Raw genomic sequence first — 57,671 nt, forward strand, 5'->3', positions numbered from 1 at the left:
TGGAAAACACCGGCCGAAGCCCTCAACCAACTACTGTCCAACCCACCAGCTGTTGCATCGACCGCTTGAAACCGCCGCCGATTTCCCGCCCTGAGTACACAGTGGGCGACCCGCTGGCGGGCTACCATCGCTGTCGATGACGTCATCCGTCGATCCGGTCGACCCACCCGTCCCCCTACCCGACATCCCCGGCGGCGACGCCGGCAACCGAGGACTGCCGCGGCGCGCCGACCTCACCTTGGGCCAGCGCCTGATCGTCGACTCGTCGGCTGTCGCGGACATCGCGTTGCGCACCGGTGTCGCCTCGATGGTCGGTGCGGCGATGCTGCCGTCGGTGGTGGCCGCCGCGCTGAGACCGTCGACCGTCCGGGCGGACACCGAACACCTGCGGTTCTACGGTGAACTGGCCGCCGCGCGGGACCCGGAGGCCTCGTTCCCGGCGCCGACCGTGCCGCCGCGCATCTCGTCGCGGCCGGCCAACCCCGTCGCCGAGTGGACCGCGCACGGCCGCGTGCACAACATCCGGTTCCGCAGCAGTTTCGAGGCGGTCAACCCGGCGCTGCGCGACCGCTGTCGCGGATACCAGCGCAACAACGTCGTGCACGCTCAGCACTGGCGCCACGACGACGGGCCACGCCCGACGCTGTGCGTCATCCACGGCTTCATGGGGTCGGCCTACCTGTTCAACGGCCAGTTCCTGTCGCTGCCGTGGTTCTACCGCTCCGGCTACGACGTCCTGCTGTACACGCTGCCGTTCCACGGCCGCCGCGCCGAGAAGTATTCGCCCTACAGCGGATACGGCTACTTCGCCAACGGGTTCGCCGGATTCGCCGAGGCGATGGCCCAGGCCGTCCACGACTTCCGTTCGCTGGTGGACCATCTCGAGTTCACCGGTGTCGACCGGGTCGCGGTCACCGGAATCTCGTTGGGCGGGTTCACCTCGGCGCTGCTGGCCTGCGTGGACGACAGGATCCGGGCCGTCATCCCCAACGTGCCCGTGGTGACGCCCGACCGCACGGTCGACGAATGGTTCCCCGCCAACAAGCTGGTGGCGCTCAACCGCCGGATCGCCGGGCTGGACCCGGAGCTCGAGGCGGCGGCGTCGTGCTACCCGTCCCCGTTGAACTACGCACCGCTGGTGCCACGGGACCGCCGGTTGATCATCACCGGTCTCGGGGACCGGTTGGCGCCGCCGCAGCAGGCGGAGCTGTTGTGGGAGCACTGGGAGCGGTGTGCGTTCCACTGGTTCCCGGGTAACCACCTCTTGCACGTCAGCCAGCCGGACTACCTGCGCCGCATGACGCGATTCCTGCGTGGCTTCATGTTCGACTGACCGTCACCTCCGGTTCCCGACGGCGTCCGGGTCCGCGGGTAGCGTCGCCGACCATGTCCGCGGAGTATCGGCCGGTGTCCATCCTGCCGGAGAGCGAATGTTGGAGCCTGTTGCGGGGCGTGGCCCTGGGACGGTTCGTCACCTGTGCGGACGGTCGACCGGAACTCTTCCCGGTGAACTTCGTCGTCCGGGACCGGACGGTGCTGTTCCGCACGGCCGAGGGCACCAAACTCACGAGCACCGCGATCAGCGACCATGTGCTGTTCGAGGCGGATTCCCACACCGAAGCCGAGGGTTGGAGCGTCGTCGTCAAAGGCACTGCGCGGCCCGTTCAGGACGACGGCCCTATTCTCGAAGCGCTTGAGACAGAGTTGTTTCCGTGGACCGCGACGGCCAAGGAGCACGTCGTACGCATCCGGCCCGAGCGGGTGACCGGACGCCGGTTCGTGTTCGGTCCGGACCTGGGCGTCCAGCCGCCGCCGGCGTAGCGCGACGTCGTCACCCCTCCGTATCCGGGCGCCACGAATGCAATTGCCGCAGCAGGGCATTCTTCTTGTAGTGGTGATCATCCATCCTGCGCAGTATGCCGTCGAGCACGCTGATCGCGTCCCCGATGTGCGGGCCCTTGTTGAGCATGACGCACTCCGCGCGCTCCCCCATCGCCGCATCGCTGATCTCAGCGCGCGACGGCATGCCGCTCTTCGCCAGTTGCTCGAGCACCTGGGTCGCCCAGATCACCGGCAGGTGCGCCGCTTCGCAGAGCCACAGGACCTCTTCCTGAACCTCTGCCAACCGTTCGTAACCGACTTCGACGGCGAGATCACCGCGGGCGATCATGACACCGACGCCGGGCAGGCGCATGGCGGTGAGCGATAGTTGGGGCAGGTTCGCGAACGCCCGCCTGGTCTCGATCTTGAGCACCACCCCCAACCGCTCGCCGCCGAGTCGGCGCAGTTCCTCGTGCAGGCGAGTGATGTCGGATGGCCGCTGCACGAACGACATCTGGACGATGTCGGCGAGCTCGACGACCGTCGCGAGGTCAGCCACGTCCTTGGCGGTCAGGGCCGAAACCGGAAGATGGGTGTCGGGCACGTTGATGCCCTTGGCCTCAGCCAGTTTCGAGCCGCCGAACCCGGTCTGGTCGATGCGGACACGCAGTTCGTCGCGGGCGACCGCGACGATCTCGCCGCCGATCCGGCCGTCGTCGAACCGGATCGCCTGCCCGACACACGCGTTGTCGAACACCTCGGGCAGCGTGCAACCGATCCGCGGAGCACCCCCGTGGTCGGCGGGTACCGGGGAGCAGTCCCTGGTCAACGTCAGCACGTCACCGCGGCTCAGCAGCAGGGTCTGCTCTCGTGCGGGCAGCAGGCCGACCGGGCACGGGTCATGGGCATCCTCAACGTGCAGGAGCGTCCCGCTGGCGAGGTAGGTCGTCTTGACCCCGGTGGCCAGCAGACCGCCCGCGGCGGAATCGCATTCGGTCAACACGAGTGTGCGCTTGGCGCCGCGGGTGTCGCGCACCCTGATCACGTCGCCGTCCTGACGCCGGCTCAGCCAGCCGTCGTCGACCGGCACCGTCACCAGTTCGGGTTCCGGCGCAGGTGAGGGATTCTCGGCGGAGGTGAGCCAGGCGCGCGCCGGTGCCGCGACGCGGCCGAGGGCATCGCGCCCGGGCCTGAGCTTGACCACCCGCGGTCCGGGCTGGATCGGGCCCGTGCGCAGCTTCGGTCCGGCCAGATCCATCGCGATGAGGCAGCCGCGACTGGTCACCGCGCCGGCACGGCGGACATGGTCGGCCATCGCGGACCACGCCGCCGGGCCGTCGTGCGCGCAGTTGATGCGGGCCACGTCCATACCCCGGTCGACGAGTTCGCGAACGAGTTCGAAGTTCGTCGCCGCCTCCGACGGGAGGGTCACCATGATGCGGGTCTCACGATCGGCGGGCGCGGCCCCCAGCAGGTCGGCGGTCCGGCGCCGCAACAACTCCCGTCCCTGCTCGAGGTCGACGCGGACGGCTTCCCGGGGTGTCCACGGACCGCCGTCGATCGCGGCGGCCGCGGCGCGCACGACCCGCAACGCGCCCTCCACATGCGGTTCGCTCCGTCCCAGCGACGACAGGCCGACAGACGCCAGCCGGGTCTGCAGGGGTCGCAGGTCGCGTTGCCGGATGGACCAGTAGTGGACCATGTTCCGTGCGCTGAACCGGTACTCCGGGCACACCTCCTCCAACCGGTCCGACCACGCGCTCTCCGCATGTCCGAGACCCTCGATCAGCTCGTCCAGGTCCTCGAGCAGATCGACGGGGCCGCCGTCGGCAGATGCCCGGGAGTCGATCACTCGGATCGGGGAAGTCGGCACGTGTTCGCGCTCCTGATCGTCGATGGTGGCCCGGCCCCACCACGCTATGGGCCGCCGGTTACCCGGAGATGAACACCGGACGCCGATCACGGCAAGGGGCCATCATGGCTGGCGTGAACTTCTCCCCAGAAACGACGATCCGGCCGGTTCGGGCACGGAAGGTGTCGATCATCGGTGCGGGCAGTGTCGGCACCGCGATCGCCTACGCCTGCCTGATCCGCGGCTCCGCCGGCGCGCTGGCGCTCTACGACACCAACACCGCGAAGGTGAACGCCGAGGTCCTCGACCTGAACCACGGCAGCCAGTTCGTGCCCGAGTGTGCGGTCGACGGATCCGACGACATCGCCGTCACCGCGGGCTCCTCGGTCATCATCGTCACCGCGGGCGCCAAACAGCACCCGGGGCAGAGCCGCCTCGACCTCGCAGCCGCGAATGTGGCCATGGCACAGGAGCTCACGCCGCAGTTGATCGAGCACTCGCCTCATGCAGTGGTCGTGTTCGTGACCAATCCGGTCGACGTCGTGACCTACGCCGCCTCCACGGCAGTCGATTCGCGGACGGGTCAGATCTTCGGTACCGGAACGGTGTTGGACTCCAGCAGGTTCCGCTACCTCGTGGCGAAGCAGGCGGCGATCGCGGTGGGCAACGTGCACGCGCTCGTGATCGGCGAACACGGTGACTCCGAGATCCCGCTGTGGTCAACGCTTTCCATCGGCGGTGTGCGCGCCGACTCGTATCGTGCGGACGGCCGCCCGGTCTTCGACGAACCGACGCGCGCGGACATCGCCGCGGGCGTGGTCAACGCCGCGTACGAGATCATCGCGGGTAAGGGCGCCACGAACCTCGCCATCGGGCTCGCGACCGCACGGATCGTCGAAGCGGTTCTCGGTGATCAGCACCGTGTGCTGCCGGTGTCGACCGTCCAGCGCGGCGCGTACGGGATCACCGGTGTCGCGCTCTCGCTACCCACGGTTGTCGCGGCCGGTGGCGCGGGCCGCGTCCTGGAAGTGGAGCTCTCCCCGGACGAACTGCGGGGACTTCAGACGTCGGCGCAGACGCTGCGCGGCGTCCAGCGGTCACTGGGGATCTGACGACCCGGCCTCGACGAGTTCGGCGGCCGGCCGGCGGTCGACCGGCCAACGCAGCCGGTGCAGGGCATCCTCGGTGACCGGCACGGGTCGGCCTTCGAGCCGCTCGTCGGCCAGCGGGTGCAGCGCGTCGGCAGCGGGGCGGTGCCTGCCACGGTGCGGTGTCAGACCGCCAATGGGCGCCTTGCCCTTCGGCCGGTCCTCGGTGCCTAGCGCGCATCCGACGACGACCTCGGGATTTTGCGGGTCACCCGAGATGTCGACGGCCGTCCACGTCTCGGTCGACGGCAGCGCCGACACCGCGGCGAGGGTGTCGGCCACCCGATCGTCGACCGCCACCCGGTAGGTCGCGACGTGGCCGTCCTCGCCGCGGAGTCCGCGCCATGTCTCGCGCGCCGATCGCGGCACCGGCGAGTCGGTCTCGTCGACGGGGGTCACCGTCCACCCGAGCTCGCGCAGGTGGTCGGTGAGCCTGCGGGCGGCGATCTCTGTGGTCTGCCGCAACGGCAGATCAGCGGAGCGGGCCCTCAGCGCCGCCAGGTTCTCGGCGGCGCCGACGGTCACCGCGATCCACGTCGACCGCTGTCCGGCGACATCCCGGCTGACCACCCGCACCTTGTGCGCGCGCACCCCGTAGCGGTCGACATAGCCGGCCAGCAGCGGCAGCGGCAGGTCACTCGACGGTGCCTCGTCGACGCGCAGCGCCACCGTGGCGAAGTGCGCCGACGGTTCCTGCCTGCGGGTGTGCCCGCCACGCCGGTTGCGCCGCACGATCGCGAAGCGCCGCCGCACCATATCGGTGACGAAAAGTCCCCGCCACCAGGCGAAGAGCACCACCACGACGGCGATCGCCACGCCGAGCAGCCACCGGTCGGTGGTGGATTCCCACGGGTACGCCAGCGCCGCCGGTATGGCGAACAAGAGCGCCAACGTGATCCTGGCCGTCATGAGGCCTCGTCCTTTCGTCGTCGGCTCGCCAGCACGGCGGCGAGCACCGTGAGCGCGAGCGCCGCGGTGCCGATCAGGGCGACCGTTCGGGGTGTGTCGTCGGGGGCGGGTGGAACCAGTGGCGCGACAACCGGTTTCGGTTGCACCGCGTCGGTCGCCTCCTCAGCGGGAAGCTGCCATGTCAGCGCGGCGACCGGGTCGACGCTTCCTGCGCCCACCACGTTCGACGGCGACCGTGGGCCGCCGTGGGCGGTCGCGGTCAGCCGCTGCACCACCTGCTCCGCGGTGAGTGCGGGGAATCTGCTGCGCACCAGCGCCACGACGCCGGACACGTAGGCCGCCGCGTAACTCGTCCCGCTGACCGGGAACAGCTCGTTGCGGTCGTTGGGCAGCCCGTTGGCGAGCCCCCCGCCGGGGCCGTTGCCCACCGAGGTGATCCCCTCGCCCGGCGCGGCGATCCCGACCCACGGACCGGCCATCGTGAACTCGGACGGTTGACCGGTCGCGTTCAGCGACCCGACGGACAGCACGTACGGCTGCCACCATGACGGGATCGACACCGACGTCACCCCGGCCCAGTTGCGCGGGTCGCGCGGGCTGCCTGCGTTGCCGAGCGGGTTGGACTCACAGGCCGATCCGGTGTTCATGCCCGCCCGGCTGTTGCCCGCGGCCGCCACGATCACCGCATCTTTCTCGCGGGCCGCATACCGCAGCGCCGCACCGAGTTCGGTCTGGTCGACGCTGCGGCCGGCGGGCAGGCAGCTGACCACCGAGATGTTGATGACGCGCGCGCCGAGATCGGCGGCCCGCACGACGGCGCGGGCCAGGCTCGCGACGTCGGCCGCGGCCCGCGACACGGCGGGGTCCTCCCCCGGGTCGACCGGCGAGAAGCGCGGCGAGTTCTGCCGGATGGAGACGATGCGGGCACCCGGCGCCACGCCGGAGAAGCCGTCGTCGCCGGGTTGGCCGGCGATCAGGCCGGCGACAAGCGTGCCGTGCCCGTCGCAGTCGGTGAGCCCGTCGGTCGAGGCGAGGTAGTCCCCGCCCGGTTCGACGTTCGGCAGCCGCGGCCCGGGTTTCACGCCGGTGTCGATGACGGCGACCGTCTGGCCGTCGCCGCGGCTGTGCCGCCAGGCATCGGAGAGGTTCAGCGCCAGCTGATTCGGGTTGACCGCGCCGGGATCGCTGCCTGCCAGGACACCACCCACCACACAGTCACCACGCTGCGCCATCGGCTGCACCGGTCCGGCGGCGCCCGACGGCGGCGGTGTCGCGGGGTCCACCTCCGGTGGGCTCACCGCCACCGCGGGCGGCGCGGCGAGCAGCGCGACCGCTCCGGTGACGGCGAGTAGGGCCAGCGGTCGGATCACCTGTTGAGCACCCAACTGAACAGTCCGACGAGATAGGCCATCACGGGGATCAGCGATGCGTCGACACCGGCCGCGGCGAAGCCCACGAGCCTGCGCATGGGCAGCGAGTACGTCTCGGGTGAGGCGATCGACGGGTTGAGCGCCACGACCGCCCACACCACGACGATCGCCGCCGTCGCGGCCAGCGCCCACCAAGCGGCGTCGAACCGGTCGGTGGCGGCGAAGAGCACGAGGAGCGCCACGCTCAGCAGCAGTGGATGTGCGAGCAGCCACGCCTTGCACGGCGCCGAATCCCAGACACGGGCGCGCAACACCGCGCCTGCCGCGGCGGCCACGACGACGTACCACGCCCAGCGGGACACGTCCTGCTGTCCCACCAGCACAAGCGATCCGGTCACGCTGAGCAGCACGCCCGCGGCCAGGAACCCGGTCTGGTGCGACTGGCTCATCCGCACGCGGCGCGGCAGGTCCTCGAGCACGCGCAGCGGCTGCGCCGACGGCGTGGGGTCGCCGGGTGCGGGGATCACCGGCAGCGGGAACCGGGCCCACATCGCAGACAGCTGTGCGGCCTGCACGGTGACCAGTAGGCCGACGAGGATGAGCACACAACCCAGCACCGTGTCCGACAGCGTCCACACCGATGCGGCCGCGGCGGTCAGCAGCACCCCGAAACCCGTTGCGGCGGTGGCGGTGAACAACGCGACCGCACGGTCGCCGGTGGTCAGGCTGATCACCGACCAGGCGGTGACCCCTGCCGCGGCGAGCAGGATCTGCGCAGCGCCGAAGTCGCCGGGCACCGCCAGCGCGAACGCGGCCGCCACGGCGGGCAGCGCGGCCACTGCCAGGGCGCTGGCCAGTGCCGGTGATGCGGCACGGCTGAGCAGCGCGCCGAGCACCGCGGCCACCGCGACGGCGCAGACCACGATCAGTCCGAGCCCGTGCCCGGTGGCCAGGCGGTGCGCCACGCTCAGACCGGTGGCCACCACGATCAGCCCCACCACGGCGGCTGCGGCGGCACGCTTGATGTGCGCGGGCCCCCAACGCTTCTCCTGCGCGGCGGAGAAGATCACCGCCGCGTCCGCGATGTCCTCCACGATGCGCGGGGCGGTCGGGCCCGCGGGCACCGGTTGCAGCGCGAGCAGATCACCGTCGACCACGCCGACGGTGTCCAGCGTCGCGTCCAGGCTGAACGGCGCACCGCCGATGGGGGCGAGGCTCAGCCGCACCGGCTCGGGCGCCGAATCGTCCCGGTCGCCGCCATCGTGCGGGCGTGCCATGCGCTGCACGGCGGGCAGGATCTCACGCAGCGGCAGATCGGCGGGCAGCGCCATCTCGGTGAGCCGGCCGCCGTCGTCGCCACCGGCCAGTACGGCCACCCGCACGATCGGCATCACAGTGTTGTCGGACATTGTCGTGTTCTCGGTTCTCTCGTGTCGTGTTCGTGGGTGTCGAAGTCTCGGGTGAGGTGCAGGTGGGGGAACCAGTTCCCGCCCGGCAGGGATCCGGTCAGCCGTTCGACGGCCGCCGCGATGGCGAACGGGGTGCCCGGCGCGAACGTCGACACCCACTCGCCGTCGAACGCTCTGTCCGGGCTCACCAGGACCCGGCCCTCGGTGGTGTCGACGACGCTCACGCCGACCTGCGTGGTCACCCGGTGACCGTCGCGGTGCTCACCCGCCACGATCTCCACGTAGGTCCTGGAGGCGTCGAACGCCGCCTCGACGATCCGGCGCGCCGACGGCGGGATGCCGAGGAAGTCGAGCACCTCTGCCAACGGTGTGCCCTGCCGGATCTGTTCGTCGGCGCGCGCACCGACGTCGGTCGGCAGCGCGAACTCGGCGAAACGGCCAGGCGTCCGTCCCGACAGGCCCGCGCAGAGCACCGGCACGAGCGCGTGCGGGTGGTCGATGTCCATGCGGGTGAACGTGATCAGCGAGCCGCTGCGCAACGCGACGACCGTCTGTCCCGCACGGCGTGCCACCACACCGCGCAGCAACGCACCCCGGCCGGACACGAACCTGCAGTCCAGCCACTGCTGCGCGCGGCACACCGTCCGGAACCAGTCGGCCACCCCGGCGTCGACGACCCCGTCGCCGGACATCACCCCGAGCGATTCGAGCGCGGCCACCGTCTCGGCGGTGAACGTCGCCCGATCGGCCTCCTGGCTGTACGGCGGCGTGACGGCCAGCACCCAGGGCAGCGATCCCGCGCCGATGGCGTCGGCGACGAACCACGCTTGAGCGGCGGTCAGCTCAACGGCGTTGGGACCCACTGCAACCCGATACCGGCCGAGCTCGTCGGGAAGCGCTCAGCCCCACTTGGCGCCCTCGGCCTGATCGCGGGCGCTCATCGACATGGTGTTCATCTCGTGGGTGCTCGCCATCGCACGGTACGCGCGGACGAGTTCCTCGAGGCTGGCGTTCCACTGGGCCTGCCAGGCCTGGTACGTCATACCGCTGTCACCCTGCCAGGCGCCGGCCAGGGCGGCCTGCTCACTGGCGATGTCGGCGCCGACGGCGTGCATCGCGCCTGCGTAGCTGGACATCTCACCCGCGTGCGCCAGCATCGCCGGGTAGTTGTACATGATCTGCGACATGGGAATCTCCTCGGTCGGGGCGTGCGGTCAGATGGCGGTGTAGGTGCTGGCGGCCGCCGCGTCCTCGGCGACGTAGGTGCCCGCCGCCTCGCCGAGGTTGACCTGGGCGATGTCGAGCAGGGCGTTGATCTTCGCCGAGACCTCGATGAACCGGGCATGGGCGGCCTGGAAGGCGGCCGACGACTCGCCCATGTGGAAGGCCTGTGAGGACTGCGCGGCCTGTTCGGCCTGCGCCATGGTGCTGCGCATCAGCGCGGCCTTGGCGCCGAACGCGGCCTCGGAGGCGACCAGCTGCGGGATGTGGGCGTCGAGCATGCTCATGAATGTTCCTTTCGGAGTGCGGAAAGCTGTTGCGGCACAGATGGTCGGATCAGGTGCGCGGTCCCCCTTCCGGCTCGTCGCCGGTCTGCCCGGCGTCGCCGTCGGGATCCCACGTGCCGGGCAGCATCGGGGTGACCGGCCCGGAACCGAACGCGTCCGGGGACAACGTGGTCAACCCCGTCGCCCGCGCGTCGGCCGCTCCGGGTGCGGTGCCGGTGAAGCCCATCGGGCCCGCACCGCGTGAGGAGGCCGCCACCCGCGGTTCCTCGACCGGCGATTCGTCGGGATCGTCCTCGTAATCCATGTAGGCGTCGGCGTATCCGCGGCCCTTCACCTCGGCGATCTTGCGGCGCCGACGTTTCCGTCGTGCCGCCGCGGCGGCCGCGGCCGATGCGGCTGCCGCCGCGGGGATGTCGCCCGCCGGTGCCTTCGCGCTGGTGGAATCACGCAGGGTCGGGGTGAACCCCTCGCCGGGGTCGCCGCCGCGCACCGCGAACGGCACCAGCGGTGCGGCCGCTGCCGCGGCTGGTGCGGGTGCGGCCGGTGCCGCCGCCGAACCGGCCGCCGGGGCGGTCCCCGGCGTCACCGGGGCGGTCGGCGCGGGGACCCCGGCCACCGGCAGCACCTGCTGATCGGGTCGAGCGGCGGGTGCGGGCGCGGGTTCCACCGCTTCAGCGGGCGGCGGTTGCGTCAGTTCGGGTTTCAGTGCGTCGATGATGAGCACGAGACCGGCGATGCCGAGCGGGATGAGCGCGGCGAGCAGGAACGGCGAGGCGAAGATCATCGCCCAGGTCGGCCACCCGACGAGGTTGGTGAAGACCTGGTACGCGACGGCCGACAGCAGCGGACCCCACGTCACCAGCGCGGCCGAGGGGTTGGTCATGAAATCGTTGATGAGCGTCTGCAGGTTTCCCAGGGGGTCGCGCAGGAAGTCGATGATCTCCTGGCCACCCGGGACGTTCTGCAGATACATCTCGAGCAGCTGGTTGATGCTGTCGGAGATGTTGAGCGCCGAACCGGATTCGGATGCCTGGGCCTGCGCGCCGACCTGCTGCATGGTCGCCATCGCTTCGCCCGCCTCGCCGACACCCGGCGCGAGCAGGAACGGTGCGGGCGTCGTGGTCGGCGCCGCGGCCACCGCGGCGCCCGCGACGGCCTGATAGGTGCTCATGCTCGTCGCGGCCTGGATCCACATCCGCACGTAGTCGGCCTCGTTGACGGCGATGGGAATCGTGTTGATGCCGAGGAAGTTCGTGGCCAGCAGGACCGCGTGGGTGGCGTGGTTGGCGGCGAGTTCACCCAGCGTCGGCATGGTGGCCAGGGCCGTGGTGTACGCGGCGGCCGCCGTCTCGTGCTGCGCGGCGGTCGCGGCGCTGTTCGCACTGGCCTGCGCCAGCCATGCCAGGTAGGGGGTGTGCGCGGCGACATACTGTTCGGCGCTGGGCCCTTCCCATGATCCGGCCTGCACAGAGCTGAGGATGGTGGTCAACTCCGCTGCAGCCGAGGCGTATTCGGCACTGAGCGACTGCCACGCTCCCGCGGCGGCCAGCAGCGACCCGGGGCCGGGGCCGCTGGAGAGCAGCGCCGAGTGCACCTCGGGTGGCAGGGCCATCCAGATGGGGGCGGTCATGACGGGGCGGTCATATCCAGGGCGAGCGCAGTGACGGGGGATCTCATGTCAGCCGCGGGCGATCATGTACGCGGCGGCGTTCATCGCGTCGCCGCTGGCGTAGCTGGCGCCCGACTGGCCGACACCGATGCCGGACCGGCCGAGTTCCTCGACGCCCTGGGCGGCGACCGCCTCGTGACGGCCACCGTTGACGCTCAGCCCCGCGGCGGTCTGCAGCGAGACGGCGTCCGCCGCGGGCGGCAGCACCGTGCCGATCAACGGCGCGGCGGCAGCGTGGGCGGAGGCCAGCCTGGCGGTCAGCGCCTCGACGGCGGCGCTCGCCGCGGTCAGACCTTCTGGAACGACGCGAAGTGTCATCAGCGGTAGTCCTTTCCATTGGTGTGGGACGAGCCGGTGGTGTGAGACGAGCCCGCCGCCGCGGCCACCAGCGGGTTGACGAGCTGGACGAACGTCGGGGTGTCGGTGTCGCCGAGCAGCAGCGCCCGGCCCGCGGGCAACCGGCTGAACCGGTGGCCGCGCAGCTTGCCGCTGTCCTGCGGGTTGCCGGACAGCATCAGCGTGGTCGCCTGCAGGTCGTTGAGCCTGCGCAACAGCGGAGCGGTCATCACCGCGTGCGCCGACCCGGTGGCCCTGGCGGTCACGATCACCCGCAATCCGAGATCGCCGGCCTGGGCGAGCAGTCCGATGAGCGGGGTCCACGGCCGTTGTCCGACGTAGGGCCCGTTGACGGCCGGTCCGTCCGGGATCTGGTCGACGTCGTCGATGATCAGGTAGTGGGTGTGCCCGGCCCCGTTGGCGCGGTAGGACCATCGGCTCAGCTCGGCGGGGGTCAATCCGGCCGGCGGGCGGCGCTTCTCGATCAGCGCGGCGAGTCCGAGCATCGCCGGGGTGATGCGGTCGATGTTCGCGGTGTACTCGTTGTCGGGGAACAGCGGTTCGTCGACGAGTTGCAGACGGCGGTCGATGACGGTGAAGGCGACGTCGCCGGCAGTCGAGTTCTCCCGCACCGTCCGGATGAGGTGGCGTAGCAGCGTCGTCTTGCCGGAGCGGGTGTCGCCGAACACCATCAGCAGCGGGTTGTCCGCGAAGTCGAGCACGACCGGGGCGAGATCCTCCTCGCGCTGCCCGATGACGACCCGTTCGGGGCCCGGGTACAGCGGGCCGATCGCCTCGGGTGCGAGGTTGTGCGGCAGCAACCGCACCGGCGGCGCGGTCTGCTCGGGGAAGCGTGCGTTGATCGCGGGGATGAGCTCGGGCGCCGGGGTGGCGAACAGGAAGTGCTCGGCGGCCATGGTCAGGCCGCGGCCCGGCTGGTCGGCGGGCACGCTGTCGGCCGGGCGGCGCAACCCGCCGACGATCCGTACGTTGCTGTCGTGGCTGTCGTGCAGTTTGAGTTCGAGCCGCAGCCCGAGCCCGTCGCGCATGTTCAGCGGCACCTCCAGCCAGTTGGGCGTGGTGATGACGACGTGGATGCCGTATGCCAGCCCGCTGTTGACCAGCTCGGTCACCTTGCCCAGCAACGGGTTACGCGTGTTGAAGGTGTCGGTGTTGTCGTGGCTGAACGCGTACAGGTTGTCGATGACGAGGAAGACCTCGCCGTAGCCGTCGGGGAATGCGTCGCCGCGGGCGCCGCGTGCCTGCCGGGCCCGCAGCAGCTGCTCGAGCTCACCGAAGGTGCGCCGGATCCGCTCCGGCTCCAGCGGCGTCGCCACGCTGCCGACGTGCGCCAGGTCGGCCATCGGAGCCAGCTTGCCGCCGCCGTAGTCGAGGCAGTAGAACGTGACGTCGCGCGGTGAGTGCAGCGCCGCCGCGGACAGCATGAACGTCTGCAGTGCCGTGGATTTGCCGGACTTCGGCCCGCCGTGGATGACCATGTTGGCCGCCGACGAGGTGGCGTCGAAGACGAGCGGGTCACGGCGCATCTCGAACGGTTTGTCGATCTCGCCGAGCGGCCACCGCCACTGGCGCGCAGGTACGCCCGACCGCTGCAGCACCTCCACCAGCTGGATGGGTTCGTCGAGCGGGGGCAGCCACAGCTGCGGCGCCTTGGGTCCGTACTGCGCCAGTTGCCGTCCGATCGTGGCGATCAGCTTCCGCGGCGGCGCCGACTCGGCCTGGGGGACGGACGACGGGATCACGGTGTCCGGTTCGGGTTCCACGCGCGAGGCGGTGAACAGTTGCGGCTGCGGCAGCGCCCGCACCACGATCGACCTCTCCACCCGCGGCGGTTCGTAGATGCCGTCGACGTAGGTGCTTCGGAACTTGATCGGCACCGCGCCGGGGGCGGGCACCAGGAAGCCCTCGCCTTTGTGCTCCCGCCCGGACTCGATGTGGTACGCGTCCTCCACGCCGATGATCTGGCGAGAGATGCTGGGACTGGCCACCTTCAGACCGATGCGGTAGGAGGTGTTCTTGTCGATGTCCTTGATCTTGCCGATGTCGAGAGTCTGCGAGGCGAACAGGATGTGGATCCGGAACGAGCGGCCCTTGCGGGCGACGTAGTCGAACAGGTCCGCGTACTCGGGGTGGTCGGCGAGCATCAGCGTGAACTCGTCGGCGACCACGAACAGCGTCGGCAGCGGTGGCAGGTCGTGACCCGCCGCGATCGCGTCCTCGTATTCGGTGACGGAGTTGAACGCGCTGCCCTGCACCCGGCGGCCGGTCTCCTTGAGCAGCTGCTCGCGGCGGGCCACCTCACCGCGCAGAGTGTCGGCGAACCGGTCTGCCAGCGACCGCTTCTCGGCCATGTTCGAGATGACCGCCACCACCTGTGGGAAGTCGCGGAAGATGTCCGCACCCGCTTCGCCCTTGAAGTCGGCGTAGATGACGTTCAGCCGTTCGGCGGAGTGGGTCGTCAACAGCGACAACAGGATCGACATCAGGGTCTGGGACTTGCCGGAGCCGGTCATGCCGATCATCAGCCCGTGCGGTCCCATCCCGCCCTCGGCCTCGTCCTTGAGGTCGAAGTACAGCGGCTCGCCGGTGGCGGTGACGCCGATGGGGACGCGCAGTTCCTCCTCGCGCCACCGCGGCGCCCACAGCGCGGCGACGTCGAGCGCCGACGCGTCGGGGATGCCGAGCAGCGTGGTGAATGTCGAGCCGCCCGTGGTGGTGGAGCGGGCCTGGCTGGGGTTGGAGTCCCAGCGCGACAGCCGTCGGGCGAGGTGACGGGCGTCGGCGGCGCCCATGGTGTCCGCGGCGTCGACGTAGGCCTGCCAGCCCCCGGTCTGCCAGCGCTCGATCCGGCCGTCGGCGATCCGCAGGATGGGCCGTTCCGGGTGCGGATACTGCTCGCGGTGCGGCGGGGTGGCGACCCGGTGTACGACGGTCACGCCGGCCAGACCCGGTCTGCGCACCAGGTCCTCGACGTCGGCCTCGGGGTCGTCGACGATCACGAGCAGGTGGCGCAACCCGCGGTCGGACTCACCGGGGAACGCGGGCCGGTCGGCCAGGGCGGGTGTCATCACCGCGCGCAGCGCGTCGAGGTCGGTGGTCAGGTAGCGGGCCGGGCCGACGCCGTCGGCCTCGCCGGGAATGTCGGTGTGGGGCAGCCACTTCAGCCAGGACCAGTCGTCGCCGTCGACGTCGGGGGCGACCAGCGCCACCCCGAGCACACTCGGGTCGTGCCAGGTGACCGCCTGCGCGATCCAGGACCGCAGCGCACCGCGGACCTCATCGGCCTCACCGAACACCGTGATCCGCGAGACTTTGGTGATGTCGATGCCCTTGGGGGCGTCGCGCACGGTGCGCTGCACGTCGAGCAGTCCGCGCAGTGTCGTGTGGGACACCGGTTCGAGGTCGATCTCGTCGGCGGTGTCCTTGACCCGCAGCGTGGTGTCCAGGGGGGCGTCGTGCAGACCCGCCCGCAGGACCAGGAAGTCCGCATCGCGTGGGTCCCGTTCCCACTGCCTGCGGGTGCCGGGGATGGTGGCCAGCACGTCGGGGGCCGGATGCGACCACTCCAGGGCGGCGCGCTGTTCGGCGGCGTGCGCGCGGACGTTGTCGCGCACCACGGACAGGTAGCGCAGGTAGTCGGCCCGTTCGGCGTCGACCTCCTCGGTGCGCATCTTGTTGTCGGTACCGCGGTACATCGCGGTGGCCGCCAACAGCAGCACGAACGGGAAGAACAGCATGGTCGGCGAGATGAGCCGCATCCCCGTCGCGACGAGCGCGACGATCATGCCGACGATCAGCAGCACGATCAGGTAGGGCAGCACCCGGCGCAGCAGCGACGGCGGAACCAGCCGCGGCAGTTCCGGCGGCGGTTCGATGGTGATGGTGCCCTTACGGGTCGCCGGCGGTGGGAGCCGGCGGTGGGCCTCGAAGATCAGCCGGCTCATCGGTTCTCCAGACGCGCGGGATTCGGATCGGGTGCCAGGGTGTCGTGGGCGAGCAGCGCGTCGTCCCGGGACAGTGTCGGGCCTGCGGCGAACTGGGCGAGCACGGACCACGGCACGGGGACGGGTGGAGCGGAAAGACCCAGAGCCGCAACGGTCTGGTCGTTCTGTCCCGGTTCGATGCCGTACCGCACCCCGGTGTCGCTGACCCAGAACAACGATCCGGCGGTCGGCGATCCCGGTTCCTGACCGACCGTCTGGACGAAATAGCCGCTGCCCGGTGCCAGCGCCACCCGGTCCGCGGTCACGCCGTTACCCGCCCCGACGAGGTCGAGGGTGCGCATCCCCTCGGGCATCGGCAGCGCCGCGCCCGAGAGCAGATCGAGTGAACTCTGTTCGGCGTCAGCGGCTTTCGTCCAGCGCGCGCAGGTGACCGGGTCGGCGGCCGGGTCGACGACCGTGAGGGGTGCGGCCGGGTAGGCGTCGGTGTCGAGGAGCTGCGACGCGGGCAGCCGGGACACCTCGTCGGCGCCGAGACGCGGCGGCTGGTTCAGGCCGTAGGAGTTGGTGTTGCGCAGGATCGAGGCGAGCACCTGCGGTATCGGTTGCAGACCGTCGGGCAGCACCGCGTAGTAGCGGATCGTGTTGTCGGCCTCGAAGGCTGCGACCACCGCGCCGACGGGTGCGGCGACCGGCAGCGGGAACCGCGGCGGCGCACCGGCGTCCGGGATCGGCGGGGCGGTCAGCGCGGGCGCTTCGGGGATGGCGTTGAACAGCCCGGCGGCGATGGGCCGCGGAGTGGCCGGCGTGGCGCCGAAGCCGAGCGCGTCGGTGACGGCGCGGTCGGCCAGGTCGACCGGGCTGCGCCTGCCGTCCCACAGCAGCCACGCGCCGGCGTCGTTCGACACCAGCACAGCGTGATCGCCGGTGAGTGGTTCGGCCCGCTCACTGCCGGTGGCCACCGGACCGCCGAGGATGGTCACGCCGGTGTCGGCACCCGAGGAGGCATCGCACACCGTCCACTCCGCGTCCCGGGAGTCGTTCTGCACCATGCGTTCCGGCGCACCGGGGATACCGACCAGGTTGCCGCGCGGGAACTGGTCGATCTCACTGGTCTTGACCGTGGTGGGATTGTCCGCCCGGCCGGCGATCAACCGCGCGGAGGTGAGGTTGAGCACCGGGTGCAGCTGCTCGCCGATGCGCACGTAGAGCGCGGCGGTCGACCGGTCGGCCAGCACCGTGTCGGTCCCCGCCGAACCGGCGGGACGGATCAGGGAGAAGACGAAGCAGCCGGCCAGACCGGTGATGAGGATCAGCGCGCCGGTGAGCACGGCACGCGACTGCGTGCGCAGCGGGTCGACGAGCATCCGGGTGTCGTGCAGTGCCACACCGGAAGCGGTGCGCCGCATGACGAAACGCCAGCCGGACACCTGGTGGCGGGTGACGAAGCCGCGACGGTAGGTGACCCGCTCGGGGTTGTCGTTGGCCGGCGTCCGCGAGGCGAACGACCGGCGGTCGTCGGGCGTGGTCATGCCGACACCGTCAGCCCGAGGCCGCGCAGCAGCGGTTCGGCCGACCTGCGTACGTCGTCGGCGGTGATGGTCATCAGATCCTCGTCGGTGAAGTCGTCGACGTCCGAGTGGTCGAGGCGGTATTCGCGCTCTTCTTCGGACCGCTCGACGAGGTTGCGGACGAACCGGCCGTTACCGGCGATGTCCAGGCTGCGCCGGTCGACGCCGTTGGCGTCCGGGCTCGACGACTCGGCCAGCTGGGCGAACAGTTTCTCCATGTCATCGTGGGCGGCCGTTTCGAAGACGCTGTCGCGCTTCTCGGCCATCCGCACCGCCATCTCGACGAGTTCACCCGGCGAGTACGACGGGAAGTCGATGCTTCGGGTGAAGCGCGACCGCAGACCCTCGTTGGCGTCGAGGAACATGTCGAGGTCCTTGCGGTACCCGGCGATGATGACCACCAGGCGGTCGCGGTCGTTCTCCATCCGCGCCAGCAGCGTGTCGATGGCGACCAGGCCGAAGTCGTTCTTCGCGCCGGTCGACACCAGTGCGTAGGCCTCGTCGAGGAACAGCACGCCGTCCAGCGCGGCGTCGATGATCGCGTTGGTCTTCGCCTCGGTCTCACCGATGTGCTGGCCGATCAGGTCGGCGCGGTGCACCTCGCGCACGGTCTCCTTGCGCAGCAGCCCGAGTCCGCAGTAGATCTTCGCGACGACGCGCGCGATGGTCGTCTTACCGGTGCCGGGCGGACCCGCGAACACCAGGTGGTTGGTGCGCTGGGCGACGGCCAGGCCGCGTTCCTGACGCCGGATCGCCATGGCCACAGAGCTTTTCAGCCGCGCGACCTGATACTTGACCTCGTCGAGCCCGATGAACTCGGCGAGTTCGGCCTCGGCCTCGATGAGCAGGTGCGCCTTGCGGTCCTTGGCGCCGGGGTCGACGAAGTCGGCTTCGCCCGGTTCGGTCTCGGGATCCCAGGGGTTGGCGCGCGCCTCGATCCGGGCCGCGGTGGTGGTCACCAGCCCGTAGGTCGGATCGGTCAGCGCGGCCTCGATCTCGGCGTTCTCGGGGTTGGCCGCGTAGAGCTCCTGGAGCACGTCGGCGGCGTCCTCCTCCTCGCCCTGCGCCCGGAGGGTGAGTCCCTTGGCCAGCCCGCCGTCGACCGCGGCCACCGCGATGGGCCCCGCCGGTTCGGCGAGATAGGACATGGCGGGCGCGAACATGCCGAGGCGGGTGAGCGCGACGCCCAGCGTGACGCGCGCGGCATGGGCGTAGGTCGGGTCGAGCGTCGGGTCGTTGACCACCGGCGTGAGCAGCCGCACGACGTCGGACCAGCGCTGCGTCCGGTGGTGGATCGCCACGCGCAGCCAGCGGGCCTGCAGCCAGCCGGGGCGTCTGGCGAGGAGCTCACCGACCAGCGCGTCGGCATCGGCGTACGCGCCGGCGTCGCACAGCGCCGCGGTGTAGGCCAGGCCGAAGTCGTCGCGGTCGGTGGCGCGGAACTGCAGGTACAGCCCGGTGTCGTAGTGGAAGCCCAGCGCCCCCGGCGCCATCTCGACGTGGCGCTGCAGGGCGCCCGCGCTGTCCCGGGTCGACCAGATCGCCTCGACGACGCGCGCGCTCACATCCCCGGCGGCGGCGAGGCCGGTCCACGTGTCGCACTGTTCGTGCGCGATGTGGGTGAGCGCGGCGAATCCGCTGCGGGCGGCGGAGAGGTCGGCGGGTCGCTGCCGGTCGTTGACCGTCAGGCCCAGCGCACGGCAACAAGTGGCAAACCGGCTGACCACGTCGCGGTCGACCCGGCCAGGCGCGGACCTCGGCGCGGCGAGTGTGTCGGTAGGCGTTTCCATTGGTCGTTACGCGCGGGAACGCTCGGCCCCCGCATTCTCCCCTTAAGTATGGCTAGGCTAACTTTCGGTGAAGTTAGCATTGCACAACCTAAGTGTCGAGACGCACGGCGTCCGCCGGAGAGGTGACCCCGCTCACGTCTTGGTCGCCGTGACCAGTCGGATCGCGCTGATCATCGCGCCGACCTCGGGATCATCGACGGGCGCCGGGCGTCCCAGACGGGGCAGATAGTCGGCGAGCGCGGTCGGTTCGGCGGCCCACCCGCGCCCGCCGAACCACTCTTCGGCGGGGGCGTGCCGCTGGTTGTAGACGAGCGTGAAGAAGGTGCCTTCGTCGCCGGCTGCCCGCTCTTCCTCGCGCTTGTCCGCGAAGACCTCGTCGGGCATCGGAACCGACTCCTCGACGGCGGCCCAGCTACCCGGGGCCGACAACGAGTCGATGCCGGAGAACAGCGCCTCCTGGGCGGTGGCCGGTAGGTACATCAGCAACCCTTCGGCCAGCCAGGCCGACGGCCGGGCCGGGTCGAATCCGGCTGCGGACAGCGCGGTGCCCCAGTCGTCGCGCAGATCGATCGCGACCTCGCGACACTGCGCCGCAGGCTTCTCGTCCCGCCCGGCGAGCACCTCCCGCTTGAACGCCAGCACCTGCGGTTGGTCGAGTTCGTAGACGACGGTTCCGTCGGGCCACGGCAGGCGGTAGGCGCGGGAGTCGAGCCCCGCGGCCAGCAACACGATCTGTCGCACGCCGGCGGCCGACGCGGCCGCGAAATACTCGTCGAAGTACGTGGTGCGCGCACCCTGGAAGTCGACGAAGTGCCTGCCGAAGTCGGAGTGCAGGATGTGCTCGGGCGCCGCGCCGTCGAACAGATCGGCCCAGTCGCCGCCGGCCGCGCGGCAGAACGCCTCCGCATACGGGTCGACCGCGAGCGGGTCGGGCTTACGGGCCTCGAGCGCCCGCGACGCCGCCACGAACAGCGCCGTCGACCCGACGCTGGTGGTGATGTCCCAGGAATCGTTGTCGTGACGCACGATTCGGTTATACGCGTCAGACCAGGGGACGTCCTGTGCGGATGCGACGGTCCAGATCCTTGAGCAGCACGTTGAACGGGAACTGCCGGACGAAGCGCGGCAGCATGTGGTTGACCGTGCGCAGCACCCCGATGAGCCGGTCGAACCGCCGCTGCCGCTCGGCATCCCACGGCAACCGCATCTCGTCACGGAAGCGCTGCGGCAGGAATCCGGTGGTGATCAACAGGGCGAGTTCCTCGTTCTTACGCTGCAGCGGCCTCGGCAGGGTCAGCCCGCGCAGCCGTGAGGCCGCGATCGGATAGAGGTATTCGCGCACGGTGTCGTCGATGTGGACCTTGTCCAGTGACTCCTGCCAGTACTTGTCGAACGCCGCCCGGTCGGCGGGCCACATCTCCGGCGGGACCTGCAGCGTGGTGCCCATCGTCATGCTGTCGCGGTAGTGCTCTTCGGCGGCCTGGTCGTCCATCTCACCGACGAAGAGTCGGTACACGTCGACCGCCCCCTTGTAGAGGCAGGCCGCCACCCACAACTGCAGGTCCTTGTCGAACGCGTGGTAGGACACCGGACTCTCCTCGGTGGAGTACACCTGCGCGTGCGCCTTGTTCACCGCCCGGCGGAAGGCCGCCTTCTGCGCGTCGCTCCCCCGAGTGGCGACGGCCAGATACGTGAACGTGGTGCGGGCGCGCTTGACCGGGTGCAGGTCGACGCGACCGCTCTCCACGCGGCTCTCCAGCACTCCGTACCCGACTCCAGGATGGGCCAACTGCATGATCACGTTGGCCGGGCCGGCCAGCAGCGCCACGCCCATCAGCCCGTCCTCCATGCCGGCGGCGCGGCGGGCCAGCGCGGGGGGCGGCGTCAGCGCGCCGGGATGTGCCGGTGCGCTGACCGGACGCTCGACGTGCGGAATCGGTTCGCTGACCGTCATTGGCCACCCCTAAATGTGAGAACGAATGTTTCCTGATTTTCTCCTGACGCATCGACGGGTGTCAAGATGGGTGCATGGGACAGGTCCGGCCCTATCGCGGCGTCGAGGCGCCCGAACGGCTCGCGCAGCGCAGGCAGCGCTTCCTCGAGGCCGGCCTCGACCTGCTCGGTTCGGCCGAACACGATCTGGCCGAACTCACCGTCCGGGCGATCTGCGGCCGGGCCGGGGTGGCCGTCCGGTACTTCTACGAATGCTTCCCCGACAAGGACGATTTCGTCGCGGCGGTCTTCGACTGGGTGATCACCGGAATCGCGACCACGACACAGGCCGCCGCGGCCGCCGCGCCGCAGCGAGCCCAGAGCCGGGCGGTGATGTCCGACATCGTCCGCACCATCTCGGAGGACCCCCGCATCGGCCGGCTGCTGTTCAGTTCGCAGCTGTCCAACACCGTCGTGGTGCGCAAACGCGCCGAATCCGGCGCCCTGTTCGCGATGCTGTCCGGCAGGCATGCCAGCGCGGCGCTGCGACAGTCCGAGAACGACCGCATCAAGGCGGCCGCGCACTTCGTGGTCGGCGGGGTCGGGCAGACGATCAGCGCCTGGCTGGCCGGCGACGTGGCGCTCGAACCGGACGAGCTCGTCGACCAGCTCACCGTGATGATCGACCAGCTGGCCGATCCGCGGTTGTACTGAGACCTCGAGCTGAACCCGCGAAAGATTGCGCTCACGGTCGTGCGGCAGCGAGAGCGCACAGCCGCCAGTGCAATCTCCGCCAGAGCCAATCCGCGAGGTAACGTAGCTCCCAACCAAGCGGTTAATAGGGAAGGCAACGAAGCTATGCCCATCGCAATCAACGAAGAGCACAACGATCTCGCCGACTCGGTGCGGTCACTGGTGGCGCGCGTCGCGCCGTCTGAGGTGCTCCACGAGGCGCTCGAGAACCCGATCCCCAACCCGCCGCCCTTCTGGAAGGCGGCCGCGGAGCAGGGACTGCAGGGTGTGCACCTGCCGGAATCCGCAGGGGGGCAGGGCTTCGGCATCCTCGAACTCGCCATCGTGCTCGCCGAATTCGGCTACGGCGCCGCGCCCGGGCCGTTCGTGCCGTCGGCCATCGCGAGCGCGCTGATCGCCGCGCATGACCCCGACGCCAAGGTGCTCAGCGGGCTCGCCTCCGGTGACGTCATCGCCGCCTACGCGATCGACTCGGGCCTGACCGCCACCCGGCATGGCGACGGACTGGTCATCCGCGGCGAGGTGCGGGCCGTTCCCGCCGCCGCCCAGGCCTCGGTGCTGGTCCTCCCGGTCGCGATCGACTCGGGTGACGAATGGGTTGTCCTCGACGCCGATCAGCTCGAGATCGAACCGGTGCGAAGTGTCGACCCGCTGCGGCCGGTGGCCCACGTCCGCGCCAACGCCGTCGAGGTCACCGATGACCGCGTGCTGGACAAGCTCAGTCCCGCCATGGCGCGCGCCCTGATCGTCACGCTGCTGTCCGCCGAGGCCATCGGTGTCGCGCGGTGGGCGACCGACACGGCGTCGGCGTACGCGAAGATCCGCGAGCAGTTCGGCAGGCCGATCGGCCAGTTCCAGGCCATCAAGCACAAGTGCGCCGACATGATCGCCCAGACCGAGCGGGCCACCGCCGCGGTGTGGGACGCGGCCCGTGCGCTCGACGACGTTCGCGAAGCCACGTCCGAGGAAACGCATTTCGAGTTCGCCGCGGCCGTCGCCGCCACGCTGGCGCCGACCGCCGCGCAGCACTGCGTCCAGGAGTGCATCCAGGTCCACGGGGGCATCGGCTTCACCTGGGAGCACGACACGAACGTGTACTACCGTCGCGCGCTGGTGCTCGCCGCCGCCTTCGGCCGCCGGGCCGACTACCCGCAGCACGTCGTCGACACCGCGACGGCCACGGGCATGCGGCCGATCAACATCGACCTCGACCCCGACACCGAGAAGCTGCGCGAGGAGATTCGCGCCGAGGTCGCCGCGCTCAAGGCACTGCCGCGCGAGGAGCGCACCGTCGCGATCGCCGAGGGCGGCTGGGTGGTGCCGCATCTGCCGACCCCGTGGGGCCGCGGCGCCGGACCCGTCGAGCAGATCATCATCGCCCAGGAGTTCGCGGCCGGGCGGGTCAAGCGACCGCAGATGGGCATCGCCGCATGGCTGATCCCGTCGATCGTGGCGTTCGGCACCGACGACCAGAAGCAGCGGTTCCTGCCGCCCACGTTCCGCGGCGAGATGATCTGGTGCCAGCTGTTCTCCGAACCGGGCGCAGGATCGGATCTGGCGAGCCTGACCACCAAGGCCACCAAGGTCGACGGTGGCTGGCGCATCACCGGCCAGAAGATCTGGACCACCGGGGCGCAGTACTCGCAGTGGGGTGCGTTGCTCGCGCGCACGGATCCCAGCGCCCCGAAGCACAACGGCATCACGTACTTCCTGCTCGACATGAACAGCGAAGGCGTCGAGGTCAAACCGCTGCGCGAGCTGACCGGCAACGCGATGTTCAACACCGTGTTCATCGACGACGTGTTCGTCCCCGACGAACTGGTCCTCGGTGAGGTCGACCGCGGCTGGGAGGTCAGCCGCAACACCCTGACCAACGAGCGGGTGTCGATCGGCAGCAGCGAACCGCCGTTCCTCGCCACCCTCGACGGTTTCGTCGAGTTCATCCGCGACGGGCACTTCGACCAGATCGGCCAGAACAAGGCCGGCCAGCTGATCGCCGAAGGGCACGCCGCCAAACTGCTGAATCTGCGCTCGACCCTGCTGACGCTGGCCGGCGGCGACGCCATGCCCTCGGCCGCCATCTCCAAACTGCTGTCGATGAAGACCGGTCAGGGATACGCGGAGTTCGCGGTGTCCTCGTTCGGCACCGACGGCGTGATCGCCGAACCGGATTCCCTGGAATTCACGTGGGTGGAGTACCTGCTGGGCAGCCGGGCGACGACGATCTACGGCGGCACCTCGGAGGTGCAGCTCAACATCATCGCCGAACGGCTGCTCGGGCTGCCGCGCGACCCGTAATCCGCTGCGGGGTTTGATCAGTCGACGGGGCGGGAACAAGGGGCGATCAGCGTCCGTTGAGTGCTGTGCAGTTCCCGCCACAACCCAAGAGGCAGCCATCATGACCGTTGACTACGACGCACCTCGCCGTAAGCAAGAAGACCTGGAATCCGACTCGCTCGACGAGCTGCCGGTGGGGCGCGCCGACGCCCGCACGGCGGTTCTCGACCTCGAGGACTCCGACCCGCTGGACCCCGTCGAACTCCCCGGGGCCGACCTGTCCGGCGAGGAGCTCACCGTGCGGGTCATCCCCAAGCAGGCCGACGAATTCACCTGCAGTAGCTGTTTCCTCGTGTTCCACCGCAGCCGGTTGGCGCGCGACACGAACGGAACGATGATCTGCGCCGACTGCGCCTGACGTGATCGGGGCGGCGCAGGCCGCCACGGTCTCGAAGTGATCGAGAAGTGTTGTGATCACGTCGATTTCCCCGGTGCAGCACTGATCCGGTCGAGCCGCCGCGTTTACCTCACCGATCGCCGGGTACGGCGTTGTGCGCATCGGTCCGAACGGCGAAAGGAACGACCATGGCCACCGGAGAGACCGGCTTCGACGATGTGACGTACGACCTGATCTCGGTGCAGTACCACTCACTGAAAGCCGGACACGACTACGGGCAGTACGTGCGGGACGCCCGGAACGCAGGGATGGACGACGTCGCGTCGTTCTTCGAACAGGTGATGTCCGAGGACTCCGCACGGGCACGGCAGTGTCACGAGTTCCTCGGCCGGCTCCAGGGTTCGCAGGCGGCAGGTCCGGCCGCCGGCTGAGTCAACCCGTCGAAGCCCGCAGCTCGGCCAGCGCGGCGCTGAGCCCGTCGAGCGTCGCGCTGTCGGGCAGGTCGACGCGGTCCAGCCACGGGATGTCCGGCGTCTGCGGCGTGCGACCGCCGAGTATCCCGCCCGCGATCGCGGCGGCCGTGTCGGTGTCACCGCCGAGCGACACCGCGTAGCGCAACGCCTCGGCGATCGGCAGCCGTCGCTGAGTGGCGAGCCGGACCACGTCGATGACCGCCGCCACCGCGTCGACGGCGTCCAGCGACACCCCGTCGGGGCCCGGTCGCCACCTGCCCTCGACGGCATGCCGCACCGGTGCGAGGTCGATCTTAAATTCGTTTTCCGCCCAGGCGATCTCAGGCCCCGCCGCGTCGACCGGCGCCACGCCGTCCACAGCCGCCGACGCCATCGCCGCCGCGATACAGGCAGCAGCCACCGCCGGCGCCGCCCCATGCGTGGTCCGCGACAGACCGGTGGTGACGCGGCGGCGCAGATCGTCGTCGGCGATCGCCCATCCGATCGGCAGCGCCCGCATCGCGGCGCCGTTCGTGTCGCCGCCGTCGGCATGCAGTGCCCCGCTGTTGCCGAACCGCTGGACCGCCGCGCGGGTGCTGGGCCCGATCCCGCGGATGTGCGGTGCGGCCGCGGCGAGCCGGGTCAAGAAATCCGCCTCGTCGACCACCGCCCCGCGCTCGCGCAGATAGTCCGCGACCAGCAGGGTCAGCGCCGTGTCGTCGGAGGTGACTCCGGACGGCCAGTCCCCTCGGCTCGGGAGTTCGTCGATTTCCGGACGGGAGACCTCAGCGGCCCGGCAGCCCTCCCAGGGCACGCCCGCCGCATCGCCCGCCGCGTAGGCGAGCAGACCCGCCCGGATGCGGGCGGCTACGTGTGTGATGTCCATACGTCTCGATTGTCCGCGCCGACCGTTTCCCCCGTGGCGTCCCGGGAAACCGGTGCGCATGACCGACGATGTGGAGAAACGCTGGCGTGATCCGCAGACCTTCCGCGCGGCCGTCAAGTACGACATCGCGGTGATCGCGGTCGCGGCGGTGTGCTTCGCGGCCTACGCGATCCCCGGCGACCGGTCGCTCATCGCCGCGGTCCTCGTCCCCGTCGTGCTGTTCGCGGGCGGCGTGGGTGCGTTCATCCAGACGTACCGGGTGTGGAGAGTCCGTGGCACGTGGCCGATCTGGCACGGCGCGGGGTGGTTCCTGTTCATGTTGTTCCTGCTGTGCCTGTCGGTGCCGGGGTCGGCGCTGACCGATTGACGGGCTATTCCGCCTTCTCGCCGTCCCCCTCCGACCCGTCCAGATCGATCTCGCGCAGTTCGCGTTTGAGGATCTTGCCGGTCGGGTTACGCGGCAGTTCGTCGAGGAAGACGACCTCGCGGGGCACCTTGTACCGCGCCAGGTGTTCCTTGACGTAGCGCTTGATGCCCTCCTCGTCGATTGATGCGTTCTCGGCCTTGACGACGAATGCCCGCAGCCGGTGTCCCCACTCCTTGTCCTCGACGCCGAGTGCGGTCGCCTCGACCACCTCCGGATGGCCACTGATGAGATCCTCCACCTCGGCGGGGAAGACGTTCTCACCCCCGGACACGATCATCTCGTCGTCGCGTCCCGACACGTAGAGCAGGCCGTCTTCGTCGAAGTAGCCGACATCACCGGAGGACATCAGCCCGTCGATGATCTGCTTGTGGCCGCCGCCGGTGTACCCCTCGAACGGGAAGGTCGTACCGACGAAGATCCGGCCCACCTCACCGCGCGGAACCTCTTTGCCGTTCTCGTCGAAGAGTTTGACCCGCACCCCCTTGACGACCGGACCGACCGTCGCCGGGTTCTTCTGCAGATCCTCCGGCCGGGCGATGGTCGCGAACGCGATCTCGGTCGAGCCGTACAGGTTGTAGATGACCGGGCCGATGTCCTTCATCGCCCTGGTCGCCGATTCGGAGCCCAACTGCGAACCCGAGACGAACACGATCCGCAGCGAGGACAGGTCGGGTTTGGTGTCCAACGTCTCGATGTGGTCCAGGATCCGGGACAGCATCACCGGCACGACCACCATCGCCGACGCCTTGTGCTTCTCGACGTCGGCGAGCACGGTGGCCGGTTTGAAGCGCCGCCGCAGCACCAGCGTCGACCCCAGCATCATGCCGATCGTGGCGTGCAGATAACCCAGCGCGTGGAACATGGGCGCGGGCAGCAGGGTGACCTCACCGGATTTGAACGGCACGTGCGACAGCACGCCACCGATCGGCGCGAGCGACAGCGGTGGCTTGCGGTTGGCGCCCTTGGGTGTCCCGGTGGTGCCGCTGGTGAGGATGATGACCGACGAATGCTTGGTCACCTTCGGCGCCGGCGTCTTGTCGCCGCTCGCGACGATGTCGGCGAGTGTCTGGGCGTCGCTCTCGGTGGGCTCGTCGTTGTCGGGGTTGGTGGGCAGCGCCCGCAGGAATCCCTTCTCGGGGTTGGCAGCCGACACCGCCTTGGAGTACTCGTCGTCGTGGATGATCAGTTTGGCGCCCTCGCGTTCGGACACCTCCTTGATCTGCGGGCCGGAGAACTCGCTGTTGAGCAGGATGATGCGCGCTCCCGTGCGGGCGGCGCCGTAGACGGCGACCAGGAACCAGCGGTGGTTGCGCGCCAGGATCGCGACGCCGTCGCCACCCTTGATCCCCTTGGCCAGCAGTGCGTGCGCGACGGCGTGGGCGGCCTCGTCGAGTTCGGCGTAGGTCATCTCCCCCTCGTCGTCGATGACCGCGCGACGGTCCGGGGTGCGACGGGCGTTGAGCGCCGGGATCATCCCGAACTCACCCCACCGACGCATGTCGGCGACGAAGGCGGCCATGTTCTGCGGCGGTTCGAGCTGTAAGGCGCCCGCCTCGAACATCTTTCGGGCGTAGTGCAATTCGGCGGCACCGCGGTCGATGTAGAGCTTGGCCTTCTCAGCAACCTGCGACGAGAGTTCAGTGAGCTTCGGCATCTCACCACAATATGTGAGCCATGTCGCAGCCGAGACGGGTATCGACCAGTCCCTACCATGGCTGACATGGCCGGATCCCGGGCGCAGGGCCTGACGCTGGACATCGCCGGTCGCGCGCTGACCGTAACCCACCCCGACAAGGTCGTCTTCGACGCGTACGACGGCAGGCCCCCGGTCACCAAACTCGACCTGATCGAGTACTACCTGGCCGTCGCCGACGGCGCCCTGCGCGGCGTGGCCGACCGGCCGATGATCCTCAAACGGTTCGTCAAGGGCATCACCGAGGAGGCCGTGTTCCAGAAGCGCGCGCCGGCCAAGCGTCCCGACTACGTCGACGTCGCGGAGTTGAAGTACGCGTCGGGCACCTCGGCCGCCGAAGCGGTCATCCACGACGCCGCCGGTCTGGCGTGGGCAGTGAACGTCGGATGCGTCGACCTGAACCCGCACCCGACCCGCTCGGGCGATCTCGCCCATCCCGACGAACTGCGCGTCGACCTCGATCCGATGCCCGGCGTGGAATGGCAGCAGATCGTGGACGTCGCATTGGTCGCGCGCGACGTGCTCGAGGACCACGGGCTCACCGCGTGGCCGAAGACGTCGGGTTCGCGCGGCTTCCACATCTATGCCCGGATCGAACCGCGCTGGCCGTTCAAGTTCGTGCGGCTGGCGGCCCAGACGGTGGCGCGCGAGGTGGAGCGGCGCGCGCCGGACCTCGCGACGAGCCGCTGGTGGAAAGAGGAACGCGAAGGCGTGTTCGTCGACTTCAACCAGAACGCCTTCGACCGCACCGTCGCGTCGGCGTATTCGGTACGTGCCACCCCGGACGCCCGGGTGTCCACCCCGCTGCGCTGGGACGAGGTGCCGGGATGCCGGCCTGAGGCGTTCACCGTCGCGACCGTGCCCGCCCGCTACGCCGACATCGGTGATCCGTGGGAATCGATGGACGACCATCCCGGGCGGTTGGACGCGCTGCTCGACCTCGCCGACCGGCTGGGGCCGGCCGAGAAGGCACCGCGTGGCGCCAAGCGGTCCGGGGGTGGCGGCACCGGCCGGCGCCAGTCGGTGATGCCGCTCATCGAGATCGCCCGCACCAAGACCAAGGACGAGGCACTGGCCGCACTCGACACCTGGCGTCAGCGCCATCCCGCAGCGGCGGACCGGCTCCAGCCACCCGATGTCCTCGTCGACGGGATGCGCGGCCCCAGCTCCATCTGGTACCGGATCCGGATCAACCTCCAGCACGTCCCGGAGGAGCAGCGTCCACCGCAGGAACCCCTGCTGGCGGACTACAGCCCGTGGGCGAACTACACCGGTCCCCAGGCGGGCGCGCAGCCGCGGCACGACACGGATACCGACCGGTAACAATCGCATCACGAGTCCCGCGAATAGCAACTCTTACCAAAGGTTTAGCGGTAGCTCCCAGCGGCCTTAAATTCGCCGCATAACTTTGGGGTCACGTTGAGGTGGCAAAACAACGAAGCCATTCCAGCGAAACGCCGACGGGAGACCGCTCATGACGCTCACGAGCACATCCACTGGTTCACACAGCGCCTTCCACTATGGCAACCCGTCATTCGACTGCGATCGCGTCCGGATGCGGGCCCATTGCCGTCAACTCGCAACGGTCGTCTCGGTCACGGGCGACATCGACGCCGACAACCTGTCGTGCGTCGCGGAGTACGCGAGGCGCTTCGTCCTCGCCGAGAAGCCGTTCATCCTCGATCTCAGTGGTGTGAGTTCCTTTGCCGCAGAAGGGCTCTCACTGTTCTATGAAATCGACGGCCGTTGCGCCGATGCCGACGTCGAATGGTCGGTGATCGGAAGCCAACCCGTTCTGCAGGTGCTGCGCGCCTCCGGCACGCTCGACGACGTTCCGGTGACTGCATCCGTTCCGGAAGCCCTGCATCACTTCAGCGAGGGCATCCTGGCGCGGCGCCGCCTGCTCCCCCTCTTGACCAAGACAGCCTGACACGGAAAGGCAAACACATGCTCATCGACGTTCGTTGGCTGACATTTCTGCTCAAGCGTAGGCACCACGTCCACCAGGTGCACTCCGCCGCCTGAACCGAACCTTTGCCGGCACGCGCCGCCACGGTGATCACCGTGGCGGCGCGTCGGCGTCAGGGGGTCTCTCAGAAAGGGTCAGGACGGCAGCAGACGCTGCACCACACCTCTGGACACTTCCTCGGGCCGGTACTGCTCGGCGGCGTATGCACCGATGGCGGTGAGCGCGCCGGTCAGCGCGGGAACCGCCCACTGCAACATCGTGAGCTGCTTCTGCGCGGAAGCCACCTCAGGCGGAGTCGTGGCAGCCGGCGTGGTGCCGTCGGAGACCGGGACGTCGCGGTGCGCGGAGACCTTCTGGCCGAGCATGCGGCTGTACGCCGTGACGCCGAGCGCGGCGACGGTCAGCACCGTCTTGGTCGCGGCCATGGTGGGCACACCCTGTTGGACGCGCATCCGACCGAGGTCGTGTTTGAGCAGACCGGCGGCGCCGACCAGGTGCACTCCGATCGCGGCGGCGTTCACCGGTGTCCAGCGGTCCCAGCCCTCGTTCGCGACCGCACCGGCTCGCCTGGGGTCACCGCCCGACGCGGCGGCCGGGTTCAGGGCGACGGCGTTGGCCAGGGTCCCGCCGAACCAGGCAGCGAGGCCGAGATCGTGCAGTTGGTGAAAGATGGTGGCGCGGGCCATGAGAACTCCTCGATCAGTTGTCGTTGAGTCCGCGCATACCCTGGGCCGTGGGCGGTAAACGGCCTGCTAGCCGGTGGACTCCGCCGCGACGTCGCCCTTGACCCAGCGCCACTGCCCGGGGGTCCATTCGCCGGCGTCCGGCAGGCTGTCGCTCACCGCGGACACCACCCCCGGCCACCACTCCGGGTGGTAGTCGTCCCCCGACAACCAGCCGCCGGGCCTCACTTTCGGCGCCCACGCCGCGATGTCGGCGCACACGCTCTCGTAGTCGTGCCGGGCGTCGATGTGCACCCACGCCAGCGATTCGTCGTCGAACATCCGTGATGCCGCCACCGAGTCGGTGATCAGCAACGCGACCGAGTCGGCGAACCCGCAGGCGATGACGTTGCGGTGCAGCAGCCCGGCGAACGTGCCCCCGCCGAACTCGACGGCCGGCCCGTGGGCGTTGACCTCGCGGGCACCTTCGGGACCGCTCCCCCGGCACGTGTCCACGCCGAGGATGCCGATCCGCCGGCCCGACCGCTGCACGACCTCGGCCAGAGAGCACAGGCTCCGGCCGAGATAGCTGCCCACCTCGACGAACCGGTCGCCGTCGGTGAAATGCGCGACGGCCTCCTCCTGGGCCTGCCGCCAGCCGAACCAGCCCGGGATGTCCTCCCACCGTCGAACGGGAGCGTCAAAGGAGTGTGGCGACATGATCAGACCGGCCAGACCTCGCGGCGGTGCGCCGCGTCGAAGAACATCCACTCGTACCGCGACGTCGTGACGAAGTGGGCACGCGCCGCCGCTTCCTCCGGGGTCGTCAGCACGGGACCCGTGCGGTCGGTGACGTCGAGGACCTGCGCGACGGTGGCGGCGAACTCCTCACCCCCGTAGCTGTCGATCCACCGTTGGTAGCGGGCGTCGGGCGAGCCCCGCTTGATCAACTCCTCACCCACCCGGGCATAGATCCAGTAGCACGGCAGGACCGCGGCGAGGCCTTCGGCGAAGCTGCCACCGTAGGCCGCGGCGAGCAGGTAGCTGGTGTAGGCGCGGGTGGTCGGCGCCACCGGCACCCGGTCCACGTCGGCGGGGTCCAGCCCGATCTCGGGGAGCAGGGTCCGGTGCAACGACAACTCCACCTCGACGATGTCCGAGGCGTGGCGGGCGAACATCGCGGTGTCCGCCAGGGTCGGGGCCTTCGCGCCGACCACCGCGAGCGCCCGCGCGTAGTCCCGCAGATAGTGCACGTCCTGGGCGACGTAGTGCGCGAAGACCTCCGAGTCCAGGGTGCCGTCGGTGAGCCCCGATATGAACGGGTGGGCCATGATCGCCGAGAAGATCGGCTCGGTCTCGTCCCACAGCCGCAGTGACCAGGTCTTCGTCGATTCATCGGGCGCGTCCATCGCGGTCAACGTATCAGCAGCAGGCGGTGCGGTCGTCGTGCCGGAACCCGTTGCCGCCGGCACGCTTGGCCGCGTACATGGCGTGGTCGGCAGCGCCGATGAGCATGTGGATCACGGCCTGGCCCTCCTCCTCGACCGGCAGGCACACCGCCGCGACACCGACGCTGGCGGTGACCCGGTACGGGACCACTTCCACCGCAGTGCACATGCGCTGGGCCCAGTCGTCGATCTGGCCGGCCTCGAGAAGATCGGCGAGCAGGAACTCCTCACCTCCGAGCCGGCCCACGACCGCGGTCTCACCGGCCCCGGTGCGCAGTGCGCGGGCGACGGCCACGAGCGCCTCGTCACCGACCGCGTGTCCGTGACGGTCGTTGAGTTGTTTGAAGTCGTCGAGGTCGATCACCGCCACTGCGAGATGGACGTGCCGGTCGCGGTGCGCGGTGAGGAGGTGCTCGATCTGCTGGTACACCGCACGGCGGTTGAGCAGACCGGTGAGTGGATCGCGGGCGGCCCGCAGCAGATCCGCGCCGAGCGCGTGCACGACGGCCTGCACGGCGAACGGGACCGCGATGTTGAGCACCAGGACCAGAAGGAGCAGGCCGACGGCCAGTGCCGGGTCGGAGGTCTCGACCGCGAGCCGGGTCGTCTGCAGCACACCGACGTACAGCGCGACGCCGAAGTTGTACACCATGTATCCGGGCGTGTGGAACAGCGCGATGTAGCCGCCGGTGGTGGCGAAGACCGTACAGCCCATCAGCCCGACCATCGGGTCGTCCTGCACGTAGCACGCGAGCGTGATGAACAGGTTCGCCGCCAGGATGTAGGCGATCGATTGACCGCGCGTGGGCCAGCGGAACGCCCAGAGCACCGCGACGATCAGCCCGCCGAGCACTGCGGCCCGGGTCAGCGCCTCGGCGGCGCCACCGTCAGGACCGTGCGAACCCATCGCCAGGATCGCGGGGACGAGCGCCAACGCCGCGGTGCTGAACGCCAGATTCCACCGCGCCACCCCGAGCATTCCCCGCGCCCGCAGATAGCCGGTGATCCAGTCGAAATGGTCCGGCTGCCGCCACCACCGACGAAGCGAGTGCACCAGCGATCCCCCTTCTCGCCACTGGCTCCCGCAAGTTCGCTGGACATCACCGGCGGTGCTCGCCGCAGCCTAGCGCAGAGCATTCGGCCCGACCTCCCGAGCGCGGCATGGTTGGCAAAGCCTCCGCGTGGGTAACGCCTGCGCGTGGACACCACCGCCGGCCCGGTCGATCGTACCTTCGATGTCCTCGTCGTCGGCGGCGGCAATGCCGGGGTGAGCGCGGCCGCGCGCCTGATCCGCAAGGGCATCGCCGACGTCGCGCTGATCGAACCGCAGCGCGTCCACACCTACCGGCCGTTGCTGTCCTACGTCGGCGGCGGGCAGGCGTCGATGCGTGACGCCGAACGGACCCAGCGGTCGGTGACCCCTCGCGGCTGCACCTGGCTGCAGGACTCGGTGGTGATGATCGACGCGTCCGACCGGACGGTGTGGTGCGCGACGGGCCGCCGCTACCGCTATCGCGACCTCATCCTCGGCACGGGCCTGGTGCCCGACACCGGCGCGCTGCCGGGCATCCACACCGCGCTGGACAGCCCGGCGGTCGCCAGCAATTACCTGGACCGCGCGGAGGAGACGTGGCGGCTCGTGCAGGCCATGCCCCGGGGCGGACGTGCGGTGTTCACCGTGCCACGCCCGCCGGTGAGCTGCACCGCGACGACCATCAAACCGCTGTTCCTCGCCGCCGCGCACTGGAAACGCACGGGGCGCCTCCCCGGTGTGGACATCACCCTGGTCGTCGACCGGCCGGAGCTGCTCCCGGCCCCGCGCATCGACGCCCGGTTGCGCGAGCATCTGCGGGCGCTGGATGTGCGCGTCCTGTTCGACACCGCGGTGACCGAGTTGAGCCCCGGCCAGTCCAGCATCACCGTGACCGGCCGCGACGGCGCCGGCGAACGCCTGCGGTACGACATGCTGCATCTCGTGCCGCCGTTCCGCGGAGCCCGGTGGCTGGAGGGTTCGGGACTGACCGATGCGCAACCCCATGGCCTCATCGACATCGATCCGGAGACCTTCCGACACCGCACGTTCCCGGAGGTGTGGGCGGCGGGCGACGCCGCGGCCGTCGAGACGGACCCGTCGGGCGGTGCACTGCGCAGGCAGATCTCGATCCTGGTCGACAACCTGCTCGCCGCCCGCGACGGAGGGCAGCTCCAGCGGTACGACGGGTACACCGTCGCGCCGGTCACCACCGACGCACACCGCTTGATCCCCGGGGAGTACGACCGATCCGGAGCGGTGGCGTCGTCGCTGCCGTCGTTCGTCGACCCGCTCGAATCCCGCCGCACCGCCTGGGCGTTCGACCGGTACGTCCTACCCCGCACCTACTGGAACCTCATCCTCAAGGGGCGCGTCTGAATCCTCAGCGCCGCCGCGTCAGACCGACCGCCGCGGACCGCACCGCCTCGGTGAGCCGGGCCACGAGCGGGCTGTCGAGTTTCCAGCACTGCCAGTACAGCGGGACGTCGAGGTGGACGTCGGCGATGCGGACGAACGAGCCGTCGGCCAGGTCGGGTGCGGCGAGTTGTTCCGGGTACGCCCCCCAGCCCAGCCCGGCGCGCACCGCCGCGCCGAACCCCTCTGCGGTGGGCACGTAGTGCACCGGACGGGTGATCGCACGGCGGAAGGCTCTGCGGATCACCATGTCCTGCAACGCATCGTCGCGGTTCCACGCCAACGACGGCGCGTACGCCACGGTGGCCGCGGTGAACCCGTCTCGCAGGTGCCGCTCGACGTACGCCGGGCTCGCGACGGGCAGGTACCGCATCACCCCGAGTGGCTGCACCCGGCAGCCGGGCACCGGGCTGCGCTCGGTGGTGACCGCCCCCATCACCACCCCTTCGCGCAACAACCGCGCCGAGTGGTCCTGATCCTCGATCCGCAGGTCGAACAGCACGTCGCCGACGTCGCCGAGCACGGTGGTGAACCACGTCGCCATGGAGTCGGCGTTGACGGCGAGTGCCACCCGTGGCGTCCGAGTGTCGCCCGGACCGCCGAGCTCGCCGAGCGCCTCGGCCTCCAGGAGTGCCGTCTGCGCGGCGAGCCGGAGCAGCGGTACACCGGACGCCGTTGCCCGGCACGGTTTCTCGCGCACCACAAGCACCTGACCGACCCGCTGTTCGAGCGCTTTGATGCGCTGACTCACCGCGGACGGCGTGACATGCAGATGCGCGGCGGCCGCGTCGAAACTGCCGAACTCGACCACCGCGGCGAGCGCGGCGAGCTGGTCGGCGCCGAGGCGGGTCTCGTCGCGCGGTCGGGGAGCAGATGTGATCACCGCCCCAATCTAGAAACCTCCGGCGCCGGCCGTGGTGACTCGCCGTCCGCGGCGGTGCACCTTAGGGTCGTCCCATGAATCGCCTCGATCGCTTCTTCGAGATCTCGGCACGCGGCTCCACGCTCGGCGCCGAGGTCCGTGGTGGCCTCGTCACGTTCATCGCGATGGCGTACATCATCGTGCTGAACCCGATCATCCTGTCGAGTTCCGACGACGTCGAGGGCAACTCGCTGCAGTTCGCCCAGGTCTCGGCGACCACGGCGCTCGCCGCGGGCGTGATGACGATCCTCTTCGGGCTGATCGCGCGGTTGCCGTTCGCGTTCGCCGCCGGGCTCGGGATCAACTCGTTCCTGGCGACGACGGTGGTCGGCGAGGTCACCTGGCCCGAGGCGATGGGCCTGGTCGTCATCAACGGCCTGATCATCGTGCTGCTGGCGGTCACCGGGCTGCGCCGCTTGGTGTTCGACGCGGTGCCGATGCAGCTGAAACTGGCGATCACCGCGGGCATCGGGTTGTTCATCCTGTTCATCGGCCTCGTCGACGCCGGTTTCGTCAGTTCGACCGGATCGGCCTCGCCCCCGGTCGGCCTCGGGGCAGGCGGGCTGGGCTCGATCAGCACGGTGCCGACCGTGATCTTCGTGGTCACACTGCTGGTCACCGGTGTGCTGGTCGCGCGGCGGGTGCGCGGCGGCATCCTGATCGGGCTGGTGGCGGGCACCGTCATCGCCGTCGTCGTCGAGGCGATCTGGGATCTGGGTTCGGCGCAGGACAAGGCCGGCGGCTGGAGCCTGTCGGTGCCGCAGCTGTCCGGTTCGCCGTTCGCGGTGCCGGACCTCTCGCTGGTCGGCGAGTTCAGCATGACCGGCAGTTTCGAGCGCATCGGCATCCTCGCGGCGGTGATGCTCGTCTTCACCCTGGTGTTCGCGAACTTCTTCGACGCGATGGGCACGTTCACCGGGCTGTCGCGGGAGGCGGGGCTCTCCGACGATCGGGGCACCTTCCCGCGACTGCGCTCCGCGCTGATCGTCGAGGGGGCGGGCGCAGCAGTCGGCGGTGCGTCGTCGGCGTCGTCCAACACGGTGTTCATCGAATCCGGCGCCGGCATCGAAGAGGGCGCGCGCACCGGTCTGGCGAACCTCGTCACCGGCGCCCTGTTCCTCGCCGCGATGTTCGTCTCCCCGTTGGCGTCGATCGTGCCGACGGAAGTGGCGGCGGCGGCCCTGGTGATCGTGGGCGCGATGATGGTGTCGCAACTGCGGCACATCGAGTTGTCGGAGTTCTCGGTGGTGTTACCGGTGGTCCTCACCGTCGCCGCCATGCCGTTCACGTACTCCATCGCCAACGGCATCGGCGTCGGGTTCATCTCGTGGGTGGTCGTTCGCTCCGGCGCCGGCAAGGCCCGCGAGATCAGCCCGCTGCTCTGGGTGGTGGCCGCCGGCTTCCTCGTGTACTTCGCCCGCAGCTGGATCGAGAACCTCATGGGTGTCTGAGCGGTTGGCCTCGAACGTCACCGCCACATGCTGGAAACCCTTGACCCGCTCCGCTTTTGCCTTACGGGTGTAGGTGCGGCGATCGGCTGAGGTCAGCGTCACCGAATCGGTGAACGGGGTGAGCAGAGCACGCGGATAGAGCCGGTCGACGCGCACCACGTTGAGCTCCGCGCACAGCACCAGGCTGACCGAGATGAGGTAGAGGAACGCCAGGAGTCCGAGGACGAGGGCGAACACGGTGTTGGTGGCGCTGGCCGAACTGACCGTCCGCGCGACGTAGCCGGCGCCGAACCACTGCAGGAACTGCCAGACCACCGCCCCGGCCAGCGCGCCGGGCAGCACCTGACGGTAGGTGAGCTCGCGGCTCGTCGTCGTCCGGAACGCGACCAGCAGGATCCCGGTGTTGATCGCGATGGTGCTCACCAGGACGCCGGCCGTGCCGAACAGGCCGAGATCGTCGACGGCCCGGCCGACGGCGGACAGCACCGTCGCCGCGATCGCCGCCGACCCCAGCACCAGCAGGAGCAGCAGGCTGCGGATGCGTGACCGGATCGGATCCGGGCGCACATTGCGGGGCACCGCCCACACCGTGTTCATCGCGTTCTGCACCGCCTGTCCGACGCCGGATCCGCCGTAGAGGGCACCGAGGATGCCGACCACCACGGCGACCGCGCCACCGCTGAGCTGTTCGGGTTGTGCCAACTGCTCACCGATCAGCGGGAACTGGCTGACGGTCGACTCCACGATCTGCTGCTGCAGATCCGGGCGGCCGACGAGCACCACACCCAGCACGGTGGTGAGCAGGAGCAGCAGCGGGAACAGCGAGACGAACGCGTAGTAGGTGATCAGCGCCGCGAGGTAACCGCCCTGGTCGTCGACGTACTTGTAGATCACCGCGAGGACGTAGCCGATGACTCGGCTGCGCTGTTGCAGCCTGTCGAGCCAACCGATCACCGCAGCCACCTTTCGGACAGTGCGCCCGGCATACCCCCTGCGACCGGTGAAAACACCCGAGGCGGCGTAACCGCCTATCCGTCGGTCGGCTCCGCCGGTTCCACCGTGGCCAGTTGGTCGATGCCACTGATCCGCAGCACCGGCATCAGATACGGGTTGGCGACCAGGCGCATCTTCGGCACCTGGTCGGCGTGTACGGACAACGCGCCGATCGCGGCGCTGTCCAGGTACTCGACGGCGCTGAGGTCGACCGTCACCGTCCCGGCGCCGTCCGCCGCCGCGATCACCGTGACCAGTGCCCGGGTGAAGGTGTCGACGTTGCTCAAGTCGATCTCGCCCTCGGCGACCAGCAGCGGGCTGCCGTCGGTGTGCCGGTCGGCGTTGACGGTGAGCGGTGTGACCATCAGACGATCCTCGCGTCGAGGTGGACCGCGGTGCCGTCGTCTCCTGGCCTGATCCTCACATCGTCCATCAGACCCTCCATCAGCGCGACACCGCGGCCCCGCCGGGTGTCGACCTCCGTCCGCGGTGTCTTCCACGAGCCGGTGTCGAGTACCGACACCTGAAGCCGGTCCACCAGTGCGGTCGCCCGCAGGGTGACGTGACCGTCGGGCCGGTCACGGTGCCCGTGCTCGATCGCGTTCGCGACCGCCTCACCGGCCGCGATGAGTACGTTCATCGCCTGATCCGGTCCCACGCCGGCCTGCGTCAGCCAATCCCGAAGGGCCGTACGGGAACTCGCGAGGTATTCGTTGCGCGCCGGGAACACCATGTCGAGCGGGGCGGGTTGGCGGTAGAGGAGCAGCGCGACGTCGTCCTGATAACCATCGTCGGGCGAGAGGCGGGACATCAGCTGGTCGGCGACCGCGTCGAGGCCATCGGACCGGCCCTCGGCGACCAGGCCGGCGGCTCGGCCGATACCCGTCTCCAACGAGGCGCGGCGACGTTCCACGAGCCCGTCGGTGTAGAGGAGCAGCGTGGCCCGCGCGGACAGCGTCACCCGGGCCTCCGGCCGCTCCTGGTCGGGCCGCAGCGCCAGCGCGAAACCGCGGGCATCGTCGAGCACTCGGGTCGCGCCGTCCGAGTCGACGAGTATGGGCGGCGGGTGACCGGCGCTGGAGTACACCAGTTCACCGCTGTGCGGTGACAGCACCGCACACCACACAGTCGTGCAGCGCGCTCCCGGCAGCCGTGCCGCGAACCGGTCGAGACCCGCCAGCGCCGCTCCCGGGCTGGGCTGGTCGAGCAGCAGCGCGCGGCACGCACTGCGCAGCTGGCCCATGACGGTGGCCGCCTCGAGATCGTGTCCGACGCAGTCGCCGACGACCAGACCGATGCATCCGCCGTCCAGATCCACGACGTCGTACCAGTCGCCGCCGACCTGCAGGGGCCGGGTCGCCGGGTGGTAGCGGACCGCGAACCCGCCCGGCAGCCGGGCCGGGCCGAGGATCGCGTGCTGCAGCGTCAGCGCGGTCTCCCGCTGCTGGTCGAGCCGGTGCACCCGCTGCAGCCCCTGACCGAGGCGGCCGGCCAGAACGGTCAACAGCGTGTGGTCCTCCGGGGTGAACGGGCGTTGTTCGAGCAGTTCGATCCACAGGACGAGCACGCCGCGGGGATGTTGCAGCGTGATGCCCGCCGTGCCGTACTCCCCCGTGTCGGCGGTCAGCACGTCGGCGTCGCGCAGCGTGGAGATCGTATGTCGTTGTCCGACAGTGAGATCCGACCACTGCACGGGCTCGCCGGCGCAGATGATGTCCGGGGTGACGTCGCCGTCCACGTGGGGGAAGGTCACGGCCAGCACACGTCGCGCCTGCCACAGCCGGTGCAGTTCCCCCACGGCCGCGCGCAGCGCCCCGTCGAGTGTGTCGGCCTCTGCCAGTTGCTCGTTGAGCGCGGCCAGCGCGGTCTCCCGCTGGACGGTGTAGTGCTCGGCGGTGACGTCGCGGAACGTGCCGACGGCGACGCGCCGGCCCGTGTCGGGGTCGCGCGCGGGGTTGAAACTCGCGTTGACCCAGATCCGGTGGCCGTCGCGGTGCACGACCGGGAAGGTGAAGTCCCCGCGGGCCTGCTCCATCACCCCGCCGAACGCCTGACTGGTCTCCCGGTAGCCGTCGGGGTCGGTGTCCGGGTCGGGCCACCACGGCTGTTCGGGTTCGTACGGCAGCCCTTCGGGACCGTAGCCGAGGATGTCGGTGAAGGCGGTGTTGATCTCGATGATCGCGCCCCGTTCGTCGCAGACGAAGAACGCCTCCTGCAACGAGTCGATCAGTGCGGTGCGCCAGCGGCTGTGGTGGTTGCGCAACCGCGCCAGCGCCACATTGGCACGCACCCGGGCCAGGAGTTCCGCTGCCGCAAAGGGTTTGACAAGGTAGTCGTCGGCGCCGGCATGCAGACCCTCGATGGACGATTCCTGCCCCGCCCGGGCCGACAACAGCAGCACCGGCAGCGCGGCGGTGCGGGAGTCGGTGCGCAGCGCGGCGACGAGCTCCAGGCCGTCGAGGCGGGGCATCATGACGTCGCTGACGACGAGATCGGGCAGGTCCGCCCGGATGGAATCCAGCGCCTGCCTGCCGTCGGACACCGCGGTGACCTCGTAACCGGCGCCGCGCAGCAGACCGGTGAGGTACGCGCGCATGTCGGCGTTGTCGTCGGCGATCAGCACCCGGGCGGGCACGACGGCACCGCCGTCCGCGGGCACCGTCGCAGTGATCCCCTGCGCCTCTTCGGGTTCGGGGTCCGACGCGGGCAGCCAGCGCAGCGCCTCCTGCAGAAAGGGGTCGGCGATGGTGGAGACGCCGGACGCCCGTCCCGCAGGCACGACGTCGTCCGGCGGCAGATGGGCCGCCCCGAACGGCACCCGGATGGTGAAGGTGGTGCCGCGTCCCTCCTCGCTGTGCGCGCCGATGGCGCCACCGTGAAGGCCGATCAGCTCCTTGACGAGAGCCAGGCCGATCCCACTGCCCTCCGTCGACCGGGACTCGGTGGTCTGGACCCGGTGGAACCGTTCGAACAGCCGGGGCATCTCGGCGTCGGGAATCCCGACCCCGGTGTCGGACACCGTGACCACCGCGGCGCCGTCGTCGTGGGTGACCTGGACCGTGACGGCGCCTTCGAGGGTGAACTTCAGCGCGTTGGACAGAAGGTTGAGGACGACCTTCTCCCACATGTCGCGGTCGACGTAGACCGGTTCGGCCAGCGGCGGACAGTCGACGGCGAACTGGAGCCCCGCCCGTTCGATCGCCGACCGGAACACGCTCGCCAGCTCCGCGGTGACGGCGGCCAGGTCGACGGGTTCGAACCGGGCCTGCATGCGGCCGGCCTGGATGCGGGAGAAGTCGAGCAACGTGTTGACCAACTTGGCGAGCCGTAACCCGTTGCGGTGCACCAGCTCCAGTTCTTCGCGCACCCCCGTCTCGAGGCCGGCGCCACGGCGCAACTCGGCCAACGGGCCGAGGATCAGCGTGAGCGGGGTCCGGAACTCATGGCTGATGTTGGAGAAGAACGCGGTCTTGGCCGCGTCCAGCTCGGCGAGTTCCTCGGCCCGCCGCTGCTGGGCCCGGTAGCTGCGGGCGCTGCCGATCCCGGCGGCGATGTGCCCGGCGACCAGTTCGATGAACCCGCGGTAGGGCGCGTCCAGCCTGCGGTGTGAGTTCAACGCCGCCACCAGGAATCCGACCGGGTCGGCGCCCTGCTGCAGCAACGGGACCACCAGTGCCTGCGCGGGCGGGTCGGGCCAGACCCCGCGGGGCAGGCCCAGCGATTCGTCGTCGAGGTCGAGCAGCACGGTCTCCCCCTCGGCGGGCAGCCGGACCGGCCACACCGACATCCCGTCGGCCGACATCGTCTCCGGTGCCGCCGCGTGTCCCGGCGCGATTCCGCTGCTCGCGGCGAGCCGCGCGTCGCCGTCCTCGCCGAACAGATAGGTCAGCGTGAACGGCAGGTCGTAGAGATTGCGGTTGAGCTGTTCGGCGGCGAAGTCGAGCATCTGCCGCTCGGTGCGGACCACGCTCGGATCCGATCCGAGGTCCCGCAGGGTCGTCATCCGGCGCTCGGCGATCACCCGCTCGGTGTCCTCGCTCACCACGCACAGCATGCCGACGACGTGACCGCCGTCGTCGCGCAGCGGGCTGTAGGAGAAGGTGTGGTAGGTCTCCTCGGAGTAGCCGGATCGTTCGAGGAACAGCAGCAGCGCCGAATCCCAGGTGGCCTGCCCGGTCGACAGGACCGACTCGATCCGCGGACCGATGTCGGGCCAGATCTCGGCCCACACCTCGCTGGCCGGCCGGCCCAACGCCCACGGGTACTTACGGCCCAAGGTGTCCCGCCGGTACGCGGCGTTGCAGAAGAAGGTCAGCTCCGGGCCCCATGCCATCCACATCGGGAACCGCGACGACAGCAGGATGCTGACGGCGGTGCGCAGACTCTGCGGCCAGGTCGCGGGCGACCCGAGTGCGGTGGCCTCCCAGTCGACCACGGCGAGGTGGCGGCCCACGTCCGGGTCCGCACCGAAAAGTGCGTTCGCAGAGGAGGTCAACGAAGCCGCCCCAGCTTCCTCAACGCCCAACCGACATCCCTCTCAGCGCCGCGGATCGACGCACGAAGGCGGCGCCCCGCCAGGAGGCGCGTTCGCGCCCAGCGTGATCGTCACCTCATGGCCGAGCGCCGCGGTCGCGGCGCCGTTCGTCCCCGGAGTCATCCGTGAGTGCAGGCTGCCCAAAGCGGATGAAAGTGAAACTTGATTGCCCCGTCCCCGACTACCGGTCCCGGGTGAGGGCGGCGGGGGCGGCACGCCGTCGCGCGTCGAGGATCAAAACGGCCACGTGCAGCGAGGTCATCGACTCCGCGTCGTCGAGGTCGACGCCGAGGGTCCGGGCGATCCCGGCCAATCGCTTGTAGAGCGCGGGACGGCTCATGTGCAGCCGGTGCGCCAGCGCCGCCTTGTTGCCCGCCACCTGCAGATAGTGGCGGAGCACCTCCAGATTGGACGGCACGCGCCCGTCGTCGTCGAGCAGTAGCGCCCGCAGTTCTGTCTCGGCGAACTGCTGCACCCGCGGGTCGTCGCGCAACAGCGCGATCAGACCCCGCAGACGCACGTCGGAAGCACGGTAGACCGCCTGGGTGTGGCCGTGCATCGCGATGGCGACCTCACCGACGTGGGCGGCCTGCCCCAGGCCGTGGATCGCTTCGACGATCTCGCCTGCGGGGTCGCCGACCGCGCACACCGACCGGGCCTCGGAACGGGCGCCGCCGTCCAGGCGCCGCAGTTCGGCGTGCATGCGTTCGCCGAGCCCGGTCAGCGCCCGGTCCCAGCCGCCCCGGGCAGTATCGAGCGCCAGCAGGGCGCCGATCTCCCCGTCGCGGCGGATCGAGCACAGCGCGGTGTGGCCGGCGGCGTTCACCGTGTGCGCGACGGCGTCCAGCAGTGCGACATTACGTTGTTGTGCGACAACGGGATCCGCTGTGGCGGCACTGCGGTCGACCCGCACGACGACCGGCAGGTAGCGGGTGGACCTGCGCAGTCCGAGGGCGTGCGCCCGCGCGGCGGCCTCGCGTTCGTCGGTGATGCGGCCCGCGATCACATCGTCGATCAGCCCGCTCTGGGCCTGCTGATGCAGCCCGCTGCGGTTGCGCTCGATCATCCGGTGCAGCGCCAGCGCCGCCGCGGCGCGTTCGAGGACCATCGTGGCGCGGGCCCGGTCGGCGGGCGGCACCGGGACGATGAGGCGCCCCCACTCCTCGCCGCGCGGCCCGACGGAGGTGACCGCCCAGTCCCCGCCTGCGCTCATCCGGGACCGCCGCTCCCAGTTCTGCAGCAGCGTCGCGGCGGCGTCCCCGCCCGGCGCGACGGCCAGCGCCTGATGAGCCAGGTCCTCGAGGACGACGGGTTCGTCGAGGATCCGCGCCGCGGCGTCGACGATCCCGGCCGCGGACGCGCGTTTCATGCTCAACTCGGTGAAGGTCTCGTGCACGCGCCGGTCGAACGCCACCTCGTCGTACTGGGCGGCCACGATGCGCCGGTGCACCACCTCGGTCACCGCGACGAACTTGATCTGCCGGTGCAACGCGACGAGCGCGAGGTCCAGACGTTCGGCGTGGGCGACGACCCCGTCGGGCACCGCCGTCATCGCCGTCCCGAGTTCGACGACCACGCCCACGGCACCGGCGTCGGCGAGCCCCTGCAGGTAGCGCTGCGGATCGCCGGCCAGCCCACCCCCGGTGGTCAGCACCAGTTCGCCGCCCTGCAGCAGCGCGGACAGGTCGGCCACGTCGCCGACGTGGACCCAGCGGATGGGGTTAGTCCAGCGGCGCGCGCTGAGTACCTCGGGTGCGCCGCGCGCGACGACGGGCAGACCGATCACGTCGGACACCGTCATCGCCATTTACACACTGTATCCCCGCGGTGCGATTCGGTGACACCATGCAACCCCGCACCTGGCTCGCGCGGCGGCACACTTGCCAGCATGGCGAATACCGTTCAGCACTGGTGCAACAACGACCTCTTCGCGGGCGCGTCGCAGGCCAGCGCGCCGGTGACGAATCCGGCGACCGGTGAGGTGACCGGTCAGGTCGCGCTGGCGACCGTCGAGGACGCCCGCGCGGTGATCGAGGCGGCCGCGGCGGCGTTCCCGGCGTGGCGCGACACCTCCCTGGCCAAGCGCACGTCGGTGCTGTTCACCTTCCGCGAACTGCTCAACGCCCGCAAGGACGAGTTGGCCGCGATCATCACCGCCGAACACGGCAAGGTGCTCTCCGACGCCCTGGGCGAGGTCTCCCGCGGCCAGGAAGTCGTCGAGTTCGCCTGCGGCATCCCCCATCTGCTCAAGGGCGGCTTCACCGAGAACGCCTCGACCAACGTCGACGTGTACTCGATCCGCCAACCGCTCGGGGTGGTCGGCGTGATCAGCCCGTTCAACTTCCCCGCGATGGTGCCGATGTGGTTCTTCCCCATCGCGATCGCCACCGGCAACACCGTGGTCCTCAAACCCAGCGAAAAGGATCCCTCGGCGTCGCTGTGGCTGGCCCGGTTGTGGGCCGAGGCCGGCCTGCCGCCCGGGGTGTTCAACGTGCTCCAGGGCGACAAGACCGCCGTCGACGAACTGCTGACCCACCCCAAGGTCAAGGCCGTGTCATTCGTGGGGTCGACCCCGATCGCCCAGTACGTCTACGCCACGGCCACCTCCGCCGGCAAACGCGTCCAGGCCCTCGGCGGGGCGAAGAACCACGCGGTGATCCTGCCCGACGCCGACCTCGACCTGGCCGCCGACGCAATGGTCAACGCCGGCTTCGGCTCGGCCGGCGAACGCTGCATGGCCATCAGCGCGGCCGTGGCAGTCGGCCCGATCGCCGACGACCTCGTCGCCAAGATCGCCGAACGCGCCACCGCACTCAAGACCGGTGACGGCACCAAGGGCGCCGACATGGGTCCGCTGGTCACCCGGGCCCACCGCGACAAGGTGGCCTCCTACATCGACGCCGGCGAGGCCGACGGCGCCAAGATCGTCGTCGACGGCCGCACCGTGTCCGCCGACGGTGGCGCCGAGGGCTTCTGGCTGGGCCCGACGCTGATCGACAACGTCACCCCGGACATGAGCGTCTACACCGACGAGATCTTCGGCCCCGTCCTGTCGGTGATCCGGGTCGAGACCTACGACCAGGCCCTCGAGCTCATCAACGCCAACCCGTACGGCAACGGCACCGCGATCTTCACCAACGACGGCGGCGCCGCCCGCCGCTTCCAGAACGAGGTCGAGGTCGGCATGGTCGGCATCAACGTGCCCATCCCGGTGCCGATGGCCTACTACAGCTTCGGCGGCTGGAAGAACTCGCTGTTCGGCGACAGCCACGCCCACGGCACCGAAGGCGTGCACTTCTTCACCCGCGGCAAAGCCATCACCCAACGCTGGCTCGACCCCAGCCACGGCGGCATCAACCTCGGCTTCCCACAAAACAGCTGATCATCGCGCCGAGAGTACGGTTGTTGCACGCATCGCCCGAGTAGCGGCGTCAACAACCGTACTTTCGGCGCAGGAGGAGACCCCATGACTGTCACGAACGAAACCGTCACCTTGCCCAACGGCCTGTCGGTCGACGACGCCCGCGCCGAGGCCACCCGCGCCTACGAGCTCGACCGCAAGCACGTCTTCCACTCGTGGTCGGCCCAGGCCGAGATCACGCCGATGACGATCACCGCCGCGCAGGGCAGCTACATCTGGGACGGCGAGGGCCGTCGCCTGCTGGACTTCTCCTGTCAGCTGGTCAACACCAACATCGGGCATCAGCATCCGAAGGTCGTCGCCGCCATCCAGGCGCAGGCCGCCAAGCTGTGCACGGTCGCCCCGCAGCACGCCAACGACGCCCGGTCCGAGGCCGCCCGGCTGATCGCCGAACGCACCCCCGGTGAGCTGAACAGGGTGTTCTTCACCAACGGCGGCGCCGACGCCGTCGAACACGCGGTGCGGATGGCGCGGCTGCACACGGGCAAGTACAAGGTGCTCAGCCGGTACCGCTCCTACCACGGCGGCACCGAGACCGCGATCAACCTGACCGGCGATCCGCGCCGGTGGCCGAACGATCACGGCAACGCCGGTGTCGTCCACTTCTTCGGCCCGTTCCTGTACCGCTCGCAGTTCCACGCCACCACCGAGGCCGAGGAGTCGGCCCGCGCGCTGGCGCACCTCGAGGACATCGTGCGAATGGAGGGTCCGTCGACCATCGCCGCGATAGTGCTGGAGTCGATCCCCGGCACCGCGGGCATCATGATCCCGCCCCCCGGATACATGGCTGGTGTCCGCGACATCTGCGACCGGTACGGCATCGTGATGATCGCCGACGAGGTGATGGCCGGGTTCGGCCGCAGCGGGAAGTGGTTCTCGATCGACCACTTCGGCGTCACCCCGGACCTGTTGACCTTCGCCAAGGGCGTGAACTCCGGGTACGTGCCGCTCGGTGGCGTCGCGATCAGCCCGGCCATCGCCGAGACCTTCGCACACCGGCCCTACCCCGGCGGCCTGACCTACTCCGGTCATCCGCTCGCGACGGCGGCGGCCGTGGCCACCATCAACGCGATGGAGGAGGAGGACATCGTCGGCAACGCCGCCCGCATCGGCGCCGAGGTGCTCGGGCCCGGTCTGGCCGAACTGGCCGCCCGCCACCCCAGCGTCGGCGAGGTCCGCGGCACCGGCGTCTTCTGGGCGATCGAGTTGGTCGCGAACCCGGAGACCCGGGAACCGCTGGCCCCGTACGGCGCGAGCAGCGCGGCGATGAACGCGGTGGTCGCGGCCTGCAAGGAGAACGGTCTGCTGCCGTTCGCGAACTTCAACCGGATCCACGCCGTACCGCCGTGTACGGTCACCGCCGACGAAGCCCGCGAAGGTCTCGCAATCCTCGACCAGGCACTCGCCGTCGCCGACTCGCACCTGTGAACCGTTAGCACCCCTCGCCGGAACACGCCGGCGCCTCGGCATCCGTAGGGTTGGTGGCCAGGGTGTGGTCCAGGGCGTCCGGCACGTGCGCAACGGCGCGCCGTTTCGACATCGCGGCGGCGTGGAACTACGTCCCGAAGGTCGAACCACCGGGAACCAGTTCGTGAAGGGGATGCATGTCTGAGGCGCCAGCGTCGGATTTCGACGACCAGGCCGGGTCTGGCACGGACGATCAGCCCAACGAGCCCAGCGAGATCACCTACGACGAGCATCTCCATCCGGCCCGTCCCCGGGCGCTGCGGTTCCGGCCGAGGGTCAAGTCGCCGTTCACGCGCCGCTCGGTGGCCCAGGACGGCCCGGCGCGGGCGGACAACCCGGCGTACGTGTCGTGGCTGCTGTCGCAGTCGATGCTGGCCGACGCCAACGAGATCAGTCAGCAGTTCTCCGGGCAGGGCTCGATGTGGCAGAACCCGTACGCCACCCCGAGCCCGCGCGGCGCGGTGGAGACCGCCTCGGTGTGGTTCACCGCCTATCCGTTGTCGTTGATCACGCGCCCGAACGAGTCGTTCCTCACCGCGCTCGCCGACGACGACATGTGGAAGGCGTTCGCGGACATCGGCATCGAGGCCATCCACACCGGTCCGGTGAAGCGGGCCGGCGGCATCTCCGGATGGCAGACCACCCCCAGCGTCGACGGGCACTTCGACCGCATCAGCACCGAGATCGACCCGGCGTTCGGCACCGAGGACGAATTCCGCAAGATGTGCGGGACGGCCAACTGGTACGGCGGTACCATCATCGACGACATCGTGCCGGGCCACACCGGCAAGGGCGCCGACTTCCGCCTCGCGGAGATGAAGTACGCGGACTACCCCGGCATCTACCACATGGTGGAGGTCGATCCCCGCGACTGGGAGCACCTGCCCGACGTGCCGTCGGGAGCGGACTCGGTGAACATCGACCCGGCCACCGAGGAGTGGCTGGACAAGGCCGGCTACATCATCGGTCGGCTGCAGCGGGTGATCTTCTACGCCGAGGGCATCAAGGAGACCAACTGGAGCGTCACCCGCCCGGTGCTCGGTGTCGACGGTGTCGAACGCCGCTGGGTCTACCTGCACTACTTCAAGGACGGTCAGCCGTCGATCAACTGGCTGGACCCCTCCTTCGCGGGGATGCGGCTGGTGATCGGCGACGCCTTGCACTCGCTGGCAGACCTGGGCACCGGCGGACTCCGCTTGGACGCCAACGGTTTTCTCGGCGCCGAGAAGACCGTGGCCGAGGACAGCACCGCCTGGTCGGAGGGCCATCCGCTGTCCGAGGCGGCCAACCATCTGATCGCGAGCATGGTGCGCAAGGTGGGCGGTTTCACGTTCCAGGAACTCAACCTCACCATCGACGACATCCGCGAGATCGGTGAGGCGGGCGCGGACCTGTCCTACGACTTCATCAACCGGCCCGCCTACCAGCACGCCCTGGCCACCGCCGACACCGAGTTCCTCCGGCTGACCCTGCGCACCACGCTCGAACTCGGCGTCGACCCGGCGTCGTTGATCCACGCCCTGCAGAACCACGACGAACTGACCTACGAGCTCGTGCACTGGTCACACGGTCACCGCGACGACCTCTTCACCTACAAGGGTGAGGAGATCACCGGCGAGGTGCTCGGCGAGACGGTCCGCCAGGATCTCACCGAACACCTCACCGGTGAGAACGCGCCCTACAACCTGGTTTTCACCACGAACGGCATCGCCTGCACCACCGCGACGGTGATCGCGGCGACGCTGGGCATCAGCGATCTGGACCGGATCGCACCCGATTCCCCCGAGCTCGACGAGATCCGCCGGGCGCACCTGCTGCTGGCGATGTTCAACGCGCTGCAGCCGGGGGTCTTCGCGCTGTCGGGGTGGGATCTGTGCGGCATGCTCACCCTGCCCGCCACGGAGGTCGCCGAACTCCTGCGTGGCGGTGACACCCGGTGGATCCACCGCGCCGCCCACGACCTGATGGGGGTGAATCCCGGTGCGACGCAATCATTGGCGGGGATGCCGCGCGGCCGCAGCCTGTACGGTTCGATCCCCGACCAGCTCGGCGACGACACCAGCTTCCTGCGCCAGCTGCAGGCCATCTTGAAGGTGCGCTCCCACTACGGCATCGCGACCAGTCGCCAGATCGACATTCCCGAGGTGTCGCACCGGGGCATGCTCGTGCTCGTGCACCAACTGCAGGGCGACGGCCGCTACCAGTTGACCGTGCTGAATTTCGCCAACGAGGAGGTCGCCGGGACCGTCCGCTCCGAGGCGCTGCCGCCGGGCGCCGAGGTCTCGGACATGTTCACCGGCCACGTCTTCGCCACGGTCGACGACCTGCACAGCTTCACCGTGGAAATGCCCGCGCACCACGGGATGTCGCTGCTCGTCGAGGTCAGCGCCGACGGCGCCGAGTCCTAGCCGAGGCATGCCTCGACACGAGTGGGTCGCCGGTGACCACCTCGGCCTGCCGATCCCGGCCACCGCCGCGGCGCTGCGTGACGGCGGGGAAGCGTTCCTCACCGACGCGTTTCGTGCCTTCGGCGCACTCGCGCAGGACAACCGGGTGGTGCGGATCGACCGGTGCCAGGAGCTCAGCGGCGGGAGCACGGGACGCAAACTGCTGCTCGACGTCGCCTACGCCCGCCCCGAACCGGGTCTGCGCACGGATCTGTTCGTCAAGTTCTCCCGCGACTTCGACGATCCCGCCCGGGACCGCGGCAGAACCCAGATGGCTTCGGAAGTGGTGTTCGCCGCGCTGTCCCGCACGCCCGGGTTTCCGATCGCGATACCCCGGCCCCGCTTCGGGGACTACCACGCCCAAACCGGGACGGGCATCCTGATCACCGACCGGATCCCGTTCGGACACAATGGTGTTGAACGCCAGTACGAGAAATGCCTCGACGAGGACATGCCTGCGCCCGCCGAGCACTACCGCGCGCTGATCACCGCGTTGGCGCGACTGGCGGGCACCCAGCGTTCCGGCCGGTTACCGCAGGAATTCTCGCAGGCGTTCCCCGTCGATCTGCAGGCCGCCACGGTCGGCGATCCGGTGACCCTGTCCCCGGAACGCCTGCAGCGCAGGCTGGCCCGGCTCAGCGAGTTCGCCGAGACCCATCCCGGGTTGCTCCCACCCCACGTGCGGACCGCTGGCTTCCTGGCGCGCCTGGACGAGGAGGCCCACGAGGTGCTGCGCCACGAGGAGTCGATCTGGCGTGCGCTGCGGGATGCGGAGGACCACATCGCGCTGTGCCACTGGAATGCCAACGTCGACAACGCCTGGTTCTGGCGCGACGGCGGCGGTGTCCTGCAGTGCGGCCTGATGGACTGGGGGTGCGTGAGCCGGCTGAACCTTGCGATGGCGCTGTGGGGTGCGCTGTGCGCCGCCGAAACCAGCCTGTGGGATAACCACTTCGACGAGCTGCTCGAGCTGTTCTGCGCCGAGATGGCGGGTGCAGGCGGGCCGCGACCGGATCCGGCGTTGTTGCGGCGCCACCTGATGCTCTACATGGCGCTGATGGGCATCACCTGGCTGCTCGACGTGCCCGCGCGCATCCGCCACCGCCTCCCCGACGCCGACGCGGACACCACGAGATACGATCCGCGCATCCGCGCCGATGAGGGGTTGCGCGCCCCGCTGCAGATGTTCACCAACATGCTGAACCTCTGGCGGACAGAGGGTTTGGCCCGGCATCTGGAGGCGCTCGGCTAGCCGCCGTCGGCGTGCTCGACCACGTCGATGCGCATCACGTGTCGCAGGGTCCCGACGAACACCGGCGGATATGCGCCGACGCCGGCTTCGGTGAGCCACTTCGCCGCTGTCTCCGGACGATCCAGCCACCTGCGGGCGCCCGCTTCGTCGGCGACGTCCTGCAAGAACATCACCTCCTGCGGGTCGTCCAGCGCCCTGAAGATCCACACGTTCTGAATGCCGTTGCGAAGGAACAGGACACGGGTGCGGTGCACCTGGTCGAGCAGGGTTTCGACATCCTGCACCACCGTGACGCCGGCGATCACCACGGCGGGCGCGGTCGCGGTCCATACGGCGCGGTCGCCGTCCTCGACGTGGAAGCGTTCGACGAGTTCGCCGGCGAAGACCGCGGGCAGATCCTGCACTCCCACTGCATCGAACCAGTCGAAGAAGACGTGGGACCGCAACAGGTCCGCGACGGGTTCGGCGGTGTGCAGGGCCATCGTGACCAGCACCCGGTCCGGTTCGCTGATCGAGGTGTGGACGAAGACGTGATGCGCCCCGAGCGCGGCGAGTTCGGCCCGGCGCCGTTCGAGCAGGGGCCACACCCGCGAGGGGTCGGCGACCCGGTAGTCCGACGTCAGGATCAACGAGCCCGCGACACCGGCGGTCACCGCGTCTTCTCCCGGCACGGTCATCATGCTACCGAGCGTGGCATCGCCGTTCCCGGCGGTCAGCCGGTCGCGTTCGGCTTCATCGGCGGGCAGACGCCGTTGGCGTCCGCGGTCAACTCGTAGTGCCACAACTCGTTGGCGTACACCTGACACAGTCCGAACCGCGGACCGTTGCGCGCCATCCAGGCCGCGGCGTCCGGACCGCCGACGTCGACCGCCCGCCCGACCACGTGCATCGAGGTCTGCGGTGATGCGACGAACTGCCGGGCGACCTCCACGCTGCCGTACGTGCGCACCCCGTCCTGGAACAGCCGCTCCTGGAAGCCGATCGACCGCCAGCCGGAGTTGATCTCGACCTCGACACCGCTGCCTGCCGCCGCCCGCGTGGCTTCCTGCACGGCGCCCAGCAGCGCGGGGTCGAGTCGGCCGACTGTCGGGTTCTCGACGTCGAAAGCGGTCAAAGTGCCGTCCTCGGGCAGGTATCCGCCGAAGGTGTCGGTCGCCCCGGGACCGACGCCGAACGGTTCGGGGGCGGGATCGGTGCCCGTCGCCGACGGCCCGACGAGAGTGTCACCGCTACCGGGTTCGGCGGGGTCCGCCTGGGCCGGCGCGGCGCCGAACAGCACCCCGCAGGCGCAGCCGATGGCCACGCTGACCCGGCCCACCGTTCGCCCCACACTCACCCCGCCACCATGCCAGCTTCCCGCCCCGTCGCGCGACCCCATTACGATCTCTCCCATGCCGCCGGGACCACAGCCGATCGGTGCCGCCCGCTCACGGTCCACGGCGCTGGCCGTGCTCGCCTGCCTCATCGCCACCGCCGCGCTGATCCTGTCGGTGTGGACGTGGTGGCAGGACCGCACACCGCGCTACGACGAGGCGACGCGGGCCGCCGCCCAGGACAGCGCATGTGCGGCGTACACCCAGGTGAGCACCGGGGTCGCTACCAACACGCATCTGGCTTCGCCCGGCGGAGACGATGACGTCACCGGCGTGCTGGCGGTGGCGGCCAACGCCCGGGTGGCCTTGATGGGCGGCGGCCAGTACCTGCTCACCACCCTGGACCCGGCCACGCCGCCCCAACTCGCCGACGCGGTCCGTAAATTCGGGACGAAGCTGATGCAGTTCGGAGCCGCCGCCACCGCAGGCGCCCCGGACGGCGACCCCGGCCAGCAGGCCCTCAAGCGCGACCTCGACGCGCTCCACGCCACCCTCGACGGGTTCTGCGGCTGAGTCGATTTCGTCGAGGCGGTCACACGTAGCGGTTGCGTCCGGCCAGGGCGCCCATGGACATCTGCACGAGGTAGACGATCAGCACCATGGCCCACGGCACCGTCCAGCCGTCCGTCAAATCGTGCAGGAGGCCGAACAGGAACGGGCCGAGTCCGGCGAGCAGATACCCGAAGCCCTGCGCCATGCCGGAGAGCTGGGCGGTGTCCTCAGTGGTACGGGCGCGCAACGCGATCACGGTGAGCGCCAACGAGAACACGCTCAGCCCGAGGCCGACGAGAATGCTCCACAGCAGCGGGGCGGCGCCCGGGTCGACGAGCAGTCCGATCACCCCGGCCACGCCGATCGTGCCGAGACCGACGATCCACGGGCTCTGGCTCGACGAGCGCGCCGCCAGCGGTGAGACGAAGATGCTGATCGGCACGGCGATCAGCGACATCAGCCCGACCAGCAGCCCGGCGGTCGACTTGCTCACGCCGCTGTCGATGAAGACCTCCGCCAGCCAGCCCATCATCACGTAGGCCAGCAGCGACTGACATCCGAAGAACAGTGTCACCGTCCAGGCCAGCCGGTTGCGCAGCAGTGACCGGCCTTTGACCCGTGACGACGGTGCCCGCCCTCCTGCGATGCCGCGTGACGCCACACTCCAGACGACCAGCGCCAGCGCGGATACGACGGCCCACGACGCGAGGGCCGTCCGCCAGTCGTCGAAGACGCCTTCCAGCCCGGGTGTCACCGCGGATCCCAGCGCGCCGCCGCCCTGCAGGGCAGCGGTGTAGACGCCGGTCATCAGCCCGACGCGGGCCGGGAAGGAACCCTTGATCACCACGGGGATCAACACGTTGGTCAGCGCGATTCCGGCGGTGGCGACGAGCGTTCCGCCGAGCACGACATACGGGCCGTCGAGCACGCGGATGAGCAGGCCGGCGCTCAAAATGGCGAGCGCGGCGCTGATGGCCCGGCTCAGGCCGAACCGACGGGACAGCCACGGTGCCGTCAATCCCGCTGCAGCGAAACACAATCCGGGCAAAGTGGTCAGAACGCCCGCCCAGGTGGCGCTCGCGCCCATGGACGTGCGCATCTCACCGAGCAGTGGTCCGACGCTGGTGATCGCAGGTCGCAGGTTCAGTGCGGTGAGGATGACGGCGATCGTGAGCAGCACGCCACCGGCGGCCCGCGTGCCGGGGGTGTGGTCCGCGTCGGCGCTCACGGGGTCACCGACCTGACTCGGTGTGGTCCCGGTGTGGATGTTGCCGTTCACCGCGGTATCCTCCCATACATCCCATGATTGGATGAATCGAGGTGCCGTGCCGCTCGCCACTACCCGTCGCGCAGGTCTGGTCGACCAGGTGATCGCCCAGTTGCGCGAATCGGTGTCGTCCGGTGAATGGCCGGTCGGCACGCGGATTCCGACCGAGCCGTCGCTGGTCGCCGCGCTCGGCGTCGGACGCAACACGCTCCGGGAGGCGGTGCGCGCGCTGGCCCACAGCGGGATCCTCGAGGTCCGACAGGGCGACGGCACCTACGTGCGGGCCACCAGCGAGGTGTCCGGGGCGTTGCGCCGGCTGTGCGGTTCGGAGTTGCGTGAGGTGCTGGAGGTCCGACGCTGCCTCGAGGTGGAAGGCGCCCGGTTGGCGGCGGCCGCGCGCACCGACGACGATCTCGCGGAGATCCGCGCCCTGCTCACCCGCCGGGATGCCCTGCACGCCCGCGACGAATTCGTGCGGGCCGACGCCGAGCTGCACTTCGCGGTGGTGCGGGCGTCGCACAACACGGTGCTGACCGAGTTGTACCGGGGGCTCACCGAGGTGGTCACCGCCAGCGTGGCGACCACCGTGGAGACCCACGCGGTCGAACGAATCCCGCACGACGGCCTCGTCGAGGCGATCGCCGCCGGCGATGTCGACCGCGCCGGCCGCGAAGCAGGCGGCTTCCTCGATGAGCTCATCGAGGAACTTCCAGAACGCGGCTGAAACCGGTCAGGCAAGTCCTGGGGCGCGAGCACCGCTTCCCCAGGCGCACGTTGTCTCACATCCACCGCGAGCGTGCGCAAACTGCTGTGAAATACGCGGCGCGTCGCGTGCAGACCCGCACCCTCGCGGGAAAAGGCGAGCGTGGCGATGATTTCTGCGCGCACACTGAGTCGGTACCGGTGAACAGCTCGCACGACAACGACGGGATGACGTGATGACCACTGGAACCACCGGGCTTCCGCCCGTAGTCGACGAACAGACCTGGCGCACAGCGCTCGAGGACCTGCGCCGCCGCGAGAAGGCGGCGACGCGGGAACTCGACGCCATCGCGGCGCAGCGCAGGCGCCTACCCATGGTGCGGATGGCCGACTACACGCTGATCGGCGCGGAGGGCCCGGTCCGACTCGCCGACGTGTTCAAGGGGCGGTCACAGCTGATCACCTACAACCACATGTGGACCGACGGCCAGGAGTGGCAGTGCGGCGGATGCACCGGCTTCACGTCGCAGTTCACCCGGCTCGAATTCCTCGACAACTACGACGCCCGGTTCGTCATCGTGACGAACGGCCCGATCGAGGAAGCGCTGGCCTACAAGGAGAAGGTCGGCAACAAGATGGACTGGTATTCGTCGTCGGAGAGTTCCTTCGGCGCCGACGTCGATGCCCCGCCAGGGGACGGGTTCGCCGTCAACGTGTTCATGCGAGACGGCGATACGGTGTTCCGCACCTGGCACACCAACGGTCGCGGCACCGAACAGCTCAGCCACAGCTTCGCGCTGATCGACCTCCTGCCGTGGGGCCGCCAGGAGGAATGGCAGGACTCCCCTGACGGGTGGCCGCAGCGGCCCACCTACTCCGGCTGGCTGGACTCACCGGACATCGCGCGCATGTACGGCAGCCCCTGAGCCCTTCGCGGCCTCGTAACCGGTCGTCAGCCAGAACACCGCCCGGTCGAGCGTCGGGAGAATCTCGGTGATCGTGATCTCCCCGGTGGTGAACCGGCCCAACAACCCGTACACCACGCTGAAGATGACGTCGCTGAAGTCCGCGACGAACTCGTCGTCGACGTCGGACAGCAGTTCCAGGCCGGCGGGGACCACGATGTCGAGCCCCCGCTGCATCAGTTGCCGCCCGCTCTGTGAGGAGCGCGCCCGGTAGTACGCGGTCAGCATGCCGGGGTGCTGCTCCCACGGTTCGAAGATGGTGCGGAACAGGTCCATCAACGCCTGGTGGAGCGATGCGCCCGGCTCGCGCGGATGGGGGCTGACACCGGAGTACCGGTGGTCGTCCATCCACGCTTCGAGCGCGGCCAGGATCAGCTCGTCACGCGTGGCGTAGCGCTTGTAGATCGTGCTCAACGAGATGCGGGCCCGGCGGGCGACCTCCCGCAACTGCACGGCCTCGTAGCCGTCGGTCTCCAGGATCTCGATGACGACGGCGATCATTCGGGCCTCGCTTCCGGCGCTCGCCCCGTCAACCGGTCCAGCCATCCCCGAACTCCTTGCCGTCATGGAGTAACTAGGTTACCGTGCGATGCAGTAACGCCGTTACTCGCTGGCATCGCCGGTGATACGGACCCGCGCAACGAAGCGAGGACCATGGGTTCCCTGGACGGAAGAGTCGCTTTCATCACCGGCGTCGCCCGCGGACAGGGCCGCAGCCATGCGGTACGCCTGGCAGCGGACGGCGCCGACATCGTCGGCGTGGACATCTGCGCCGACATCGAGTCCAACGGTTACCCGATGGCCACCCGCGACGAGCTCGAGGAGACCGTCGCGATGGTGGAGGCCCAGGGCGCCAAGATGCTCGGGTCGGTGGCCGACGTCCGCGACTTCCACGCGCTCAGGGCCGCGGTGGACGCCGGAGTCGAGCACTTCGGCCGACTCGACATCGTCTGCGCCAACGCCGGTATCGCCACGATGGCCTTCCGCGAACTCACCATCGAGGAAGACCTCGAGATGTGGAACGACGTGGTCGACGTCAACCTGGTCGGCTCGTTTCACACCGCGAAAGCGGCGATCCCCCACCTGATCGCCGGTGAGCGCGGCGGTTCCATCGTGTTCACCAGTTCGACCGCCGGACTGCGGGGGTTCGGGGGGCTGCAGGGCGGCGGCCTGGGCTACGCGGCCTCCAAACACGGCATCGTCGGCTTGATGCGCACCCTGGCCAATGCGCTTGCACCGCACAGCATCCGGGTCAACACCGTGCACCCGACCGCTGTCAACACGATGATGGCGGTGAACCCCGCGATGACCGCGTTCCTCGAGAACTACCCGGATGGCGGCCCGCACCTGCAGAATCCGATGCCGGTGCAGTTGCTCGAACCCGAGGAGATCAGCAGCGCGATCGCCTATCTCGTCTCCGACGCGGCCAGACACGTCACCGGGGTCACCTTCCCCGTCGACGCCGGCTTCTGCAACAAGCTGTGAGCGACCGCAACGGGCGTGTCGCCGGCAAGCGTGTCGTCGTCACCGGCGCCGCGCGCGGGATGGGCCGCAGCCACGCCGTCCGGTTGGCCGAAGAAGGCGCCGACCTGATCCTCGTCGACATCTGCCGATCCCTGCCGGAACTCGAATACCCGCTCGCCACAGATGCAGAACTCGACGAGACCGCGCGACTGGCCGAGGGACACGGTGCCCGCG

At 69.8% G+C, this 57,671-nt stretch carries 49 protein-coding genes and 1 pseudogene (1 of these 50 running past the window's edge); 21 read left to right on the forward strand and 29 right to left on the reverse strand.

Annotation, left to right across the window (positions count from 1 at the left end):
• Nucleotides 1-136 precede the first annotated feature (136 nt).
• Nucleotides 137-1,333, forward strand: coding sequence for an alpha/beta hydrolase family protein (locus AU195_RS12840; protein WP_059159458.1), 1,197 nt, complete (start codon nt 137-139; stop codon nt 1,331-1,333).
• 53 nt (nt 1,334-1,386) lie between these two features.
• Nucleotides 1,387-1,821 (forward strand): pyridoxamine 5'-phosphate oxidase family protein, encoded by a 435-nt coding sequence (locus AU195_RS12845; protein ID WP_059159459.1) that lies wholly within the window; start codon nt 1,387-1,389, stop codon nt 1,819-1,821.
• Nucleotides 1,822-1,831: 10 nt separating this feature from the next.
• Here the strand turns inward: AU195_RS12845 and AU195_RS12850 are convergent, their stop codons facing one another.
• Nucleotides 1,832-3,673 carry a pyruvate kinase gene (locus AU195_RS12850; RefSeq protein WP_286149230.1) on the reverse strand — a complete coding sequence of 614 codons (1,842 nt, stop codon included), beginning with the start codon at nt 3,671-3,673 and terminating at the stop codon, nt 1,832-1,834.
• A 125-nt stretch (nt 3,674-3,798) separates the two neighbouring features.
• Here AU195_RS12850 and AU195_RS12855 point away from each other — a divergent pair, with 125 nt between their 5' ends.
• Nucleotides 3,799-4,785, forward strand: a complete 987-nt coding sequence (locus AU195_RS12855) for an L-lactate dehydrogenase (RefSeq protein WP_059159461.1) — start codon at nt 3,799-3,801, stop codon at nt 4,783-4,785.
• Here AU195_RS12855 and eccE read toward each other — a convergent pair.
• The 13 genes from eccE to AU195_RS12920 form a co-directional block, all read right to left on the reverse strand.
• Nucleotides 4,771-5,730 carry a type VII secretion protein EccE gene (gene eccE, locus AU195_RS12860; RefSeq protein WP_059159462.1) on the reverse strand — a complete coding sequence of 320 codons (960 nt, stop codon included), beginning with the start codon at nt 5,728-5,730 and terminating at the stop codon, nt 4,771-4,773. The genes AU195_RS12855 and eccE overlap by 15 nt on opposite strands.
• On the reverse strand, nt 5,727-7,100 hold the full coding sequence (gene mycP, locus AU195_RS12865) for a type VII secretion-associated serine protease mycosin (RefSeq protein WP_059159463.1): 1,374 nt from the start codon (nt 7,098-7,100) through the stop codon (nt 5,727-5,729). Before mycP ends, eccE begins: the two co-directional genes overlap by 4 nt.
• Entirely contained in the window at nt 7,097-8,509 is a 1,413-nt protein-coding gene (eccD, locus tag AU195_RS12870; protein ID WP_059159464.1) for a type VII secretion integral membrane protein EccD, read from the reverse strand. Before eccD ends, mycP begins: the two co-directional genes overlap by 4 nt.
• Entirely contained in the window at nt 8,491-9,372 is an 882-nt protein-coding gene (locus AU195_RS12875) for an ESX secretion-associated protein EspG (protein WP_059159465.1), read from the reverse strand. Before AU195_RS12875 ends, eccD begins: the two co-directional genes overlap by 19 nt.
• A gap of 36 nt (nt 9,373-9,408) precedes the next feature.
• Nucleotides 9,409-9,696, reverse strand: coding sequence for a WXG100 family type VII secretion target (locus tag AU195_RS12880; protein WP_059095677.1), 288 nt, complete (start codon nt 9,694-9,696; stop codon nt 9,409-9,411).
• 27 nt (nt 9,697-9,723) lie between these two features.
• Nucleotides 9,724-10,017 (reverse strand): hypothetical protein, encoded by a 294-nt coding sequence (locus AU195_RS12885; protein ID WP_059159466.1) that lies wholly within the window; start codon nt 10,015-10,017, stop codon nt 9,724-9,726.
• Between the two features lie 49 nt (nt 10,018-10,066).
• Complete coding sequence (locus AU195_RS12890; RefSeq protein ID WP_059159467.1) at nt 10,067-11,647, reverse strand: PPE family protein; 1,581 nt, start codon at nt 11,645-11,647, stop codon at nt 10,067-10,069.
• A 48-nt stretch (nt 11,648-11,695) separates the two neighbouring features.
• Complete coding sequence (locus AU195_RS12895; RefSeq protein WP_059159468.1) at nt 11,696-12,004, reverse strand: PE family protein; 309 nt, start codon at nt 12,002-12,004, stop codon at nt 11,696-11,698.
• On the reverse strand, nt 12,004-15,987 hold the full coding sequence (gene eccCa / locus AU195_RS12900) for a type VII secretion protein EccCa (RefSeq protein ID WP_059159469.1): 3,984 nt from the start codon (nt 15,985-15,987) through the stop codon (nt 12,004-12,006). The genes AU195_RS12895 and eccCa overlap by 1 nt, the downstream gene beginning before the upstream one ends.
• Nucleotides 15,984-17,516 (reverse strand): type VII secretion protein EccB, encoded by a 1,533-nt coding sequence (eccB, locus tag AU195_RS12905; RefSeq protein ID WP_059159470.1) that lies wholly within the window; start codon nt 17,514-17,516, stop codon nt 15,984-15,986. The genes eccCa and eccB overlap by 4 nt, the downstream gene beginning before the upstream one ends.
• Nucleotides 17,513-19,345 carry a type VII secretion AAA-ATPase EccA gene (eccA, locus tag AU195_RS12910; RefSeq protein WP_216636388.1) on the reverse strand — a complete coding sequence of 611 codons (1,833 nt, stop codon included), beginning with the start codon at nt 19,343-19,345 and terminating at the stop codon, nt 17,513-17,515. The genes eccB and eccA overlap by 4 nt, the downstream gene beginning before the upstream one ends.
• A 132-nt stretch (nt 19,346-19,477) precedes the next feature.
• Nucleotides 19,478-20,371 carry a class I SAM-dependent methyltransferase gene (locus AU195_RS12915; protein ID WP_059159472.1) on the reverse strand — a complete coding sequence of 298 codons (894 nt, stop codon included), beginning with the start codon at nt 20,369-20,371 and terminating at the stop codon, nt 19,478-19,480.
• 16 nt (nt 20,372-20,387) lie between these two features.
• Nucleotides 20,388-21,299 (reverse strand): oxygenase MpaB family protein, encoded by a 912-nt coding sequence (locus AU195_RS12920; RefSeq protein ID WP_059159473.1) that lies wholly within the window; start codon nt 21,297-21,299, stop codon nt 20,388-20,390.
• Nucleotides 21,300-21,373: 74 nt separating this feature from the next.
• On the opposite strand from AU195_RS12920, the gene AU195_RS12925 reads away from it, so the two are divergent.
• The 4 genes from AU195_RS12925 (at nt 21,374) to AU195_RS12940 (ending at nt 25,135) form a co-directional block, all read left to right on the forward strand.
• Nucleotides 21,374-21,991, forward strand: a complete 618-nt coding sequence (locus tag AU195_RS12925; protein WP_059159474.1) for a TetR/AcrR family transcriptional regulator — start codon at nt 21,374-21,376, stop codon at nt 21,989-21,991.
• Between the two features lie 144 nt (nt 21,992-22,135).
• The gene (locus AU195_RS12930) at nt 22,136-24,328 is read left to right on the forward strand and encodes an acyl-CoA dehydrogenase family protein (protein ID WP_059159475.1); all 2,193 of its coding nucleotides are present in this window, start codon (nt 22,136-22,138) and stop codon (nt 24,326-24,328) included.
• Between the two features lie 100 nt (nt 24,329-24,428).
• Nucleotides 24,429-24,725, forward strand: a complete 297-nt coding sequence (locus AU195_RS12935) for a DUF4193 domain-containing protein (RefSeq protein ID WP_059159476.1) — start codon at nt 24,429-24,431, stop codon at nt 24,723-24,725.
• 167 nt (nt 24,726-24,892) lie between these two features.
• On the forward strand, nt 24,893-25,135 hold the full coding sequence (locus tag AU195_RS12940; RefSeq protein WP_059159477.1) for a hypothetical protein: 243 nt from the start codon (nt 24,893-24,895) through the stop codon (nt 25,133-25,135).
• 1 nt (nt 25,136) lies between these two features.
• Here the strand turns inward: AU195_RS12940 and AU195_RS12945 are convergent, their stop codons facing one another.
• Nucleotides 25,137-26,042: an ADP-ribosylglycohydrolase family protein gene (locus tag AU195_RS12945; RefSeq protein ID WP_059159478.1), complete on the reverse strand. Its 906-nt coding sequence runs from the start codon at nt 26,040-26,042 to the stop codon at nt 25,137-25,139.
• 58 nt (nt 26,043-26,100) lie between these two features.
• Here AU195_RS12945 and AU195_RS12950 point away from each other — a divergent pair, with 58 nt between their 5' ends.
• Nucleotides 26,101-26,409 carry a hypothetical protein gene (locus AU195_RS12950; RefSeq protein ID WP_059159479.1) on the forward strand — a complete coding sequence of 103 codons (309 nt, stop codon included), beginning with the start codon at nt 26,101-26,103 and terminating at the stop codon, nt 26,407-26,409.
• A gap of 4 nt (nt 26,410-26,413) precedes the next feature.
• On the opposite strand, the gene fadD2 is transcribed toward AU195_RS12950, so the two are convergent.
• On the reverse strand, nt 26,414-28,123 hold the full coding sequence (gene fadD2, locus AU195_RS12955; protein ID WP_059159480.1) for a long-chain-fatty-acid--CoA ligase FadD2: 1,710 nt from the start codon (nt 28,121-28,123) through the stop codon (nt 26,414-26,416).
• 66 nt (nt 28,124-28,189) lie between these two features.
• On the opposite strand from fadD2, the gene AU195_RS12960 reads away from it, so the two are divergent.
• Together AU195_RS12960 and AU195_RS12965 are read left to right on the forward strand one after the other, a co-directional pair.
• Entirely contained in the window at nt 28,190-29,485 is a 1,296-nt protein-coding gene (locus AU195_RS12960; RefSeq protein ID WP_502687339.1) for a DNA polymerase domain-containing protein, read from the forward strand.
• Between the two features lie 151 nt (nt 29,486-29,636).
• A complete protein-coding gene (locus AU195_RS12965) occupies nt 29,637-30,092 on the forward strand; it encodes an STAS domain-containing protein (RefSeq protein ID WP_059159482.1) in 456 nt (151 codons plus the stop codon).
• 173 nt (nt 30,093-30,265) lie between these two features.
• Here the strand turns inward: AU195_RS12965 and AU195_RS12970 are convergent, their stop codons facing one another.
• From AU195_RS12970 to AU195_RS12985, 4 genes are all read right to left on the reverse strand, one after another.
• Nucleotides 30,266-30,817: a hypothetical protein gene (locus AU195_RS12970; RefSeq protein ID WP_059159483.1), complete on the reverse strand. Its 552-nt coding sequence runs from the start codon at nt 30,815-30,817 to the stop codon at nt 30,266-30,268.
• 66 nt (nt 30,818-30,883) lie between these two features.
• On the reverse strand, nt 30,884-31,513 hold the full coding sequence (locus AU195_RS12975; RefSeq protein WP_059159484.1) for a class I SAM-dependent methyltransferase: 630 nt from the start codon (nt 31,511-31,513) through the stop codon (nt 30,884-30,886).
• Between the two features lie 2 nt (nt 31,514-31,515).
• The gene (gene tenA, locus AU195_RS12980) at nt 31,516-32,202 is read right to left on the reverse strand and encodes a thiaminase II (protein ID WP_059159485.1); all 687 of its coding nucleotides are present in this window, start codon (nt 32,200-32,202) and stop codon (nt 31,516-31,518) included.
• 13 nt (nt 32,203-32,215) lie between these two features.
• Nucleotides 32,216-33,295, reverse strand: a complete 1,080-nt coding sequence (locus AU195_RS12985) for a GGDEF domain-containing protein (RefSeq protein WP_059159486.1) — start codon at nt 33,293-33,295, stop codon at nt 32,216-32,218.
• Nucleotides 33,296-33,439: 144 nt separating this feature from the next.
• Between AU195_RS12985 and AU195_RS12990 the strand changes: the two genes are divergently transcribed.
• Nucleotides 33,440-34,651, forward strand: coding sequence for an NAD(P)/FAD-dependent oxidoreductase (locus AU195_RS12990; protein WP_059159487.1), 1,212 nt, complete (start codon nt 33,440-33,442; stop codon nt 34,649-34,651).
• 4 nt (nt 34,652-34,655) lie between these two features.
• Here AU195_RS12990 and AU195_RS12995 read toward each other — a convergent pair whose 3' ends face one another.
• Nucleotides 34,656-35,567: a LysR family transcriptional regulator ArgP gene (locus AU195_RS12995; protein WP_502687340.1), complete on the reverse strand. Its 912-nt coding sequence runs from the start codon at nt 35,565-35,567 to the stop codon at nt 34,656-34,658.
• A gap of 167 nt (nt 35,568-35,734) precedes the next feature.
• Here AU195_RS12995 and AU195_RS26185 point away from each other — a divergent pair.
• Nucleotides 35,735-36,850: pseudogene (locus AU195_RS26185) on the forward strand (NCS2 family permease); the annotation flags it as partial.
• A gap of 9 nt (nt 36,851-36,859) precedes the next feature.
• Here the strand turns inward: AU195_RS26185 and AU195_RS13005 are convergent.
• The 4 genes from AU195_RS13005 to AU195_RS13020 form a co-directional block, all read right to left on the reverse strand.
• Nucleotides 36,860-38,014, reverse strand: coding sequence for a YihY/virulence factor BrkB family protein (locus AU195_RS13005; RefSeq protein ID WP_172800565.1), 1,155 nt, complete (start codon nt 38,012-38,014; stop codon nt 36,860-36,862).
• Nucleotides 38,015-38,088: 74 nt separating this feature from the next.
• Nucleotides 38,089-38,418 (reverse strand): STAS domain-containing protein, encoded by a 330-nt coding sequence (locus tag AU195_RS13010; RefSeq protein WP_059159490.1) that lies wholly within the window; start codon nt 38,416-38,418, stop codon nt 38,089-38,091.
• The gene (locus AU195_RS13015) at nt 38,418-42,578 is read right to left on the reverse strand and encodes a SpoIIE family protein phosphatase (protein WP_059159491.1); all 4,161 of its coding nucleotides are present in this window, start codon (nt 42,576-42,578) and stop codon (nt 38,418-38,420) included. The genes AU195_RS13010 and AU195_RS13015 overlap by 1 nt, the downstream gene beginning before the upstream one ends.
• Nucleotides 42,579-42,768: 190 nt before the next feature.
• Nucleotides 42,769-44,394, reverse strand: coding sequence for a PucR family transcriptional regulator (locus AU195_RS13020; protein WP_059159492.1), 1,626 nt, complete (start codon nt 44,392-44,394; stop codon nt 42,769-42,771).
• Between the two features lie 81 nt (nt 44,395-44,475).
• Between AU195_RS13020 and AU195_RS13025 the strand changes: the two genes are divergently transcribed.
• The 4 genes from AU195_RS13025 to AU195_RS13040 all read left to right on the forward strand — a co-directional run bounded on the left by AU195_RS13025 (nt 44,476) and on the right by AU195_RS13040 (nt 51,174).
• Nucleotides 44,476-45,969, forward strand: a complete 1,494-nt coding sequence (locus tag AU195_RS13025) for a CoA-acylating methylmalonate-semialdehyde dehydrogenase (RefSeq protein ID WP_059159493.1) — start codon at nt 44,476-44,478, stop codon at nt 45,967-45,969.
• An 84-nt stretch (nt 45,970-46,053) separates the two neighbouring features.
• The gene (locus AU195_RS13030) at nt 46,054-47,436 is read left to right on the forward strand and encodes an aspartate aminotransferase family protein (protein ID WP_059159494.1); all 1,383 of its coding nucleotides are present in this window, start codon (nt 46,054-46,056) and stop codon (nt 47,434-47,436) included.
• A 176-nt stretch (nt 47,437-47,612) separates the two neighbouring features.
• A complete protein-coding gene (treS, locus tag AU195_RS13035; protein ID WP_059159495.1) occupies nt 47,613-49,883 on the forward strand; it encodes a maltose alpha-D-glucosyltransferase in 2,271 nt (756 codons plus the stop codon).
• A 7-nt stretch (nt 49,884-49,890) separates the two neighbouring features.
• The gene (locus AU195_RS13040; RefSeq protein ID WP_059159496.1) at nt 49,891-51,174 is read left to right on the forward strand and encodes a hypothetical protein; all 1,284 of its coding nucleotides are present in this window, start codon (nt 49,891-49,893) and stop codon (nt 51,172-51,174) included.
• Here AU195_RS13040 and AU195_RS13045 read toward each other — a convergent pair.
• Both AU195_RS13045 and AU195_RS13050 read right to left on the reverse strand, forming a co-directional pair.
• Nucleotides 51,171-51,827, reverse strand: a complete 657-nt coding sequence (locus tag AU195_RS13045; RefSeq protein ID WP_082703053.1) for a fatty-acid--CoA ligase — start codon at nt 51,825-51,827, stop codon at nt 51,171-51,173. The two genes, AU195_RS13040 and AU195_RS13045, sit on opposite strands and share 4 nt — an antisense overlap.
• A gap of 59 nt (nt 51,828-51,886) precedes the next feature.
• The gene (locus AU195_RS13050) at nt 51,887-52,510 is read right to left on the reverse strand and encodes a M15 family metallopeptidase (protein ID WP_059159514.1); all 624 of its coding nucleotides are present in this window, start codon (nt 52,508-52,510) and stop codon (nt 51,887-51,889) included.
• Between the two features lie 55 nt (nt 52,511-52,565).
• Here AU195_RS13050 and AU195_RS13055 point away from each other — a divergent pair, with 55 nt between their 5' ends.
• Nucleotides 52,566-53,060: a hypothetical protein gene (locus AU195_RS13055; protein ID WP_216636389.1), complete on the forward strand. Its 495-nt coding sequence runs from the start codon at nt 52,566-52,568 to the stop codon at nt 53,058-53,060.
• 19 nt (nt 53,061-53,079) lie between these two features.
• Here the strand turns inward: AU195_RS13055 and AU195_RS13060 are convergent, their stop codons facing one another.
• A complete protein-coding gene (locus AU195_RS13060; RefSeq protein WP_059159516.1) occupies nt 53,080-54,267 on the reverse strand; it encodes a CynX/NimT family MFS transporter in 1,188 nt (395 codons plus the stop codon).
• 97 nt (nt 54,268-54,364) lie between these two features.
• Between AU195_RS13060 and AU195_RS13065 the strand changes: the two genes are divergently transcribed.
• Both AU195_RS13065 and AU195_RS13070 read left to right on the forward strand, forming a co-directional pair.
• Complete coding sequence (locus AU195_RS13065) at nt 54,365-55,030, forward strand: FadR/GntR family transcriptional regulator (protein ID WP_059159497.1); 666 nt, start codon at nt 54,365-54,367, stop codon at nt 55,028-55,030.
• 214 nt (nt 55,031-55,244) lie between these two features.
• Nucleotides 55,245-55,934 carry a DUF899 domain-containing protein gene (locus tag AU195_RS13070; RefSeq protein WP_059159498.1) on the forward strand — a complete coding sequence of 230 codons (690 nt, stop codon included), beginning with the start codon at nt 55,245-55,247 and terminating at the stop codon, nt 55,932-55,934.
• Here AU195_RS13070 and AU195_RS13075 read toward each other — a convergent pair.
• Entirely contained in the window at nt 55,899-56,519 is a 621-nt protein-coding gene (locus AU195_RS13075) for a TetR/AcrR family transcriptional regulator (RefSeq protein WP_059159499.1), read from the reverse strand. The two genes, AU195_RS13070 and AU195_RS13075, sit on opposite strands and share 36 nt — an antisense overlap.
• Nucleotides 56,520-56,627: 108 nt before the next feature.
• On the opposite strand from AU195_RS13075, the gene AU195_RS13080 reads away from it, so the two are divergent.
• Entirely contained in the window at nt 56,628-57,458 is an 831-nt protein-coding gene (locus tag AU195_RS13080; RefSeq protein ID WP_059159500.1) for a mycofactocin-coupled SDR family oxidoreductase, read from the forward strand.
• On the forward strand, nt 57,455-57,671 hold the 5' portion of the coding sequence (locus AU195_RS13085) for a mycofactocin-coupled SDR family oxidoreductase (protein ID WP_082703052.1). The gene runs 593 nt beyond the window's last position; the window shows 217 of its 810 coding nt (coding positions 1-217); it begins with the start codon at nt 57,455-57,457; the stop codon falls past the right edge of the window. Before AU195_RS13080 ends, AU195_RS13085 begins: the two co-directional genes overlap by 4 nt.

Origin of the sequence: Mycobacterium sp. IS-1496 (assembly GCF_001499995.1) — a bacterium.
Taxonomy (GTDB): Bacteria; Actinomycetota; Actinomycetes; order Mycobacteriales; family Mycobacteriaceae; genus Mycobacterium.

What these genes read in the sequence shown, in the direction of transcription:
- AU195_RS12840 (WP_059159458.1), top strand. Translation starts at nt 137, where the DNA reads ATGACGTCATCCGTCGATCCGGTCGACCCACCCGTCCCCCTACCCGAC.
- AU195_RS12845 (WP_059159459.1), top strand. Translation starts at nt 1,387, where the DNA reads ATGTCCGCGGAGTATCGGCCGGTGTCCATCCTGCCGGAGAGCGAATGT.
- AU195_RS12855 (WP_059159461.1), top strand. Translation starts at nt 3,799, where the DNA reads ATGGCTGGCGTGAACTTCTCCCCAGAAACGACGATCCGGCCGGTTCGG.
- eccE (WP_059159462.1), bottom strand. Translation starts at nt 5,730, where the DNA reads ATGACGGCCAGGATCACGTTGGCGCTCTTGTTCGCCATACCGGCGGCG.
- eccD (WP_059159464.1), bottom strand. Translation starts at nt 8,509, where the DNA reads ATGTCCGACAACACTGTGATGCCGATCGTGCGGGTGGCCGTACTGGCC.
- AU195_RS12880 (WP_059095677.1), bottom strand. Translation starts at nt 9,696, where the DNA reads ATGTCGCAGATCATGTACAACTACCCGGCGATGCTGGCGCACGCGGGT.
- AU195_RS12885 (WP_059159466.1), bottom strand. Translation starts at nt 10,017, where the DNA reads ATGAGCATGCTCGACGCCCACATCCCGCAGCTGGTCGCCTCCGAGGCC.
- AU195_RS12890 (WP_059159467.1), bottom strand. Translation starts at nt 11,647, where the DNA reads ATGACCGCCCCCATCTGGATGGCCCTGCCACCCGAGGTGCACTCGGCG.
- AU195_RS12895 (WP_059159468.1), bottom strand. Translation starts at nt 12,004, where the DNA reads ATGACACTTCGCGTCGTTCCAGAAGGTCTGACCGCGGCGAGCGCCGCC.
- eccCa (WP_059159469.1), bottom strand. Translation starts at nt 15,987, where the DNA reads ATGAGCCGGCTGATCTTCGAGGCCCACCGCCGGCTCCCACCGCCGGCG.
- eccB (WP_059159470.1), bottom strand. Translation starts at nt 17,516, where the DNA reads ATGACCACGCCCGACGACCGCCGGTCGTTCGCCTCGCGGACGCCGGCC.
- eccA (WP_216636388.1), bottom strand. Translation starts at nt 19,345, where the DNA reads ATGGAAACGCCTACCGACACACTCGCCGCGCCGAGGTCCGCGCCTGGC.
- AU195_RS12920 (WP_059159473.1), bottom strand. Translation starts at nt 21,299, where the DNA reads ATGACGGTCAGCGAACCGATTCCGCACGTCGAGCGTCCGGTCAGCGCA.
- AU195_RS12925 (WP_059159474.1), top strand. Translation starts at nt 21,374, where the DNA reads ATGGGACAGGTCCGGCCCTATCGCGGCGTCGAGGCGCCCGAACGGCTC.
- AU195_RS12930 (WP_059159475.1), top strand. Translation starts at nt 22,136, where the DNA reads ATGCCCATCGCAATCAACGAAGAGCACAACGATCTCGCCGACTCGGTG.
- AU195_RS12935 (WP_059159476.1), top strand. Translation starts at nt 24,429, where the DNA reads ATGACCGTTGACTACGACGCACCTCGCCGTAAGCAAGAAGACCTGGAA.
- AU195_RS12940 (WP_059159477.1), top strand. Translation starts at nt 24,893, where the DNA reads ATGGCCACCGGAGAGACCGGCTTCGACGATGTGACGTACGACCTGATC.
- AU195_RS12945 (WP_059159478.1), bottom strand. Translation starts at nt 26,042, where the DNA reads ATGGACATCACACACGTAGCCGCCCGCATCCGGGCGGGTCTGCTCGCC.
- AU195_RS12950 (WP_059159479.1), top strand. Translation starts at nt 26,101, where the DNA reads ATGACCGACGATGTGGAGAAACGCTGGCGTGATCCGCAGACCTTCCGC.
- fadD2 (WP_059159480.1), bottom strand. Translation starts at nt 28,123, where the DNA reads ATGCCGAAGCTCACTGAACTCTCGTCGCAGGTTGCTGAGAAGGCCAAG.
- AU195_RS12960 (WP_502687339.1), top strand. Translation starts at nt 28,190, where the DNA reads ATGGCCGGATCCCGGGCGCAGGGCCTGACGCTGGACATCGCCGGTCGC.
- AU195_RS12965 (WP_059159482.1), top strand. Translation starts at nt 29,637, where the DNA reads ATGACGCTCACGAGCACATCCACTGGTTCACACAGCGCCTTCCACTAT.
- AU195_RS12970 (WP_059159483.1), bottom strand. Translation starts at nt 30,817, where the DNA reads ATGGCCCGCGCCACCATCTTTCACCAACTGCACGATCTCGGCCTCGCT.
- AU195_RS12975 (WP_059159484.1), bottom strand. Translation starts at nt 31,513, where the DNA reads ATGTCGCCACACTCCTTTGACGCTCCCGTTCGACGGTGGGAGGACATC.
- tenA (WP_059159485.1), bottom strand. Translation starts at nt 32,202, where the DNA reads ATGGACGCGCCCGATGAATCGACGAAGACCTGGTCACTGCGGCTGTGG.
- AU195_RS13010 (WP_059159490.1), bottom strand. Translation starts at nt 38,418, where the DNA reads ATGGTCACACCGCTCACCGTCAACGCCGACCGGCACACCGACGGCAGC.
- AU195_RS13020 (WP_059159492.1), bottom strand. Translation starts at nt 44,394, where the DNA reads ATGGCGATGACGGTGTCCGACGTGATCGGTCTGCCCGTCGTCGCGCGC.
- AU195_RS13025 (WP_059159493.1), top strand. Translation starts at nt 44,476, where the DNA reads ATGGCGAATACCGTTCAGCACTGGTGCAACAACGACCTCTTCGCGGGC.
- AU195_RS13030 (WP_059159494.1), top strand. Translation starts at nt 46,054, where the DNA reads ATGACTGTCACGAACGAAACCGTCACCTTGCCCAACGGCCTGTCGGTC.
- treS (WP_059159495.1), top strand. Translation starts at nt 47,613, where the DNA reads ATGTCTGAGGCGCCAGCGTCGGATTTCGACGACCAGGCCGGGTCTGGC.
- AU195_RS13040 (WP_059159496.1), top strand. Translation starts at nt 49,891, where the DNA reads ATGCCTCGACACGAGTGGGTCGCCGGTGACCACCTCGGCCTGCCGATC.
- AU195_RS13055 (WP_216636389.1), top strand. Translation starts at nt 52,566, where the DNA reads ATGCCGCCGGGACCACAGCCGATCGGTGCCGCCCGCTCACGGTCCACG.
- AU195_RS13070 (WP_059159498.1), top strand. Translation starts at nt 55,245, where the DNA reads ATGACCACTGGAACCACCGGGCTTCCGCCCGTAGTCGACGAACAGACC.
- AU195_RS13075 (WP_059159499.1), bottom strand. Translation starts at nt 56,519, where the DNA reads ATGGCTGGACCGGTTGACGGGGCGAGCGCCGGAAGCGAGGCCCGAATG.
- AU195_RS13080 (WP_059159500.1), top strand. Translation starts at nt 56,628, where the DNA reads ATGGGTTCCCTGGACGGAAGAGTCGCTTTCATCACCGGCGTCGCCCGC.